The sequence below is a fragment of the Enterobacter cloacae complex sp. 2022EL-00981 genome (assembly GCF_028737495.1).
Taxonomy (GTDB): domain Bacteria; phylum Pseudomonadota; class Gammaproteobacteria; order Enterobacterales; family Enterobacteriaceae; genus Enterobacter; species Enterobacter cloacae.
Map to the genome: position 1 here is coordinate 1 of NZ_JAQZRK010000012.1, position 51,380 is coordinate 51,380.

Consider the following 51,380-nt stretch of genomic DNA (forward strand, 5'->3'; position numbering starts at 1 on the left):
AAGCTGATAATCGGAGCAATGATGCGTAAGCTGGCGCAGGTGGCGTATGGCGTCCTGAAATCAGGACGCCCGTTCGATGCCACACTGCACGAGAAAAATGCTTGCGTGGCATAACAGTATCTACAAATCCCGTAGGCCCGTGCAAGCGAAGCGCCGCCGGGCAATAACGACCTGGTTAATTCAATCCTTCCGCTTTCAGCGCCGCGGCCACCGCAGGGCGCTCTGCCATACGCGCCATATACGCTGCGATATGGTCTAACCCGTCCAGATTCAGCTTAACCGCACGCGCCCAGCGCAGCACGGTAAAGAGATACGCATCGGCAATGGTGAAGCGTGCCCCGCAGATATACTGGTCGTCCTTTAATGACTCATTGACGTACTGCAGCTTCTTCTCCAGCAGGGCGCGAACGGTCGGTTTGTACTCTTCCGGCGTATCCGGGCGGAACAGTGGCGTAAATCCTTTATGCAGTTCGGTTGCAATGTAGTTCAGCCACTCGAGCGTTTTATAGCGTGAAACCGTACTTACCGGGGCCAGCAGCTGGCGATCGGGCACGCTGTCTGCCAGGTACTGCATAATGGCGACGCCTTCTGTCAGCAGGGTACCGTCATCCAGAAGCAGGGCCGGAACTTGTCCCTTCGGGTTAATCGCAAAAAAATCGTCGCCGTTTTCCAGGCGCTTTTTCATCAGGTCAACGCCGTCCAGCGTGAAATCTTTGCCGCTCTCGCGCAGGGTAATATGGGAAGCAAGAGAGCACGCGCCCGGTTTGTAGAACAGTTTCATCGGTAACTCCTTTTTGCTGAGGTTTCAGCTATGTTAGTGCGCAAGCAAACAAAAAAAAAGCCGCTAATAAATTAGCGGCTCATCGTTTCTCAATAACGTTACGCGGTAGCGGTTTCGGTCGCTTTCGTCGCTTTGTCGTCGTCCTGAGTCATACGGTTCAGCTTCGGTGCCGTCAGCAGCATCAGCGCCGCGATAACCGCCGTTGCGATACCAATCTGCAGGAAGACGGTGCCGTATACATTCAGGGAGACCAGCGGGTCAGTCACGTTCTCAGGCACCGCCATAAGGTTTGCGATTTTACCTGCGATGATGGCTGCACCGGCAGTGGTCAGGAACCAGCTACCCATGATGAAGCCCATCAGACGCTGTGGCACCAGCTGTGCAACCATCGCCAGACCCAGACCGGAGATCATCAGTTCACCGATAGACTGCAGGGCATAGCTCAGGATCAGCCAGTTAACGGAGACGATACCGGCGTCAGTCGCAAATTTGGTACCCAGTGGCAGCACGAGGAACGCACCAGAGCACAGCACCATACCGATGGCGAACTTGTGCGGCATTGGCAGACGGTCACCCATCTTGTTATAGATAGCCGCCAGAATTGGGCTACCAATCATGATCCAGAACGGGTTCAGCGCCTGATACTGCTCCGGCTCGAACGCGATACCCAGGATGGAGTGCTCAACGTTGCGAATAGCGAAGAAGTTCAGCGAGGTTGGCATCTGGCTGTAGAGCACGAAGAAGATAATCGCTTCCAGCATCAGAATGAAGGCCACAATCATCTTGCGACGGGCCGCACCTTGCATCGCGAAGGCTTCTTTCGCGAAGATGATGACGATACCCAGTGCCACCACGCCCAGAACGGCACGTGCAACACCCTGGTTATGCAGCAACCAGGTGGCGATGGCCGCGAGGATAACAACACCCACGATGGTGGCCAGCAGTTTGCCCATGTGCACCGGTTCGAAATCAGGTTTTGAACCGTAGTCCTTAACCCAGCTACGGCAGAACAGGAAGTTCACAACGGTAATCAGCATACCAACAAAGCTCAGCGCAAACGCCACGCTCCAGCCGAATTTTGCGGCGAGCCATGGAGTTGCCAGCATGGAGAAGAATGAACCAATGTTGATGGACATGTAGTACATGGTGAATGCACCGTCCAGACGTGGGTCATCTTTGCTGTAGCAGGTAGAGAGCAGGGATGACGGGTTCGCTTTGAACAATCCATTACCAACGGCGATGGTTGCCATACCCATATAGACTACGGCTGCGTCATGACCTGACCAGGCAACCAGACCATAGCCGATTGCCAGAACAATGGCGCCCAGCATAATGACACGCTTCGTACCCAGAACTTTATCACCAAGCCAGCCGCCAATCGCGACCAGACCGTAAACGAGGGCACTGAATGAAGAGAACAGCGTGATGGAATCGGCTTCGGACATACCCAGCTGTTTTACCAGGTAAACCGCCATGATCCCTTGCAGGCCGTAATAACCAAAACGCTCCCATAACTCGATAGAGAAGATGAGATAGAACGCTTTTGGCTGTTTAAAAGCGTTCAAACTCACGCTTTCATCTGTTGGTTTATTGTTTGCAGTTGACACATATACCTCTTTTTTTACATCCCATATTAACGGGGGTGTTCATAGCGTGATGGTCGGAGTCCATCCGCTTTATAGTTATATTGGGAGGAGAAACGGCGGGTAATGTTCACTATCCTGACCCGTCTGGCAATACGTTTGTAATAATCTGTTACATATAACTGAGCCGCTATAATCCTCGGTTTCTGCAAATGTTATTCAGCGTTAAATTTCACACAATGGGTTTTGTTGGTTTTTTTGACTGCGAAAAACCGGCGGAGAGGGTTGTGTGGCGATATGTTCTGCTATTTGCCGTTAAATGCAGTCATATAGCCCATATTCTGAAAAATGAGTGGTCTTATCTGCGGCCATTGAAGGATTACATCTTGTCTGGCAAAGGGTTTAGGTGGGATCTGACAACAAAAAATCAACATGAAGTTATCAGAGTGATCGCGATCACAAATGTATAGAAATTTTCGGTAGTGAAAAAACTATTAACCTGTTTGAGCGTTAAATGACCGAACAATTGACAGGGCGTAAGAGAACATAAGCGGACAACTTGCGGCCTAAAGGAAGGTTTTTAGTTAAGCCTTCCTTTAGTAAGGTCTTGATGATGCGAAAGTAAAAGAAATAGCGCCGTTCAGGGATACACTTTTTCTTTATATTCGCAGAGATCTTCAATGATACATGAGCCGCAGCGAGGCTTTCTGGCAATGCAGGTATAACGGCCATGCAGGATAAGCCAGTGATGACAGTCGACTTTGAATTCAGCGGGAACCACTTTTAACAGCTTCTCCTCCACCTGTTCGACATTTTTACCCGGAGCGAAGTTGGTTCGGTTAGCGACACGGAAAATATGGGTATCAACCGCGATGGTCGGCCAGCCAAACGCGGTGTTCAGTACCACATTCGCCGTTTTACGTCCCACCCCCGGCAACGCTTCCAGCGCCTCGCGATCTTCCGGCACTTCACCGCCGTGACGTTCCAGCAAAATGCGGCAGGTCTTAATGACGTTCTCCGCTTTGCTGTTAAACAGCCCGATGGTTTTGATATAAGACTTCACCCCTTCCACGCCCAGCTCCAGCATGGCTTTCGGGGTATTGGCCACCGGATAGAGCAGGGCGGTGGCCTTATTCACGCTCACGTCAGTGGCCTGAGCCGAAAGCAGCACTGCGATCAGCAGCTCAAACGGCGAAGTGAAATTCAGCTCAGTCGTCGGGTGCGGGTTTGCGTCCCGAAGACGGGTGAGGATCGCAATGCGCTTTTCTTTGTTCATGAGGCTTTTCCGGGTATCCCTTCCTGCACGCTGCGCTCAGCCGCGCGGCGCTTACGTTTTTCATCAATCAGGTATTTTATCGCCAGCATCATGCCAAGGCCAATAAACGCACCCGGTGGCAACATAGCCAGCAGAAACGGCGTGTCCGTATGAAACACCTCGATGCGTAAAACTTTAGCCCAGCTTCCCAGCAGCGCGTCTGCGCCATCGAAGAGGGTACCGTTGCCAAGAATTTCACGCAGTGAGCCCAGAACGAACATCGCGCAGGTGGCTCCCATTCCGATGGAGAAACCATCCAGGGCCGACATCGCCGGGGTGTTCTTCACGGCAAAGGCTTCTGCACGCCCCACCACGATACAGTTGGTAACGATCAGCGGGATAAAAATCCCCAGTGACTGATACAGACCGAACGCGTAGGCATTAATCAGCATCTGAACGACGCTCACCACTGACGCAATGATCATGACGTAAATCGGAATACGGATTTCCGACGGCGTCCAGCGGCGCAGGGTGGAAATGGAGAGGTTGGTCAGGGTCAGCACCAGCGTGGTGGCAAGCCCCAGCCCCAATGCGTTGGTAGCGGTGGATGTCACCGCCAGCAGCGGGCACAATCCCAGCAGCTGTACCAGCGCGGAGTTGTTCTTCCACAACCCCTGGACAATGACCTCTTTAACCTGGCTCATGCTCACTCCTCACAGGCCGGAAGATTGTTAATCTGCACAGGCAGCGTTTCTGCATACAACCCGGCACGTTTTACGGCATTCACGACGGCACGCGGCGTAATGGTGGCCCCGGTGAACTGGTCAAACTCGCCGCCATCTTTCTTGACGGCAAATGCCGGGTCCGCTTCGCCGTGGATCACCTTACCGGCAAAATGCAAAATCCAGTCGCTCAGGCGTGTCTCAATTTTATCTCCAAGGCCCGGCGTTTCGTGGTGTTGAGTCACGCGGGTACCCAACACGGTACCGGAAAAATCGGTACCTACAAGTAGCTGAATGGCACCGGAATACCCGTCTGGTGCCGTGGCCTCCATCACCACCCCCACCGCGTTATCGCCTCTACGGGCGACATAGAGACGATGCGGGCCTTTACCTAACTGCGGCGCCTGTACCACGAAACAGCTTTTCTGCAGGTCATTATCGTAGAAATCAGACGGCATCACCTGATCGAACAGCGCGCGTTGCTGCTTCGCGGCCTGTTCATCAATGGTCGTTTTGGTCAGTTCGTTCACCAGTGCCGTCATCCCGGTGAGGACAGCAGCGAAAATGGCCAGCGTGACGCCATGTTTTTGCATTGTTTTCAGCATCGCGAAACCCTTAACGATGGCCGTACACGCGCGGGCGCGTGTAGTAGTCAATGAGCGGAACGGTGATGTTGGCAAGCAGGACGGCGAACGCTACGCCATCCGGGTATCCGCCAAAACTGCGGATCAGCCACACCAGCAGACCGGCCAGCGCACCGAAGATCAGACGACCGCGATTGGTGGTCGAGGCGGTCACCGGATCGGTCAGAATAAAGAACGCGCCCAGCATGGTGGCGCCAGAGAGCAGATGCATCTGCGGGCTCGCCAGGGATTCAGGAGAGAAGAGCCAGCCCAGCGTGGAGCAGACCGCGAGCGTGACCAGGAAGCTCACCGGAATATGCCAGCGGATCGCTTTCTGCTGCAGCAGAAACAGGCCGCCCAACAGATATGCCAGGTTAACCCACTGCCAGCCTGCACCGGCCAGCACGCCGCTGTAGATGGCTGATTGCATGATTTGCTCAACGCTGTGCCCGGCACGCAGGGACGTTTTAAACGTATCGAGCGGTGTAGCCTGGCTGACCCCATCCACGCCCATACGCAACGCATTCATATCGGCACCGGACGCCGTATGGCCGGTAAAGATCACCTGAAGGGCATCCATAAAACCCGGCACCGTGGCGGCGATATCGTGCGGCGGCAGCCAGCTGGTCATTTGTACCGGGAAGGAGATAAGCAGTACCACGTAGCCGACCATCGCCGGGTTAAAGGGATTGTGGCCCAGTCCACCGTACAGCTGTTTGGCAATAATCACCGCAAACACCGTACCGAGCACGATCATCCACCACGGCGCAAACGGCGGAATACTGATGGCCAGCAGCAGGCCCGTCAGCAGAGCGGAGTTATCGCTGAGAATACGGGAGATGTTCATCTTACGCAGCTTCAGCACCAGCGCTTCGGCCGCTACGGCGCTGGCACAGCCCAGTGCTAACTGGAACAGGGTTCCCCAGCCGAAAAACCAGAACTGAACGGCAATACCCGGCAGTGCAGCCAGGCAGACCAGCATCATAATGCGCGACGTCTGGCGCTGGTTATGGGTGTAAGGGGAACTTGCGATTCTGAAAACCATTTAATCCTCGTTAACTGCTTGCTGTGCGGCTTTCTTCGCCTGAACGCGTGCAATCGCGGCGGCGACGGCGGCTTTGCGTGGATCGTCGTTCGCGGCAGGCTGTTGTACTTCCTGCTGAGCCGCTTTACGCGCTTTGGCCCGAGCGATGGCCGCTTCGACAGCGGCTTTGCGCGGATCGACTGGTGCCTCTTCTGCAGCTGGTTGTGGTTGCTGCGCCGCTTTCCGTGCTTTGGCGCGGGCGATGGCCGCTTCGACAGCCGCTTTACGCGGATCGACCGGCGCCTCTTCTGTGGCCGGTTGCGGTTGCTGCGCCGCTTTACGCGCTTTAGCGCGGGCTATCGCGGCTTCAACGGCGGCTTTGCGCGGGTCTGTGGCCTCTTGCTCAACGACCACCTGCTGCTCTTCCGCTTTCCGTGCTTTGGCGCGGGCGATGGCCGCTTCAACGGCCGCTTTACGCGGATCGACACGGGTTTCTTCCGGTTGCCCTGTTTGCGCTTTTTCCGCCTGACGCGCGCGCGCCGCGGCCTTACGCGCTTCACGTGCGGCAATGGCTTCGCTGTTATCTGGCTTCTCACCGGCGGAGATCACCACAGGTTGCGCTGCGGTCGCTTTTTTCTCGCGCACGCGAGCCAGCGCCGCGTTAATGGCATCCTGATCTTTCTCGCCTGGCTGAACGGCAGCCTGCTTATGACGCTCCTGACGGGCCAGTTTTTCACGCTCCAGACGAGCTTGGCGGGCTTCAAAGCGGGCTTTCGCCTCGGCAGCGCGTTTTTCTTCCATCGAGATGGCATAAATCTCGGCCTTCTCCTGACGGAAGTACTGCACCAGCGGAATGTTGCTTGGGCAGACCCAGGCGCACGCGCCGCATTCGATGCAGTCAGCCAGATTATGCGCTTGCGCTTTATCGTGCAGCTGACCTTTGCTGTACCAGTACAACTGCTGTGGAAGCAGATCGGCCGGGCAGGCATCGGCACAGGCGCTGCAACGGATGCAGCCTTTCTCTTCCTGCTCTTCACCCATTTCGGTGGGGGAGGGGGCGAGCAGGCAGTTAGTGATTTTTACGACCGGAACGTCCAGCCACGGCAGGGTAAAGCCCATCAATGGACCGCCCATGATCACCATCTGATCGCTGCCGGGACAGAATCCGGCCTGCTCCAGAAGATGACGAACCGGCGTGCCCAGACGCGCCCAGACGTTCCCCGGACGAGACACTGACTCGCCCGTCAGCGTCACCACGCGTTCGGTCAGGGGTTCACCGTCAATCACCGCGCGTTTCACGGCGTAGGCGGTACCCACGTTTTGCATCAGCACGCCAATATCCGACGAGCGGCCGCCGTGGGGAACCTGCTTTCCGGTGAGTATTTGCGTCAGCTGTTTTGCACCGCCTGACGGGTACTTGGTCGGAATGACGCGCAGGCTGATATCGTGGCTACCGGCGAGCACCGCGCGCAACATGGAAATGGCCTGCGGTTTGTTATCCTCAATGCCAATCAGCACTTCACGGGGCTGCAGCACATGGGCGAGGATACGGATCCCCTCCACGACCTGCGCGGCGCAGTCCTGCATCAGGCGGTCATCGGCGGTGATATAGGGTTCGCATTCGGCGGCGTTAATAATCAGGGTCTGAATTTTATCGCCGCCACCGCGCAGTTTGACGCCGGTTGGGAACCCTGCGCCACCCAGCCCGGCAACGCCGAACTGATGAATACGGTCGATAAGCGCTTCCCGGCTGCGGGCGCGGTAGTCGCTCCAGCCATCGCGTTCGATCCAGCGGTCTTCGCCGTCGGCTTCAATAATGACGCTCAGTTCGGAGAGGGCTGACGGATGTGCAACGGTGTGAGGGGTAATCGCCACCACTTTACCGGATGTCGGGGCGTGGATCGGCAGCATACGCCCACGACCAAAGGTCAATGGCTGGCCGCGAAGGACGGTATCGCCTTCTTTAACGCACAACTCACCCTCAGCGCCAATGTGCTGCTTCAGCGGCATGACGAAACGAGTCGCCAGCGGAATTTGACGCAGCGGCGTGCCGCTGGACTGGGTTTTCATCTCTGGCGGATGGATCCCGCCGTCAAAGTCCCAAATCTTCTCTTTTCTGAAAGCAGAAAATAACTTAAGCATGTTGTTCCACAGGAATATTGCGAACCGGAATGGTTTGAAGATCCCACTTCCAGCTTTCGGTAGTCGTTTCAACCGGGCGCAACTCAATACATTGCGTCGGGCAGGGGGCCACGCAGAGGTTACAGCCGGTGCACAGATCCGCCACAACGGTGTGCATGGCGCGGGTGGCGCCAACAATGGCGTCGACAGGGCATGCCTGAATACACTTGGTGCAGCCAATGCAGTTCGCTTCGTCAATCACCGCGAGGGCACGCACGGGCTCCTGCACCTGCGCATCGCCATCAATGGGTTGCGGGTCGACGTTTAGCAGCGCTGCAATTTTCAGCATTACCGCTTCGCCACCTGGCGCACAGCGGTTGATTTTCTCACCCTGAATACCCACGGCTTCTGCATAGGGACGACAGCCAGGATAGCCGCACTGCCCACACTGGCTTTGCGGTAAAAGCTCATCGATTTTTTCAACAACAGGATCGTCCTCTACCGCGAATCGGCGGGAGGCGTAACCCAGAATCAGGCCAAACACCAACCCCAGCACGCTGATGGAGGCGATGGCAATCCAGATGGTATTCATTACAACTTCACCAGACCACTAAAGCCCATAAAGGCCAGAGACATTAAACCTGCGGTCACCAGCGCAATCGCGTTTCCGCGAAAGGGCGCAGGGATATCCGCTGCGGCGAGGCGCTCACGAATAGAGGCAAACAGCACCATCACCAGCGAGAAACCGACGGCGGCAGAAAAACCGTACAGCGCCGACTGCATGAAATTATGCCCGAGATTAATGTTCAACAGCGCTACGCCAAGAACGGCACAGTTGGTGGTGATCAACGGCAGAAAGATACCCAGCAGACGATAGAGCGCCGGACTGGTTTTACGCACCACCATTTCGGTAAATTGCACCACTACGGCAATGACCAGAATAAAGGCCAGCGTACGGAGATAGACTAAACCCAGCGGGATGAGGATCCAGGTATCAATCAACCAGGCGCAGATGGACGCCATCGTCATCACGAAGGTGGTTGCCAGCCCCATGCCCATTGCCGTTTCCAGCTTTTTGGACACGCCCATAAACGGACACAGGCCAAGGAACTTCACCAGAACGAAGTTGTTAACCAGCACTGTGCCGACAAAGAGCAGTAAGTAATCGGTCATTATTCAGCCTGAAATAAAAAAGCCGCCTATTATCGGATAAACCACAACAGGCGACAACAGGTTATCTGTAAGGTTATTACGGATTCACGAAGGTGTTCTTCACCCGCGTCGAACGCTTGAAATAGGGCACCAGAAGCGCCGCCGCCAGTAACGGGAAAAGCAGCTGACGAACGGCCAGCGCATCCGAAACCGGTGAAAAAGCAAAGGCTTTCACCGCCAGCAGTACGGAAACGAGCAGCCAGATGATGTAGTGCTTAGGCACATTTTTGCGGCGTTTAAAGAACGCAATGGTTAGCCACAGCGTGTAGTACCACATGCCTATGGCGAAGACGAACGACACGAACCACAGCGTAATATTCAGCACACTTTGCGACATCAGGGTCTGGATTGCATGAGGGGTAACCAGCGCGGTGGTATAAAGCAGCAGCGCAAGTGATGCGCTTAATAAGGCAACCAGCAGCCATGCCAGTGGGGCGATTAACCAGCCTCCAATTCTTTCTCCAGGCGTTGCGGTCATGAACTCTCCCATAAATCTGCGCGAAATGTTGTACAGCCAGTTTGCAGGGCGGAGAGTATATAACATTTCGCGCAGATGGCTACTTTCTTATAAAACGTAACGCCATACGGACTTAGGCACTTCGCCGACGTTAAACAAACGGCCACCGGAGACCAGCTCCGCACGGCGATGATCCGCTGCACGATACATATTGATGATGTCCTGATTATCCGACAGCGTGTAGTTCAGGTGGTCAAACAGTTTTTCCAGGCTCTCAAGGGAATTGATCTTGCGAAATTTTAATAAATAGTCCTGAACTGTCATATTAATAAGTTTCCATATAAAAGTGAGTCATACCCGTTAAGGTAATTCGTTTGAATAATAAACGGATTAATAAAGACGTAAACTGCCCACTCAGGTAACGCGACTAAATTAGGAGTTTTCTTTGCGAAAGATTCAGGCATCTGATGATGCCTGGAAGAGAAGGTTAACCGTGTTCACCGGGAGTGGCAATAAGTAACTGACATGTTATGTCACTCTTTATTACCGTAACCGGTTACTTAGGTTGGGCGACAGTGACAGGCTCCGGCGGTTGGTAGTTATCGATGTGGCTGGCAACGCCAAGCAAAATGACCGATACCCCAAGAACAATCCATCCCGCTAATTCAATGATTCGATTAATAATTGACGTCATAATTCGTGTTTGTAATTTATCCATAAATACCGGTTGCAAATGTTACAGCGCCAGGGGGGAGACAGCAAGTGCTTTGGGAACGGTTCCCTTAAGCACAATCAGCGGGTTAACCCCATATAACAAAAACAACCGGAGCAGGATGCTATTTTAAGTCATATGGCACATGCTTAATCTGTCATGAGGCCAGGTTAGCCAGTGTGAAATAAGAACATCACAGGAGAGGGCAACACTATGAGTGATAGCATCCGTGTCGGGCTTATTGGTTACGGGTATGCGAGCAAAACATTCCATGCGCCGTTAATTGCCGGTACGCCGGGAATGGCGCTGGCGGCGGTGTCGAGCAGCGATGCCACCAAGGTGCATGCCGACTGGCCCACCGTTCCGGTTGTCTCTGAGCCTAAGCACCTTTTCAATGATCCGAATATCGATTTAATTGTGATCCCCACGCCGAACGACACCCATTTCCCGCTGGCGAAGGCGGCGCTGGAAGCCGGTAAGCATGTCGTCGTCGATAAACCCTTTACCGTGACGTTGTCTCAGGCACGCGAGCTGGATGCGCTGGCGAAAAGCCTTGGCAGACTGCTGTCGGTGTTTCATAACCGCCGCTGGGACAGCGATTTTCTGACGGTAAAAGCGCTGCTCAGCGAGGGAACGCTCGGGGAGATAACCTTCTTTGAATCGCATTTTGATCGTTTCCGGCCGCAGGTGCGAAACCGCTGGCGTGAGCAAGCCGGGCCAGGCAGCGGCATCTGGTACGATTTAGCCCCACACCTGCTCGACCAGGCCGTGAATCTGTTTGGCCTGCCGGTAAGCATGACGGTTGACCTGGCTCAGCTCAGACCCGGCGCACAAACAACCGATTATTTTCATGCCGTTCTGAGCTACCCGCAGCGCCGGATAGTGCTGCACGGAACGATGGTCGCGGCTGCGGAATCGGCCCGTTATATCCTTCACGGCACGCGCGGCAGTTACGTGAAGTTTGGCCTCGATCCGCAGGAAGAGCGTCTGAAAAACGGCGAGCGTCTGCCACAGGAAGACTGGGGATATGATATGCGCGACGGGGTGGTGACCAAAGTGGAGGGGGAGACGCTGGTGGAAGAAACCTTGCTGACGATCCCGGGGAACTACCCGGCATATTATGCGGCCGTGCGTGATGCGCTGAACGGCACGGGGGAAAACCCGGTACCAGCCAGTCAGGCGATTCAGATTATGGAGTTGATCGAACTGGGCATTGAATCTGCCAAACATCGCGCCACGCTCTGTCTGGCATAAGTTTTGTTGGCCGGGTAGGGCGTAGCCGCCACCCGGCAAAGGGGTTACGCGTTTGCCACCTTATCACGAAGCGCCTGCTTCTCTTCCGGCGTGAGGAAGGCCATCTCCAGCCCATTAATCTGCGCCTGGCGGATCTGTTCGCGGCTCAGGCCCGCCTGCGGTGCGGCGACAGTGTACTCGTGGATAATGTCCACGCCCTGTACCGCCGGGTCATCGGTATTCAGCGAGGCCAGCACGCCGTGCTCAAGGAAGATTTTTAGCGGGTGCTTATCCAGCGCGGGCACGGTGCTGGTCTGAATATTGGAGGTCAGGCAGGATTCAATCCCGATACGTTGCTCGGCCAGGAAGTCCATCAGGGCGCGATCTTCCACCGCTTTTACACCGTGACCGATACGCTCGGCACCCAGTTCACGGATGGCCTGCCAGATGCTCTCCGGCCCCGCCGCTTCACCGGCGTGAACGGTAACATGCCAGCCGGCATCGCGTGCGCGGTTGAAATGTGACAGGAACAGGCTGCCCGGGAAGCCCAGTTCATCCCCGGCCAGGTCGACGGCGGTGATCGCGTCACGATGCGCCAGCAGCGCTTCCAGTTCCTGCAGACAGGCCGCTTCGCCGAAGGTACGGCTCATGATGCCAATCAAACGGGCCTGCACATCGAAGGCTTTACACCCTTCACGGACACCTTCAATAACGGCTTCAACCACGCCTGCAACGGGCAGGCTGTGGGTCATCGCCATATAGCCTGGCGAAAAGCGCAGTTCGACATAATGCAGGCCGTTACGGGCGGCATCTTCGATGTTCTCAAAAGCGACACGGCGACAGGCATCCAGTGAGGCCAGCATCTTTACGCCCCAGTCGAGTTTGCTCAAAAAACTGACCAGATCCGGTTCATTAGAGGTGACCTGAACGTGCGGGATCAGGGTTTCAAGCGATTGAGCAGGAAGCGTTAAATTATACTGGCGGCCAAGATCGAGGATGGTTTGGGCACGAATGTTACCGTCAAGGTGACGATGAATATCTGTTAAAGGCAGGCGTGTATCAATCATGGTCGCACTCTTTTCTGGTTAAAGTGCGCCACATTATAAAAACAAAACGAGGTAAAAAGCTATTTGCGCAAGGGAATATTCCGTTGCGCAAACAAACTACAGGAGCGTGTTGATACCCGCAATCAGCCGCTGCACCCCTTGTTCCAGCTTGCTGCGCGGGCAGCCGGCATTCAGGCGGATAAAACCGATGCCTTCGTTTCCGTAGGTATATCCCGGCATGATGGCGACTTTTTGCTGCTCAATCAGTACGTTTTGCAGGGCGCGATCGTCAATATTTAACGGGCGCAGGTCAATCCATGCGAGATAGGTCGCCTCGGGTGGCGTCCAGTTAAGTGCCGGAAAAGCGCAGTTCATTTCACGTGCGATAAATTTCAGGTTCTCTTCCAGATAGTCGCGCAGCGCGGCAAGCCACGGCTCACCCTGCTGATAGGCGGCAATGTGCGCCGTCAGTGCCAGCACGGAGGGAGAGGAGAGGCCGTCACGGCCTTTTAGCGCGCTCAGATACGCATTACGGCTCTCCTCATCGCCTATTAACCCATATGCGCCGGTCAGTGCCGGGATATTAAAGCTCTTGGAGCCTGAGGTCAGCAGTGCCCATTTACCGCGCGCGACCCTGTTCCATGGCGTGTGGCGATGTTCTCCCCATACCATGTCCATATGAATTTCATCGCTTATCACCGCCACGTCATAGCGCGCGCACAGTTCAGCCATCTGCGCCAGCTCCTCCTGCGTCCAGACCTTGCCGGTCGGGTTTTGCGGGCTGCACAGCAGCAATATTTTGTTTTCCGGTTTCGCCAGGGCGGCCTCAAGCGCGGCCATATTTCCCTGCCAGCCCGTCGCCTGTTTCTCCATCGCCACTGGCACTACGTGGCGCGCATTGCCTTCAATGGCTTTATAAAACGCGTCATAAGCCGGGGTATGCACCACCACGCCGTCTCCCGGCATCGACCACAGGCGAATCAGCTCAGAGACCATATAGATCACGGAAGGGCCATAAACAACGGTTTCAGTATCAATCCGGCTGTTAAAACGTTGCTGGAACCAGTGCGCCACCGCGGCCAGGAATTCTTCGTTTTTCCAGCGGCTGTAGCCAAACACACGGTGATCAATACGTTGATGTAGCGCATCGATAATGCAGGGGGCGGTGGCGAAATCCATATCAGAGATCGTAAAGGGCAGCAGGTCGGCGGCACCAAAACGGTCGGCAACATAATCCCACTGTGTACACCAGGTGCCGTGGCGATCGACAACGGTCGAGAAATCAAACATGACGTACGTCCTTAAAGTAAAACCCCCTCTGCGTGAGGGGGTGAGGCATCAGGCTTCGACTGTGCGCATCAGGGTGGCCAGCTCATCTTTGACCGACTGCACCTGCGGGCCGATAACCACCTGCAAATTGTGTTGATTCAACTGTACCACGCCGATTGCCCGGTTGGCTTTCAGGGCATTGGTATCCACTTTCGACATATCCGCCACCGACAGACGCAGACGGGTAATGCAGTTATCCAGAGAGGTAATGTTATCCGCACCGCCCAGCGCCGCCAGAATTGCCGGCGTGTTATAACCCGATTTACCCACTGTACCGGCAACGGCCTGTTCCACGCTGGTGGCGGTTTCGGCATCGCGGCCTGGCGTTTTCAGGTTAAAGCGGGTAATGGCGAAGCGGAAGATACCGTAGTACACCACGAACCAGATCGCCGCCACGACCGGCACCAGATACCACTTGGTGGACAAACCATGCAGGATGCCGAACACCACGAAATCAATTACGTTGCCGTCGGTGTTACCGATGGTGACGCCCAGCACCGCCATCACGGTAAAGCCCAGACCGGTCAGCACAGCGTGGATGAGATACAGCACGGGCGCGACAAACAGGAACAGGAATTCGATAGGCTCAGTCGTACCGCCTACAACGCAGGCGATTACCCCGGAAATCAACAGCCCTTTAATTTTGTGACGATTTTCCGGTCGGGCGCAGTGGTACATCGCCAGCGCCGCGCCTGGCAGACCGCCGAGGAAGGCCGGCATTTTACCCTGTGACAGGAAGCGGGTCGCACTCTCAGAGAAGCCATGAGTGGTTGGGCAGCTCAGCTGCGCCTGGAAGATGGTCAGCGCACCGCTTACATCATGACCGCACACTTCCATGGTACCGCCTGCTTCGGTGAAGCGAATCAGCGCCACCAGAATATGTTGCAGGCCAAACGGCAGCAGCAGACGTTCGCCGGTACCGAAGATCATCGGGCCGAAATCGCCCGCGCCGTTAATGATACGGCCAATACCGTTGATACCGAGCGCAAAGACCGGCCAGATCAGAGGGATGACCAGACCAAACAGCCCCATGACCACGAGAGTAATAATTGGCACGAAGCGGGTGCCGCCGAAGAAAGCCAGGGCATCGGGGAGGCGGATATTGTGGAAGCGCTCATGCAGCATCCAGATAATGACCCCCGCGATCACCGCGCCGAGGATCCCGGTGTCGATGGACTGAATACCAATCACGCTCTGAATGTTGTTGGCTTTCAGCACCGCAGCATCGGTAGTGGGCAGGATGCCTTTGGCGGTCAGCCAGAAGTTCACCGCAAGGTTCATCACCGCGTAGCCCACAAAACCGGCGAACGCCGCCACGCCTTTATTCTCACGCGCCAGGCCCAGCGGGATGGCGATACAGAACATCACGGGCAGGAAACTGAAGGCAAAGGAGCCGACCTTACTCATCCAGATGAATCATGATTGAAGTGATATTAATATGTTAAATCAGATAGTTAAGGTTATGCGGTTTTTCTATGGGGCATCGGTGGGGCATTTTGAGTAAATGATGCGTTCAAAATGCCCACCTGGTCATGGTTATTCTCGGTCATCCATTTACCGTAAACCGTGAATAGCATTTGCGCTGACGAATGGCCCATCTGGTGCGCAACGAAATTTGGGTTCGCTCCGGCGACCAGTGCCCAGCACGCATATGTGTTCCTGGTTTCATAAGACCGTCTTTGTCGGACGCCTGCACGACGCAGGGCAGTGCGCCAGGCTGAATTAATGGATCCGGGGACGTAGCACATCGTCTTCTTACCGTTCATTGAAGTAATGGACGGCGAGAATATAAAGGTGCATTCATCGGTTCTCTTTTTTTTGTATTCCCGTAGGCTGACGCTTACCTTGTGGGATGCCATCATTCTGGTCAGTGGCATTTGCGCCTTGAGTGCATCAATTGCTGGCTGGGTCAGCTGTATTGTTCGAATCCCGGAGTTGGTTTTTGGCAGGGTGAAGTTTCCCTTCAGGGAATAGTTCCGTGACACTGTAACAGTCCAGTTGACAGTATCCACATCCTCCCAGGATAACGCGCTTAGTTCGCCATGCCTGACGCCTGTATTTACCGCAAAGATAACCATATTCTGAAACTGTAGCGTTGGGCAGGCCGCAACCACTCTCTGATACTCATCAGAAGTAAGAGGATCTGGAATGGGTCTTTCTTTTGCGAGAGGGGTAATACCTGCCATCAGATCGGTTTTCAGGTAGCCACTTTTGAAAGCAAAGCTCAGCATCCCGCCAAGGCATGCCATATAGCTATTGACTGTAGGAACGCTTCTTCCCTTTTTGGGTGGATGATTTAGGCCATGTCTGGTCTTCTGCCAGCCGTTCAGTAGCTCCTTCCTGGCACTAAGGATATCTTCAGTGTTCAGGCTGCCGATATACCTGTGCTCACCAATTGTTTCGATAGTGGTTGTGAGGTGGCAATCGTAACGCCTCAACGTCCCGAGGCTAAGCTCCATCTCTTTAAGCCCAAGCCATTTCGATTTCAGTTCAAGTAGTGAGATTTGCTTTCTGACAGTGCTGAATTTCTCTGCGTTCGATGAATCAGGGAATTGCGAGGCATAATTGAATGTGCCTGTCTTTATCGCAAAGCAGACTGAAGCCCGAAGTTCGCCTGCCATTTTCCTGTTTTTTGGCGTGTCAGGAACGCCGAGATTTTCCCTGACACGCTTCCCCTGATATATGAACCATATGCGTAACGATTCGCCATGAACCTCTACGCCTGTTGGGTATGCTGCCATAATCATTCCTCGTTTGATGTGCCAAAGGACATTTAAGCAGATATTCTCCGGCGTTTCGCTGGGCTTTGGTGCTCGATCCAGTGGTTTATCTCATCGCGGTTATACATGATTGGGCTGTTTTGCTTAGGTGCCATATCAGGGGCAACATGGCGATAATGCTTTCCCTCCATCCAGGTAGACCGGCGGGCATGCTGAATCATGTGCTTTGACATGCCGGTTGTCGCAGTTAAAAGTTCCTCTGTGACCCATTTATTCGGTACCAACTGAATAATGTCGCTCATGGTTTTCTCCAGGCAAAAAGAAGCCGCCCGTAGGCGGCAATAACATCAAGGGATGTGATGCAGTGCTTTCGCACCCAATAGCCAGCTCATAACTGGCTATCAGTTGCGTCATAACTGACTGCGGATTTTTTCCAGATATTCAGGGTCAGGGGCAATCTCGTCACATAATTCAGGCTCTTCGAGAGCATCACGAAAAGCAGCCGCTACAATCTTCCCACCCAAAAACTCCATACCAGCGCTAACTGGTGGCTCTTTACCGTCCTCATACTCAAATACGAACGTCATCTTTCCCATAATTTCTCCTCATGCCGCACGCTGGGCGCGCAGCGATTTGATATGCTCGCTCGTCTCCAGTTCGGCGCGTATCTGCGTCGCCTCACGGTGATCGAGGTGCTCAAAATCATTGTTAAAACGGTCTATTGAAGCGGTGTTTATCCGGCCCTGTCGCCAGTAGCGGACTATCTGTGATGTGCAACTGTGGATGATGACGGGCCAACCGTGCTGGTCAGCGTAAATCTGACCCCGTTGAATTAGCTTGAACATTTTGTTGTACCACCGGTATTGAAAGGTCGATACACCAGGAAATTAGTGAAACTTCATCTTCTGATTTCGGATCGCCGTAAACGTAGCTTTTAGCTCCTGGCCTTCCTTTTGCAGGGTCGAAAACTTCAATTCCCCGCTCTGCTGTTAGCGAGATGAGAATCTGATGTAGCCCACCAGTTATGTTTAGCGATGGAACCGTAAGGAAATAAATAAAACCATAAAGCAATTCAGCCTTTCGCTGGCTGCCATAGAAATACGGGATTTTGTAATAATCCAGCGCATCGTCCAGCCAGTCTGTTTTGTCGTGGAATGCCTGATGCCAACGCGCCACAACTTCATCGACAGGCTGACCGGCAACCATAGCTACGCATGTAGCCATGCAGGTATTGAAGGTTGGTTGTTGTTGATGCTGCAACATTACAGCCCCCTCTGCTTACGCATTAGTTCAAACTCTTCAAGAACCCTTTTCTTTGCTTTCTGGTAGGCCTCGGAAGCCGCTTCTTCTGTATCGTAATCACCAAGATAAATGTCTTTATAATTGACAGTTATCCTTGCGGACCACCTACCTGATGGGCGTTGAGTTACACCAACAAATCGAGATTTGCTTCCTTTCAATTTCCTTCTGTTCAACTGCTGTTCAGATGGCGTGGCCCAACGACAATTTTCCGGTGAATACCCTTTGTCATTATCGATGCGGTCCAGCGTAAGCCCATCAGGACGAGCGCCCATATCAGCGTAAAACGAGTTGAAGTCATGCCATTGATGGCAGACATTTATTCCTCTACCGCCATAATCCTTGTATCTCTTATCTTTAGGGTTTTCGCATCTATGTAGCATCAACTCCCAAATCCTATATTCTGAAGAACTCGACATTCCGTGAGTCCTTTTTGCTTCAATCTTTAAGCAGCCACATGATTTTGTGTGTCCACTTTTAACGAAACAAAGGCGAATAATTTTAGTGCTTCCGCAATCACAGGAAAATTTACCCTTGTAAACCCCTTTTTCATCTTTGGGGAAAGGCTCAATTAGCGTGAGCATGCCCACCTTTTCGCCAACATCAAATTTCACGCGCATATCATTTCCCCACCTGTTTCAACCGTAGTTCGATATCATTGGCGCAACTAACGCACGTCTGGCAGCCGGGAACGGCAGCGCGTCGCGTCTCGGGAATTGGTTCGTCGCATTCTTCACAACGCTCAGCTGAAACAGCGCTGTGGTCGATGCGGTGGGTGTAAAGGGCAGCGTTACGCTGAAGCTCTTCAATCTCTGCTGCGGTGTCGATGATATCGCCCATTGTCAATGCTCCCGGAACTGTCGGTTAATTCGGTTGAAGGTGAACGCCAGCAATAAAAAAGGCCGACTTAGCGACCTGGTGATTAGTGCCTTCATGCTGCACCGCCATTTTTTTCGGCTAGCATCAGTCTTCCGTCGCATAGAGCGCGGACGATTTCCTGATACTCCCAGCCGAAGTACATGCTCTCGACGTAGACCCGTAGAGGAGGATAATCATGCTGTTTGCGGCGAATGAAAGCCTCCGCTGCTTCACGGGTAAAATGAGCGTTGATGTTCTGCCACTCTTTACGTGTACCGCAGACAGTGTGTCCGTCAAGGTCCGCCAGTACTTCCCACTGAGCGTCTTCATCGAGATCCGTAAAGGCTGTGTCGCATTGGTCAATGCAGAAGGCGTTTAACTCTTCCTGCTGCTGTTCATCCAGATCGTCCCAATACTCTTGAGGGCTGTCCCATTCGCATTCTTCGAAATGGACTATCTTCGATTCGCCGTACTCTTCTGCCAGGCCATAAATGGTTGCCTGCTTCTGAACCATGAAAATCGGATCGGCGGTGGCGTGACGATTAACACCATCGCCGCGATGGTGATACCTCAAGCGCTCAATGAAATCTGCGAATGTCTCCGGAGTTAATTTCGCTCCGTCTGCTATCGAATTGCTCATGAATCAACTCCGAAGCGGCGATTAAGCCGGCCTGTGTATACGACGAACTCCAGGAGGCTAACTCCCAGAGCTTCAATTTTCTTGTGATGCTTGTTGATGATGGGAGGCACCGTTTCGTTCCAGTTTGGCTTTGGCTTCTTGCGCATGGCCTGCTGTATTTCCTCGGTGCAGCGGCGGCAGGCGGCGCGGACGGCGTTTTCATTTGCTGGCGTCATGCGGCCTCCCGGCGGGCGAGAAGTTTCGCCCCGAAAGCCATCAACTCGTCCCGGTCCACAGTTGCGAAGTGGCAGTGTGTACGCGGATACGGTCGCCAGATAATGAGCATGCTGCCTTTATTATTTCCGCTGACTGGCTTACCGGTGACCGGGTTGATAAATGCCAGCCGCCCGGCGGTGATGAAGCGAACCTCGCTGGCGGTCTGAATAGCTTCCTTGAACCAGCCAACCGATGTGTCTGCCGGTACCAGCATGACCGTACCGATCTGATTGGAGCTCTCGGCGGCAGCCTTCCTAACGAACGGCGTGATATCGCTGTATGGCGGGTTAAGCCAGACGTAGCCAGGAATGCTCAGGTAATCAGACCATGGCGTTTCCAGCGTGTTCTGCTCGGCTGTGATGAACTTCCTGCACAGCGCGTTATGCGGCGCGGCGGCGGCATCCAACTGGAAGCAAAACTCAGCATCAAGGGAAGCGAAGAGGGCTGGTGGAGTGCGCCAGAGGTCTCGCTGGTCGAGCGGGGTTTTACTTCCACCATAATCACCCTTCAACTTCTCGGCTGGCAGCGCGGCGGCGATGCGCTCACCAATCCATCGCATTACCGGTACCGCCATACTGTTGCCGATCGCTTTGTAGCGTGGCCCGTCCGGGCATTCAGCAGCATCCTTTCCGCGCCAGCTGATCTTGGTGTGATCGTCAGGAAAGCCCTGAAGCCGCTCGCACTCAATCGGCGTAAGCCGTCGAACTGCCACGCCATGCATTGCCGCTGGTGAAAGATTGGTTCCGCTGCTGGCGCTGGTTAATGTCGGTGATTGCTCTTCCGCATAACCAATGCCACCCGCTTTCGCACCCTGTCCTGCCTTGAATGCATAAGCAATAGCTGGAGGTTGGCCGCTGTTAGCATGGCTTTTATCGTGGTTGCCTGCGCGAATCGTTGGAGACAGATCCGGCGTTGCATCAGCGCCATTATCTTTGTAGCTAAATGCAATGCAGGCGTTTTCTTGCCCGTTGTTTCGTCCAAGAGTGTGTGCTAGCTCTCGGTTGGTGTCAGGATCCTGCGTACCGTGCACTGCGAAAGTCTCGGTATCGAAATCCATTCTGACTCCATGCGCGGTACATGCCGTAGCAACATCGATGTTTCCACTGGTATTTCCGCCGCCGAAAGCCACAACTGGGACACCTCTCCCGGTTCCGTCCTCACTGCCATCAAACCCTTCACCCTTTAATGTGTGGCTAACGTCACCATTAGCGCACTCAGCTATCAGGTGTCCTGCTTGTGCCTGATTGTCGTCAGCGCCACACGTTCCAACGCCTCGTGCAGTAAGGGCGGCAACAGCCTTTTGCGTTTCTCGGCGCGGCGCAGAATCCCGGCGCACGCTGTCGAGCTCAAAAAGTACCGCTGCGGGATCGAATCCTTTTCGAGCACTTGCGACAACGAACACACGGCGGCGTCGTTGGGCCACTCCGAAAAATTGAGCATCAAGGACGCGCCAGGCAATAACCCTTTCTGGTCCAGACACACAACCTGCGTGCGTCCATTTTCCCCCTGCTGGCTGCAATTCACTGCTTTCTCCGGCAAGTCCTGCCAGAAAGCACCCGAAGGCATTGTCTTTGCTGCTGAGCACGCCGGGGACGTTTTCCCAGACGATGATTGCTTCTGGCTCACCGCGTTCGCGGCGCTTTGCGTCGATTGCATTGGCTATTTCCACGTAAGAGAGGGTTAACTGCCCGCGGTCATCAGACAGGCCTTCACGTAAACCGGCGATGCTGAATGCCTGGCAAGGCGTACCGCCGACCAGAACATCAGGCGCTTCTACTTCACCAGTGCACACCGCATCGGCGATTTTTGTCATGTCGCCGAGGTTTGTTACTTCCGGCCAGTGATTGGCGAGGACAGCTGAGGGGAATGGTTCGATTTCAGAGAACCAGGCAGGTTTCCATCCGAGAGGTTCCCACGCTTTGCTGGCAGCCTCGATGCCGCTGCACACGCTTCCGTATTTCATGATGCACGCTCCGGATCGTTAACATCCCAGCCATTACGCTCAATATTGGTTTGCAGCCGCTTATCTCCTACCTCTTCAATGCTGCGGCCGGTAATCTCTGCGACCTCAGCGTTTGAGTGTCTCCACAGCAGCGCCAGTTCTTCGGTAGTCCATTCAGGCATGACTTTTCCTCCTGACGATCGGGCAAGTGAGTTGCGCTTGCTGCGCACGGAGTGGATAGAGCGGCCGGTTGCCGCGGCGATTTCTTCGGGAGTGAATCGTCCAAACAGAAACAGCTCTGCTTTGGTCCACTTCCTGCAGTTGGTATTGCCCGGGAGTTTCACATCAAGACGAGCGGCTTGTGTGCAAACGGCGCGCTCAGTTCTTTCCAGTTTTTCGGCAATCAATGAGATGGGCATCTGTCCTGCAACTTCATGCAGGAACAGGTTTTCCCACGGCTGCCAGTGATTGGCACCCATTGTTATCTCCATTGCTCGCCAAACGTGAATCCGATCTCTGCAAGCGCCTCGTCCATCTTCTCTATGAACTCCGGCACCATTTCGTTGAAATCGGACATGTACTGCGGATCCCGCTCAACGACGACGTGGTGAATACCTTCGCGCTTCATGCGCGGGTCGTAGTTGGCAAAGAACCAGGCGTCTTTACCGGTCACCCACATGCTGTACTGTACCTGGGCCATGTACGCAGACTTGATTGCTTCGAAACCGCCAAGGCGGAATTTCATGAAGTCGCGGGATGTGAACGGGCATTTCAATTCGAGGCCGAAATCGTTACTACAAAGGCCGTCAGGGGAGCACGCAGTGCGCATGCTCTCGTCACGGAACAGGATCGGAGACTCCGTGACTTTCACGTCAGTGGTGAACTCGAAAAGGGTGCGTGCGTCTTCCTCGTACTGCTTGCCCCAGGCCAGCGCCTTGGCGTTAACCTCTGGCGCTACGCCGGTGCATACCTCGGCGAGTAGGGTGTGGAAGTAGGACATTTTCATGTCTGTCCACTTGGTGCCAGATCGAGGCTTGGAAATGACGTTGTGAGCGTCAGAGGCAGTAATAACTCCGAGCCTTAATTTGGCCCATGCTTCATCACCTTGCTCTACGGTGGACACATCTATGCCGGTCCGGGCCTGGATAATTTCTGGTGTCATGCTGCCGCCTTAGCTTTTTTCTGAAGGAAGTTGAACCCTTTCTGAGCCTCTTCTTCAGTAAGCTCTGACGCCTCAAGAATTGGCCGTTTGAAGATGTCGCTGCACAGTGGGAGGAAGTCTTTCTCCCAGTCTTTATCCAGGGTCGTTAAGAGATCGGTGATCGCCTGAAGCGTTTCTTCGCTTGCTGCTGGTGGAAGCGCTTCTGTGGTGCTGCGCGGCGTGACGTCACGGATATCAACGTCCAGTGATTTGCCTTCCATTTCTTCGGCGGTAGGCTGCTGTCCAATCTCAGGCCATGCCTTACGCAACGCCTGGGCTTCCGCGCATTTCGCCAGCTGTCCGTATGGGCGCTTTTTCCACATCGCGTTCGGCGCCGTGGTGTCGCGGCCGCCGGTGGCATAGTTCTCAATCCAGTATTCTTTGGCACTGAACTCGACGATCTCGCCGCTGGGCATGCGTTTGTAGACGGTGTATTTGCACCATTGAGGGAAAGTTACTTCGACACCAGAAAGCGTCTGAGTCGTGTCTGGCCCGAACTCTGGTTCGCGGGCCCCGGCATAATCGCCGGAGCGGTCCGCCTGAATGCGGTAAAGCCCGATGCCCGGCATGACCACGTCGCGCCATTCGCTTTTACCCGTTCTTGAGTCTTTGACGCTCATCGGCACGAGGTGAACGGGCTTCAGCAACGGATCCAACTGGCGGGCACGGCAGTAATCGAGCGCCATCATTACCGATTCGTCTTTGGCGCCAGGGTAGATACTGTTCTTCAGCGCGCTCCAGGTAGCGACGTCGATGCCTTTTTCCTGCAGCGCGCCCGCCGTGATTGTTAATTCGTTTGCCATCGTTAATCCCCTCAAAAATTAAAACGGGCAGCCGGTACGGTGTTCCCAGTCGTATTCCGCCTGGGCGTAAGCAACTGCCGAAATGAAATCGTTGTAGGCCTCGCCAACTTTATCGCTGCGAAGTCCTTCGTATGGTCTGGAGTCAATCGGGATCGTGAAGTGGAAGAGGCCGGACGGCTCTTTTGGCATCATGTCGATGATTTGCTGCGCCCGGTCGTCGACCCACTTCTCTTTCTCGTCGGTGAGCTGCTGCTCAACCCAGCGCCGATCTTCGATGCGGTCGTAAGTGAGGTATGCGTTCATGGCTGAACTCCTGAAATTTGGATGTGCAGATCCCGCCCTCTGGTGACAGGCAGCAGTTGAATTGGTTAAGGGTTATTTGCCGATGGATCTGAAAATGCGTATATGGCTAGTTGATTGCTTCGTTAAGCATTTTCTCTATAGCCAGCTTGCCATCATTTATCTGAGCAACTTGCTTATCGAAGTTCTCCTGGTAGTGGGCGAGATTCTTTTCCGATGCAGAGAAGAGGCGTTCTTTGATTTTTTGTAACTCATCCATGCTGAAAACAATACCCATATTGCGGCACTTTTTGACATCATCAATGCTCAGGCCGTTACCATTGAGTTTTTCCATGGCAATGCGCTTAACACACTGCCTGGCTTCTTCAATGGTCTTGTAGAACTCAACCGTATCACTTCCCCCACTGCCATCTGAATAGCGATTTACTCGTAATGCGATATCTCCATTGGTGCTACCCAAAAGAGATAAGCACTTGATACCTTCAAAGTTTTTACGTCCATAGTAGTTGTCAATTGAAGACATAAAATCTTCAAATTTTTCAATGGAGGGCACACCGTAATCACGACGAATGGCAAATTTAACCTGCCCGGTCATTACATCTGCGAAATGGTCCAGGTCAGCATCATTGATATGATCTGAGAACGCTTTGACCTGCTTAACCATTTCTCTCCAGAAGCTTAATGTGTTCTGTAGGTTGCTAATTTCCGAGCTGATCTTCTCAATTTTCAACTTTGCATCAGCAAGGGCTTTTTCTTGTTTTGCTTTTTCACGAGACGACCATGTTTCAACTGGCTGGTCATGCAGGCTCTTTACCACAAAACGCTCGCCACCAGGGATTTCATCACCCTGTTGAGTGACAAAAACTTCCTGGACGATCGTTTCCTGATTATTCAGCGCACCAACGACAACGACCTTACGGCCGTCAGAAAGAAATTTAGTTTCCATGACAAAGTCCTTAATGGGTAAGAGGGTTGCCGTGACCGTCCAGAAGGACGTCAATCACGCAGTCACTGAGGCGGATAATCTCTGCATCGGTGTGCAGATACACCCATTTTCGCTCCTGAATGACTGCTGATACGCGATAGGTGCGACCTTCATGCATTGCCATCATGCCTGGCGTGACGCACTGGCGAATGAGCGGGGTGGTACCGTAGTGATTGATCATACCTTCACCTCAACCTGTTTCATGAGGCCAGCGATATTCATCTGTTGGCGGTTCAGCACCAGTTTTTCCCGCGGTGCCGATAGCGACGTCAGTTGCCACTCGTTATCGTTGAGCTTTTTGGCGGTGTACTGCTTGCCGTTGTGGGTGACTGTCATCATTGCAGGACAACCTTATGCCCATGCTGGACAAGCTCACCCGCTTCCATGCCCACATTCAGCCAGAAGCTTAATGCCAGAAGAACGTCATCTTCGTTTTGGCAGTGGCAGGCATTAACAAATTCCTGAACCGTCTTAACTGCGAGTTTTGCCATTTCTGGCTCAGTCAGGCGTGATATTGGCTGTTCTTTGCTCATAAATCCTCTTGGCCTTATCGCGGCGAACGGAACGGTTAATACAAGACTTCTGCGCTAATGGGCGGTGGATGGCCGCCGGTTGTCATAACTAAGCCGCCTCGGTGAGGCGACTGAGGTATGAAGATTGCTTTATTACGCACCATTGCCGCTCTCCCTGAGCCCGCCGGGCGTCCGACGCATGGTTTACTGTCGCGCCGTTCGACTGACCGAATCTCCACTTCGTCGCTGGCTAACTTCGCTCAGCTGTCGATGTTTCGTTTCGATGGGTGGATAATCACATATTGTGTTTTATTGGTCAACACGAATTGTGATTAATGATGACAACAAAGCGTGTTGTTGCTGATTTGAAAGGGAATTTATTTTTTTAAATACCAGTGCTACGCTTAAAAAAACAGCAGGAGGGATGTGCATGGTTCTGGATGAAGAGCGTATAAGCATGAAAATTCAGGCGATGGGGCGGGCGGTGATGGAATTGTCACTGGCTGATTTACCCATGACCCAGCAAAACATCATCGACAAGCTGAAGCAGTACCGGAAGGAAACAGGAAACGTGATAGGGAAGGGCGTGAACAGGGATGCGGCTGAGATAGTGCGGAAAGGCTTATAGATGGTTAACGGTGTCACCAATGGTAAATCGTTTACCAAGGATGACAGCGTTTACCAGAGGGATCGGGTTGTTTACCAGCTGGCGGGGAATAGACGCCGTTAATGCCAGCATCCCATAATATTCAATTGGTTACGCTGACGTGGTGGTGGTGGTCGAATGGGGATCGGCAGACACAAAAAAACCGGCACGCGGCCGGTTTTGTTTACAACTCTCGCTTGGCTGTAATTTTTATTGGATCATTCTTCTGAGCTGATGGCACCTGCAAAGGGCTGAGTCCAGCTTTGGAACAAAGCGAAGTAACATGCTCTTTCCAATACGGCCAAGCCGCATTGTTAATTATGTCATCAGCGCTAAACTTTTCTATCTCTTCGATTGTTACAACTGAGTCTGAGTCAAAAACAACATCGTGCTGAGCTTCAATTTCGAACAGAACTTTAGATGTTTCTGGATCTTGCCCTGCTTCAGTTGCTCTTATCGAACATTGCAGCCTGAAAAGACATGCGCATCGACTTATCTTAGTTAGCTCTTCATCTTCATACTTTTCAGCAACTTGTACGCTAACAATACGGTTATTCGAGTGAAGGGTTAGATCCATGCCCTCTAACATAAAAATGTTTGTGTCAGCATCAAAAGTGAGAGAAGACTTTCTCAACAGTACATCTTTTACTTCTCTTAAAATCATAATTTACTACCTAAGGCAATCGTTTCAATCATATGCCAAGTATTATGCTGAGTTGGTTCAGACACATAATTCTGGATGACGACTTTTACCGAATCTTCAGCAGGACTTTTCGCGTATTTAAGGTGACCAGTTTTTGAAACAAGATAAGTCTTGATCATCTCTAACTCGGTAGTGCGATTGGTATACTCTACGGTGGTTACGGCTGGACAACCTTTACGGAGAAACTCAAAAGCAGCGGGAACCGAGTAAGCCGTTCTTAAAAGCTTATCCAGCGCAAATGATTGCGTAACGTCACCATTTTCATATTTAGTAAACGCGTTTTTGCCCCCACCAAAAATGATTGCTGCTTCAGATTGGGTAAGATGTAAATCCTCTCTGATTGCCTTTATCTGACCGCCTGTAAGCAATCCATCAGCTTCTCGATAAAAATCAGTCATCTGGCGTTTGTTAAATTTTGCCTGCTGAACTGTCAGAGTTTCTGAGCCACATGATTCGCAAACAGATGCATGGAACGGGACCTCTTTTTTAAAACCCTCAAACTCCCTGAGGATTTTGGTTTTCGTTTCATGCAACCCTTCATCCCCGCATATTGGGCAGAGTGAATAACGTTTCATGATTTGTCCTTAGTTTTCAGTTGATTCATGCAATGAAATGACTGCTACCGTGTTTCCAGAGTCTAAAAGGCATACTTTTACGTATAACATAACTGTGCACTCGCAACGTTCGTGGGGTATGTACAATTGCGCAGGCACTACATAAGCATCACATGCAAATAGTCCTTTCGGAGCGTTACCATTGCACCACTGTGAGTTGATGTATCGCCCACCTTTTAAGGCTAGTTCTACGTATGTACGAACATCCCCCAGATCCACACGATGAAGTGCTAAAAAATCATTTGTCTTATGTGTAACAGAGTTTACTTGGCACCTTGCTAACTCCGCCAGGAGGTTAGGATACAGCGGGCCTCCCTCAATGATGCGCTCTTCGCCATCTCTCAAGGGCTCCTTTGGCGCACCAGTCTTATACCTACTACATATCTTTATTACCATTATGGTAAGTCCAGGGTGAAAATGTCAACAGGAAGAAGTCTCAAATATGTATGATATTGTTTGCACGGTATTCTGAAATTACTATTTGAATCAATAGTCTGTGCATTTTATATTTAGCACATTTAAACTAAACGCAACTTTGTCTCTACAGCAACCCCAATAATCCGGCAGTTACCATTAATCGGCACGAGTGGCCATTGCGGGTTAAGGCCCTTCAGGTACTTCTGCCCACCATCGATCACCAGCTTCTTAAAAGTCGCCTCGTTAGAATCGGATAGCTTTGCTATTACCAAGCTTCCGTTGATCGCCTCCCGACCAGTATCGAAGAGGACAAAGGTTCCTTCAGGAATGCTCAAGCCAGCTGGCGCCGTCATTGAGTCACCATCAACCTGCAGCCAGAACGCCTCCCCCTGAATGTGAGCATCTGATTCAAGCCAAAGGTCGATATCTTTAAGGGTGTACGGCTCAACAGCTTCGCACCATGCTCCTGCCTGCACCTTGCTTATAACTGGGTATTTATCACCTGGCTTGTAAGGGCCTTTGTAGTCATCGCCAAAAAGCAGCTCGGCAGGCGCAACCCCCAGCGCCTTAGCTATTACAGTTGCATCATCAACGCTAACGCTCCTGGTGCCTGATTCGTAATTCCCTATGCGTGACTGCGAGGCCCACCCGCAAAGCTCTGCGAGAGCCTTTTGTGACAGCCCTTTATCTTCGCGAAGTCGCTTAATGCGGCCCGCTATATCTTCGATTCTATTCATTCTCATTTTGTATCACGCGCCGTGTTAAAAAGCTTTACACGAATTGTGTTGATTAATAATCACGAATTGTGTTTAATGATGCTGAGTGACCATTCTTGAAAGGATCAGCATGAACAATATCGCCAACGAACGTAAGAAGCTTGGCATCACTCAATCAGAGTTAGCAGGTTCGTGCGGCTGGAACCAGTCCCGCCTTGCTAACTATGAAGCTGGCATACGAGCACCAGACCTGGATTCGTGCCGCCGCCTGGTTGATGCGATGAATAAGCTGGGGAGCAATACATCTCTCGATGCGTTGTTCCCACCAAAAAATAATGCCGCCTGATTGGCGGCCCTAACCACGAAAGGGAAAGCAATGCATTCACTTGCGTATCAACACAATACCGGAATCCACCCGGGAGCGATGATAAACCGCGCTCAAGCTAAAGCGGCGCCAGACCACGAAAAGATCCGCGATGCGGTCCGGGCATGGTCGTCGGCGCTGGACAATCAGGACGTCGTTTCGGCGCTGATCATCAACGAATACCGGGAGCAGGGCGGTACCGCCATCAGCTTTCCGGAAGACATCAGCCGGGCGCGCCAGAAACTGTTTCGCTTCCTGGATAATCGCTTCGACTCCGAGCAGTACCGCGAGAACGTGCGCCAGCTGACGCCCGCAATCATGGCCGTGCTGCCTGTTGAGTATCGCACTCGCCTTATCGGTGCCGATTGCAAAATGTCTCGTCTGGCTGAAGCCGAGAAAGAACTCGCTGAGGCTAAACAGGCCGTGCTGCTGGACGCTCCAGAGCATCAGAAGCTGAAAGAGGTAAGCGAGGGTATAGCGTCGCTGTTCCGCCTCATGCCAGAGCATGTAGGCCCACTGATGACGATGGTTACATCGATGCTGGGGGTTATATGAGAGGCACAAGAAAAGAAAAAGCCCTTGAAGCGGTAACTTCAAAGGCCCTTATCACACTGTGTTACGCCAAGTAACGGGAGTAAGTATGTCAAACACCGCAGAAATTCTCAACTTTCCCGCTGTAGTTTCGGGAATACAGGAGCAACGCGTGGCCGATACAGACGATGGGTACACCCGTCTGGCAAACGAGTTGTATGAGGAGCTTATCGGCGCGAACCTGACCAAAAATCAGGCCAAGGTAGCTCATGCTGTTTGCCGCAAAACCTATGGGTTCAACAAGAAGATGGACCGCATAGCAGACTCACAACTTTCTGAGCTGACCAGACTACCTCGCCAGAAGGTTAACGCTGCCAAAAACGAACTCATTGCGATGAATGTTTTGGTGTCCGACGGCATGCTGATCGGGCCCAACAAAAACCTGAGTGAGTGGGTAATTCCGGGCACTAAGCCTGCGCCAAAATGTCACCATAGTAGTGACTGTCACCATGGTAGTGACAGTGTCCCTACGGTGGTGACAAAAAGTGTCACCAAAACAGTGACAACCCTGTCACCAAAATGGGGACACACAAAAGACACTATTACAAAAGACAATAAAGACAATATTAATAAACCCCCTAAATCCCCCAAACCGGCTTCGTTCGATCCGGCTGGTGTTGACCTTCCTGAATGGCTGTCAGTTTCAGTCTGGAAGTCATGGGTCGATTATCGTCGCGACCTGAAGAAACCGATTAAGTCTCAGCAGACGGTAACCCAGGCCATCAACTTGCTTGAGCGTTGCAAGTGCAGCGGATACCAGCCTGAAGAAATCATCAACCAGAGCATTGCGAACGGCTGGCAGGGTTTGTTTGAGCCAAAGATCGCCAAGCAGACGCCTCGCGCGCAGTCTCGCGTATCTGAGAACTTTGCTGGCAAAGACTATGGCCAGACTGAAATTCCTGCATGGGCGAGGGACTGATCATGACGCTGGATGAAAAAATCAATCAACTTGAGAAACGCATTACTGAGCTGAGCCAGCCGCCAGTTCAGCATGAAGATATCGAGCTAACTATCAGCACCGAGAACTGCGAAACGCATGGCCCCTTTGAATGCAGGACCAGGCATTTCTTAAACTCTGTCGTGAAAATTCCCCCGCGCCCAAGCTGCTGCCCTGAATGCCTCAAAGAGGAGTTAGGCCGCTTGCAGGCGGAAAGAATTAGCATCAACGAAGCAGCCCGCAAAAGAAACATCGAGCGCCTGCTGGACGGACTGAACATCCCGGCGCGCTTCGAAAACTGCACGCTGCAGAACTATGAGCCAGTGAACGACGACGCAAAACGCGCACTTAAGGTGTGCCAGGCGTATGCGGGCCGTTGGCCAGAGCGTTTACAGAAGGGTGGCGGTCTTGTGATGTGCGGCAAACCAGGCACCGGAAAGAATCACCTGGCACTGGCTATCGCACGGCATGCGATCACAGAACACCAGAGCTCTGCAGTGTTTACCACGGCGCTGAAAATTGCCCGTGAGTACAAGTCAACCTGGTCGAAGGGGTCAAGCCGTACTGAGGATGAGGTTATCCGTTACTTCACGAAACCTGATCTGCTGATTATCGACGAGGTCGGCGTGCAGTTCGGAAGCGACGCCGAGAAGCTGATCATGTTCGAAATCATCAACACCCGATATGAGCGTATGAAGCCGACCATTCTGATAAGCAACCAGACCCGGGAAGAACTGGCTGCATTCATCGGCGAGCGCGTTCTTGATCGCATGAGCGACGGCGGCGGATGCACTCTCTCATTCACCTGGGATTCATACCGTTCCAAGGGGGCAGCATGAAAGGTAAACAGGCAATTCTGCGTTATCTCGAAACGCACCGGACCTTCACCGCGAAGGATGTGGCCACAGAGTGCGGCATGACCATCAACTGCATCACGAAGAACGCCATCGATCTGGAGCGGGCCCGCAAGATTGTCCGGGTGAGCAAGGTCTGGAGAACGGTGACTTATCGCCTGGCGACACCAGAAGAGCAGGCCGGTACGGCACGAAGCTGTACCAATGGGATATTTCAGGAGTGCCGCAACAGTCCGGCGATGAGAAGGGTATTGATGGTTTGGGGGAGAGTAGGGGTATGAAACTGAAATTTATCGAGTGGTTTACCAAGAACAACAACGGCCGCTCGCCAGCGATGGAAGACGACAGAAGCTTTGTGTACGAGATGACGCAGCACATGTTCGAAGCGTACCAGGCTGGCGTGGCTGAAGGTGAAGCCAGATGCGCGGCGATGGCTGCGGAGAATGCGGCGCTGAAACACGCAATGGCTGTAACCCTTGAGCATGTATCTGTCACAGACACAGGGCAGGCCGGTGTTGCTGCGATGATTATCAACGATGCTCTGCACCATAGCGGAACCCCAGCCACCGACGCCTTCCTGGCTGAAGTGCGGACGCAGGAGTCTAAGCGAGTATACGAAAGCATTTTGGACAACCCAGCTGTAACTGATATGGAGTCGCTCGTTGATTGGCTCGAACAAAACGCCAATGACTCAGTAGCTTTCGCCGCCCAGCTTCGCAAAGGAGTGCAGTCATGAGCATTCTGGACATTCTAAACACTGGCCTTGCTCTGATGGGGTGGTTATTCATCATGTTCAAAACGGGCCAGTGGTTTACCTCCATTGCGCTAAAGCAGTGTGATAAGCGTAGAAAGCTATCTCGTAGACAGAAGGCAGTAAACGAATTTTACGATGCGTTTGACCTGTCCAGCATCGAACCAGGAACAACGGTGCGCCTGGCGACTAAAGGCGATCTGACAATAATGATGTATCGCACGGAAGGAGCCGCCCAATGAGCAACATCGACAAACGCGCATTACGGGAAGCGGCTGAACGTGCAGGACAAAATGACTGGGAGTACGTCTACACCAGCGACCTCAGCGCCCCAGGGCGGGGATATATAACAGTAGGCGGAGCAGAGGCTATCTACTGTCTGAATAGAGCCACAGGGGGAGTGAAACAGTCTGAAAACGTTATGAGATATATCGCTGCAGCTAGACCGGAAAAAATGCTGGCTCTGCTGGATGAGATGGATGCCAAAGACAGGCGGATTGCTGAGCTGGAGCGTAAAGAACAGCACAGTGACCGCCAGTCAGTAATTGATGCGTTGGCTAGTTCAGGTGAGGAATGGAGTGATATCGAAGAATACATGCAGAAGTGGGACGCGGAACGCGCCGCCGCAGCCGGTAAAGGAGAGGCATCATGAGCACTATTACCAAAGAGAGACTGACGGAATTATCCAGACGTGAAAATGTCGGGGCTATTCTCGGCGAAGAAATTGCAGAGCTGGCGCGTATCGCGCTGGCATCGCTCGAAGCGGAGGCGTCGGGGCGAAATCCAGTGCTGGCCTATGCAGACAGTTATCGCGATATGGCTAATCATGGTGTTGAATCTATTCCGGTATGGAGCGTAATTACCGACCTGGAAAGAAATATCGCCCCGCTATTCACCGCCCCGCCAGCGCCGATATCTGTGCCCGCTGCGATGGAAATGGATGATGACTTTGACAGCGCGTTTGAACACGGAAAAGCTGTCGGCTGGAACGTCTATCGCGCCGCCATGCTTCAGTCGTTCGGTAATTCCGAACAACTCAACTCTCCGGTGATTCCGGATGGTTGGGTGCTGGTGCCAGAAGAACCCACCCATGAAATGCTTGAGGCTGGTGATGAACAATTCGGAACTTACGATGTGTATCGCCGGATGATAGCAGCATCACCGCAGCAGAAGTGATCTATAATCCCCTCAAATAACCGAGGGGGTTTTATGTCTAACGAAGAAATGACTCCAGCAGAAAAATATAAAGCTTCAATGAAAAGACATAAAAAGTTCTGGAGGAAATCACAAATTGCAAATGCGAAACGGTTTGATGCTGGAGAGGTTGAATCTGTTGATGGTTTTAGATCTCCTTATGAGACCAGAAAGAAGAGAGGGAGGACTGCTGACTAATGTCTGACTGGAACATTGCAGCAAAGCCGCAGGAAGAACGCGACAAGGTTAACGTTGACCTGTCGGCCTCCGGAGTGGCGTACAAAGAGCGTCTAAATATGCCTGTTATCGCAGAGCAGGTAGCGCGTGAGCAGCCAGAGCATCTGCGCGAGTATTTCATGGAGCGCGTGCGGCACTATCGCGAGCAGAGCGTTGGATTGCCTAAATCGTCCGATCCGCGTTATGTTGAGATGGCTGAATCCAACAATAAATAAGGATAACTATGGTTTATGATATTTTAGTTTTTCGAGGCCACTTTGGAAGTTTTGTCGATTATCGATCTTATTCTGGGCGCGTTCCTCCAGAGGTAAGCGCTATAGAAATTGATGGCGAGAAGTACTCTCTATCCCTCTATCAATACCAAGGTGATAAGTATTTAGTAGCCCATCAAGAAAAGATGGAGTCCGAGTCGCTAGAACTGGCAATTAACGAGTTTGGACCATCTCCACTGAATTGATTTTCTATAATCAACCAGCCATAATTAACTTGCCGTCGGAGTTGAACGCCCGGCGGTAAGACTTCTGCGCATTTGATGGGGACATTAAATGCGACCACAATCTGAATACATCACCTTTTCACAGATGCAGAAATGCACCTGCGATTCTCTGCATTCTGCGGTTTCCGTTAAGGAGGCCGTATGACTCTGCCAGTAGACGGCATCAAACTCCATCGCGGCAACTTCGCGGCCATTAGCCAGCAGATTCAGCCATTGCTGGATGCCGGGCAATGCTTCCGCCTGCAAGTCAAACCGTGGCGCGAGAAGCGCAGCCTGTCGCAGAACGCGCTCAGCCATATGTGGTACACGGAAATCAGCGACTACCTAATCGCCCGCGGCAAGACCTTCGCTACGCCTGAGTGGGTCAAAGACGCGATGAAGCACACCTATCTCGGCTACGAAAGCAAGGACAGGGTAGATGTCGTGTCCGGAGAGGTGACCACGGTTCAATCTCTCCGCCATACCGCCGATCTGGAAACCGGCGAGATGTACATTTTCCTGTGCAAAGTCGAAGCCTGGGCAATGAATATCGGCTGTCACCTGACCATCCCGCAAAGCTGTGAGTACCAGCAGCTGCGCGATAAGCAGGAGGCGTGATGTCTACTCCACTATCCCGCGTCATCACCAACGAAATCTTCCGCGTTCCGGTGCGCCTACAGCGCAAGCCAGCGGTTAAACCGTCCGATATCCCGACACTGAAAGACTACACCGCCCGCTTGGTGGATCAGAAATGGCTGCGTCTCGCGGCGAGGAGGAAACGTGCGTAAACCATCCCGCCGTAAGTGCAAAGTATGCGGTGAATACTTCGTGCCGAAATTCCACGACGTCCGGATCCGCTGGTGCAGCCCGGAACACGGAGCAATCCTCGCAATGGAAGAACGCGAGAAGGAGAAGGTGAAAGCCGCCGCTAAGCGCATCAAGGAGCAGAAAGAGGCAGAGAAGGCCGGGCGCAAACGCCGCAAGGAACGCCTGGCAGAGCTACGGCCTGCCGGTTACTACAAAGCGCAGGCTCAGCAGGCATTCAATGCCTACATCCGTGCGCGTGATGCTGATTTGCCATGCATTAGCTGCGGCGAGACCAACCCACCCGATCTCCATGGCGGCCAGTGGGACTGCGGCCACTTCAAGACTGTAGGCGCTAACCCTGAACTGCGCTTTGAAGAGCGCAACGCCCATAAGCAGTGCAAATCTTGTAATGCCGGAGCGGGTAAATACACCGCCAAAGAGGCGACTGTCGCGCAGCAATACGAAGCGGGCCTGGTAGCTCGTTACGGGCAGGATTACGTCGACTGGCTCAACGGACCCCATGAAATGACCAACTACCGCCGGGAAGACTTCATCCGGATCCGCGATGAGTACCGCGCCAAGCTCAAAGCACTGAAACAGCGGGAGGCCGCATGAGCACAGAAACCGAAATTGAACTGGGCAAGGTTGTCGCTTTCCCGTCAAAGAATAACGACCTGCAGGATGGGCTGGTCATTCAGCGCGAAGGCCAAAAGGTCATGTGTCTGCACTCTGCTGTATCGATAAACGGAAAAGAGCGAACGCTACGCTGCCGGAAATGCGAAACGCTAATCGATCCATTCGACTACCTGATGACACTTTGCGACCAGGAGTCTCGCTACTCGGAAAGCGTGAAATATCTCCGCCGGGAAGAAAAGCAGCGCCGTCAGAATATCGAGAAGCTCATTCAGATTGAGAAGAACGCCAAGTCACGCATTCGCCGCGCCGGGGATAAGTCACCACTTCCTCTCTGGCAGAACGAGAGGGTGGATGAATGACACGTGACCAGATTATCCGGTACCAGGCAGAAAGCGTTAAGCGCGCCAGCATGCCGCCAGTAGCAAAGCACAGCCAGACCAAAACCAACCAGCCACAGAAGGAAGCCGCATAATGAAACTGGAATTAACCAACGACCAGCATCAATGGGTAGACCAGTGGCTCCAGTTGTGGGGCGCATGGTGCCAGACCGGCAAGATTGATAAAGCGATGATCAACATGATTGCCAGATTCATGGCTACCGTCGAGGCCCAGCAAGCATCACGGCCGGTATGTAGTGATGATGACGGAATGCTCATTGATGCTGTCATTCGCCACTACCTGAAGAATGTGGATGAAAATGCCTGGCGGGTTATCTTCGCCTACTACGTCTGCAACTCCAGCGAGATCCGAATTGCATCATGGCAGCATGCAGTAAGTAAGCCTCGCCTTATGAAGACGCGTGGCGGCAATCAGTACAAACACCCAAGCATCTCGACAATCCGTAGAGAGGTGAAGCAAATCATCAATGCTTCATTGTTCTGTTTATACCAACCGCTTCAAAATGCGTTTAACGATCGCGAAAATGTGAGGAAAATTGCAAAAAATCCTCATAACGCGCTTGCTTTTCAATGAACAAATGAGCAGAATAAATCGTATATGTTGCCGTTGTTGTGTGTGACATGAATGAATGCCAAGCCTCGCCATCGTGCGGGGCTTTTTTATTTGCGGTACGCCGCACACAGAACCCACTACCTGGGACCCTTCGGCCAGAGAGCCGACATTGCCTTACCCTCATCTTCCCGGCCTGTCGCCGGGTTTTTTATTCAGGCCGCAGACAATCAATTCCAGATGCCACGTAGCTATCGTGTCTGACGGCCTTTCCCACTACACGAACAGCACCCGCAAACAACGCGAGGTGAGAGCATGTATCGCATGGAAAAAATAACCACTGGTGCTGCCTATGGCGCTTCAGCCGGGAGCATCCTAAACGGCATGCTTAATGCCTACAGCCCCGAGCAGTGGAACGCTATCGGCGTGCTGGTGGGTATAATCATTGCCGTACTGACGTATCTGACAAATCTCTATTTCAAGATCCGCGAAGACAACCGACGCAGCAGGAGCCGAGATGAACCCAACGTTGAGGAATAAGCTGGTGGGTGCCATCGTTGGAGGATCCGGAGCAATCACCATTGCTGCAGTAATGCTGGCCAATGCGGATGGGCTGGAAGGGCGGCGTTATTACGCCTATCAGGATGTGGTCGGCGTCTGGACTGTTTGCGATGGGCACACCGGTGCCGACATTCGCCGCGGTCACCGCTACACCGACAAAGAGTGCGACAACCTGCTGAAGGCAGATCTGCGAAAGGTGGCAAATGCTATCGACCCGCTGATCAAGGTTCGTATCCCTGAGCCTACCCGCGCAGCGCTTTACTCCTTTACCTACAACGTTGGCTCTGGTGCTTTTGCCAGCTCGACGCTGCTGAAGAAGCTGAACGCCGGAGACGTGCCGGGGGCATGCAAAGAACTGCAGCGCTGGACATATGCCGGTGGCAAGCAGTGGAAGGGTCTGATCACCCGGCGCGAGATTGAACGTGAAGTATGCGAGTGGGGCCAGAAATGAGCCGATTAACCGCAATCATCTGTGCTGTCGTTATCTGCCTGCTCGTTTCCATGGCCTGGGCGATTAACCACTACCGCGACAACGCCATCACCTACAAAGACCAGCGCGATAAAGCCACCAAGAACCTCCGTCTGGCTAACGACACCATCAAAGATATGCAGGCCCGGCAGCGTGATGTCGCTGCACTGGATGCCAAATACACGAAGGAATTGTCCGATGCGAAAAAAACCATTAACGATTTGCGTCGGGCTGTCGATTCTGGCGCTAAACGGCTGCGCGTCGCCGCAACCTGCCCTGGAGTGTCCAAAGCCACCTCCGCCACCGGCGTGGATGATGCAGGAGCCCCCGAACTTACTCCAGACGCTCGACGGAATTATTTCGATCACCGAGACGGAATAGCAACCGCTGACAAGATGATTCGCGGCATGCAGGACTACATCAAAGAGCAGTGTCTCAAATAGCAGGGCGCTGAAAACCAACAAACAGGAGTAATACATGGCTAAGTTTTACCCGCGCATCTCAACTTTCCTTTCTGGTTGCTGGGCGTTTATCGCGTCCCTTTCGCTAACCAGCGACATCATCAGTCGCACGACATTCTCACTGCGCCGAGTGGTGGAGCGAGTCATTTCCGCAGTCGCTGTGAAAACCGCACCTGAAAAGGCTGATTGGCGAATCGTAGAGCGAATGTGCAGCGAAAGCGTTCGAGAGAAGATTAACGTCTTTGGGTGCCACCCTCGCAATACCGGCGCGCTATGCAGCCCACTGCTGTAGGCATTACAGAAGCTCTTCACCGAGGGGCTTCGATAATGACAATTTCTATTTTAGAAGGACATAGAAATGCCTACTAAGAAGCAACCAGGTAGGCCAGCAGGAACCCCAAAGACTGGTGGCCGCCAAAAAGGAACACCAAACAAGGTGACCGCAGACGTCAAAATTATTGCCCAGACCTACGGCGAGGAAGCGGTTAACGCGTTAGTGAAAATACTACGTGACGACGAAGCACCTGCCGCAGCAAAGGTATCAGCAGCAAAAGAAATAATGGATCGCGCCTACGGTAAAGCCACTCAGCCTATGGAACATTCAGGTAGCGGTGGCGGGCCAATTGAGCACAACCATAACGTAGCTGTAGACGAAAAGGCGCTTAACAGCATATTGAGCAAACTATGAGCCAAATACTCGAATGGGAAGATTTGAGCGAAGCAGAACGCCAAGCCATCAAAGTCCTGTCCGAGCGCTCATTTCTGGCCTTTAACCGCATATTTTTTCAGTTGTTGCAGGGTGAGAAGTGGTCAGTTAACTGGCATCACCGATACATTGCGCAGGTGATTGAAGATATCGTTGCCGGCAAACGCCGTAATGTGGTCTTCAACGTTCCTCCAGGCAGTGGGAAAACAGAGATGTTAAGCATCCATGCGCCAGTGTGGACAATGCTGAACTGCCAGAAGGTCAGGAACCTCAATATTTCCTTCAGCGACACCCTGACAAAGCGCAACAGCCGCAGAAGCCGTGAAATCATCACCTCCGCTGAGTTTCAGACACTATGGCCTCATTCGCTTGGTGTTAATCAGGCTGACGAATGGCAGCTGCTGAACGATGACGGAAAGGTTAAAGCCGAAGTAGTAAGCCGCGCAGCAAGCGGTCAGATTACCGGATCGCGTGGCGGTTATCAGATGCCAGGCTTTTCAGGTTGGATAAACCTTGATGACTTCGACAAGCCTCTTGATGTTTTCTCAGAGGTTAAGCGCAAAAAGGCACAGCAGACATTAACCAACACCATCCGCTCTCGTCGTGCCAATAAGTCAAAAGAGAACCCGACACCAATCGTCGCCATTCAGCAGCGGCTGCACACAGACGACAGCAGTGCATTCATGCTGTCCGGTGCAATGGGTATCGACTTTGAGCACGTCATCATTCCTGCGCTCATTGATGAAGCCTATATCGATTCTTTACCAGAATGGCTTCAGGAGCATTGCTGGAATGACGTCAAAGACAGCGAGAAGATGCGAGGCTACTGGTCATACTGGCCTGCCAACGAATATGTAGGCGACCTTTGTCGCCAGTGGGACACGGACGAATACACCTTCATGTCTCAGGGCATGCAGAAGCCTATCAAGCTAGGCGGCAACGTGTTTGATGGTTCATGGTGGCAGACATACGGACCTGACGGAGATAAACCGGAGCCTGAACGCTTCGAATACCGCTTCACTACCGCAGATACAGCGCAGAAGACGGCTAACCATAACGACTGGTCAGTACTGTGCGAGTGGGGCGTTTACAAAGACGACCTCTATCTAATCCACATGGAGCGCGGCAAGTGGAAAGCGCCAGAGCTAGAAACAAACTTCAAAGCGTTTATCTCTCAGGCGTGGCGTAAGAATCGGGAAGCCGGAACGCTGAGAAAAATTTACGTTGAAGATAAATCCAGTGGCACGGCTCTTATTCAGAACCTTGAGAAAAAGCTTCCAATCAAGATAACCGCTCTTCAGCGAAACAAAGACAAAGTTACCCGGGCGATGGACGTTTTGCCAGTGGTCAAGGCGCAGCGTGTTTATCTTCCTGCTGAAGCTTCCTTCTCCTCAGAGTTTATCGCTGAGCACAGTGCTTTCACCTACGACGACACTCACGACCACGACGACATCGTGGATAACCTTATTGACGCCGTGACTGAGGAATTACTCCTTGGCAGTGATGCCCTACGCAGACTCAAGGCGCTTGCAAGCTGAGAACTCACATGGCTAAACGCAACAACAGGCAGCAAAAGAAAATCGACAAGAAGATGAACATGGACAGCTACCAAAACGTGTTCATGAACATCGGTACAGGTGGCGACAGGTCAGCATACAGCCGCATCCGCACAGCGCACCTGCTTACCAGAGCAACGCTCGACAGCATATATCTCGGCGACGGATTAGGGCGTCGCATCATTGACGTAGTAGCCGACGAAATGTTTCGTGCTGGCTTCACCGTAGACGGCGCAAACAATGAGCCTGAGATTAAGTCTCGCTGGGATGAGCTCAACCTCACTCAGCAGTTTACGGATGCGGTGGCATGGGCTCGCTTATATGGCGGCTCGTTGATGCTATTCGGCGTTAATGATGGCGGAGACCTTCAGTCACCAATAGGCGAGGGTGAACTTGAGTTTGTCCGTGTTTATGACCGCTATCAGGTGCAGCCTTTCCTGCGCGATACCAACCCTGAAAGCGCGACATACGGAGAAATCACTCAGTACCAGATTAACCCTATCTCAGGAACGCCTTACTACGTTCACGCCAGCAGATGCCATGTGTTCGACGGAGAGCGACTGCCTAACCAGATTCGTCATCAGAATCAGGGGTGGGGCGCTTCATGCTTGCAGGGTGTTTATCAGGCGCTGACTGATTACGGCATGAGCCACGCACACGCTACAAGCCTGCTTGAGCGTAAACAGCAGGGCGTCTGGTCTGCCGCTGACCTGGCTGACCTGTGCAAAGATGGTGAAGGACGCGATGCTGTTCAGGCTCGTCTCAATATGGTCGACATGACTCGCAGCAACGGCAATACCATCGGCGTGGACGCGAACACGGAGAAGTACGAGCTGCTTAACGGCTCTCTGGAGGGCGTAGTCGATGTACAGGACCGGAAGCAGTTACGAATATCAGCGCTGACCGGCATCGATGAGCAAATCCTGTTCACCAAAACGCCATCAGGTCAGGGAGCGGATAAAACCACCGTTCCTGAGTCATGGAAGCAACTGATTGGACGCAAGCAGAAGGATGAGGCGAGACCTGCGATTGAAAAGGTGGTCAACTTCCTCACCACTGATAAAACTTGGACGATTAAGTTTAACCCTCTCTCAGTGCCAACCGAAAAAGAGCAGGCGGAGACGGCTAACCAGTGGTCACAGGCTGATGAGCGCTATTCGCAGCTTGGGTGGGTAAGCAACGATGAAGGTATCGCCACACTGAAAAAACGTGGAGGCTACGTCTATCCGGAGATGAGCAATGGCTAAAGTCTGGCTTCATCCCTACGGCATAGAACGCGACTACACCAACGCGCTTGTAAAGGCCACCAGGCAGTTTAACAAAGAAATCAACTCAGCATATGGCGATATCCGGTTCGATGGCTGGCAGGACGATATGTCGGCTGTGCTGGCCTATCTCCGCAACGCAGGCAACCGCATCTTTCAGCCAGTAATTGAACGACTGCCGTCTTTCTTCGCGCTAACCAGCCAGTTTAACGACAAGCAATGGCGGTTGGTTGTGAAGGGGGGCACTGGCTACGAAATCCCGCCATCGCAGGCCGTTATTGCCGGCCAGGCAGCGTCCCCCGCCTCATCAGGCGTGCTTGGCGTTGATGCTTATCGTGCCGAGCCATGGCTGAGAGAGATGCAGGAGTTATGGGTATCAGAGAACACCAGGCTGATTAAATCCATCCCCGCTGACGAACTGTCGGACATGGAAGGCATCATCCAGCGCGGTGTAATGAATGGCTCAAGTGCTGACACCATCAAGAAGCAGATTCAGGAGCGCTATGGCGTCACTGAGAGACGCGCAAAGCTGATCGCAGTGGACCAGATAGGCAAAGCCAATTCAGCGCTCACAAAGCAGCGTCAGGCCGATGCAGGAATAACCGGATACAAATGGCGAGGCGTATTAGATGAACGCGAGAGACCTGAGCACAGAGAGCGAGAAGGTAATTCCTACCAGTGGAGCAATCCACCGCCTGACGGACACCCCGGGCAACCTGTTCGGTGTCGATGTTACGCAGAGCCCGACTGGCATGGTTCAGTTTTCGATATCGGCGAATAAATAAGGCAAAACATGAAAACAGTATCTCGCTTCGATGTGGGAGAGCTAAGTGCGTCCGTGAACGAGGATGGCTATCTGGAAGACGTGCCGGTAGTAGGTCGCGTTGGCATCCAGTTATATCGAAACCCAGATGGCTCAGTGCGTCGTGAATTACGCCCACCTGAAGAAGTATTCAACGCTGACTCACTGGCTAGCTTCAAAGGCAAGCCGATCACGCTAGGACATCCCGGCGCGGTGAATTCGCGAAACTCCAGAAAGCATCAGGTAGGAACGATGCTGGATGTTGGCAGAAAGGACGGTAGTAACGTTGCGGTCCCCATCATCATCCATGCAGACGAAGCAATATCTCAGGCTAAATCAGGCCGGGCAAGGCAGCTTTCCCTTGGCTATCGACTTGACCTTGAAGAGCGTCGCGGCTGGTTCAACAGAAAAACTCACGGAATCGTTTTCAGAGGCGAAGAGTCCGAGAAGTTCCCTGATGGGTACATAAGCGCTGACTGGGAAGAATTCGACGCCGTTCAGCGAAACATCCGCATCAATCATCTCGCCCTTGTATCTAAGGCCCGGGCCGGTGATGTAGCAACACTGAATCTCGACGGTGATGAAGAAATCACCTTAGATGATGACGACAACCAACCAAAAGGTAAAACAATGCAGAAATTGCGACTCGACAACGGGCTTGAGTACGATGCTTCTCCTGAAGTCGTCGTGGCGTTCAACGCCCTTAAACAGGATGCAGAGGACGCTAATACCAAGCTGTCCGAAGCGCAAACAACCATCTCCACCATCACAGCAGAGCGCGACACTCTGAAAGCTGACGCAGCAGAGTTTGAAAACAAGCTGAAGCAGGCTCGCGAAGATGCAGAGAAAACCATTAAAGCTCGCACCGAACTCGAAGCAAAAGCAGAGAAGCACGGCATCAAGTGTGATGGCCTGGATGATATTGCCGTCAAGAAAGCGGTTGTAGCCAAGCTGAAGCCATCCATCAAGCTCGACGGCAAAGACGACACCTACATCAACGTCGCGTTCGACATGGCGATTGAGTCAGCCCCTATGGAGCAGCAGCGAAAAATCGTCAATCAGGATAAAGCCCAAACCCGCGGTGATTCTGCTGAACCAAAAGGCTCTGCTGCAGCACGCCAAAAATACCTCGATCGCCTGCACGGCAAAAAGGAGACAGCATAATGCCTGTTCAGACTTCCTACGATAACGATATGCAGATCGCCATGCCTGGCATGCGTTCAGATTCAACCCATCAAATCACAGACGGATGCAACGCAGCACAAGGCGCCATCAAGCCTGGCTATGTGGTAGCTCGCGTATCAGTGGCTAACGATAAGCGCGTAGTCAAGCAGGTATCCGCAGCTGGCGATGCAGCAAACCTGATGGGTATCTGCCGCTTCAGCCACTACGGCTGCGTAACAGGCCAGTACGAAGATGGTGATGCTGTCAACGTAATGACGTGGGGCCGCATCTGGGCTGTTACCACCTTATCAGCAGCACCAACCATGGGTGCAGGCGTTAACGTTCTGACCTCTGGCGCAGACGCTGGCAAGGTAGCAGCGACCGGTGGCTCTCTGGCTCTTGGCTGGGTATTTACTGGTAAGTTCACCACTTTCAAAAACAGCGCTGGCGCAACAGTTAACCTGGCTGAAGTTCAAATCCGCAACCAGACCACGCAGCCAACCGCATAAGGAACAATAATGGAACAGATGAATTACGACGAAGCGGACCTGTTCGCTATTGAACACGGCGCGGCGGCTAACGGCATTCGAATGGATGAGGGAGAGTCAATCTTTCTGGCCCGTGAACTGGACTACGTTAAGTCTAAGGTTTACGAAGTCGAATACCCTGCACTGACTGCGACCACTCTCTTCCCGGTCACATCAGAAATCCCTTCATACGCCAAAACGTTCACTTACGGCGTATGGGATGCAGTAGGTATGGCGCGTATCATCGCTGACTACTCTGACGATCTGCCAAATGTCGGCGTTAACTATCGCGAAGAGACTGGCAAGGTGTTCAGCCTGGGTAACTTCTACGAATACAGCCTGATGGAAATTCGAGCTTCACAGGCAACCGGTAAGAATCTGCCAACTCGCCTCGCTAACGCTGCCCGTCGAGCGCATGACGTGAAGGTTAATGACCTGGCGTTCTACGGCGATGATGATTATCAGATCGTCGGCGTTCTGGAACATCCAAACATTCCAGTAACCACCTCTGCTGGCTGGACTACTGGCGAGATCGCATCTGGTGAACTGGAAGATGCAGTATCAGCAATCGAGACGGTAACTAAAGGCCTGCACTCTGCTAACGTTATCGCACTGCCGCCAAGCGCCTTTAAAATCCTGTCCAAGCCGATGCCAAACACCAACACGTCTTACATGACCTACTTCAACACCCAGTATCCTGGTATGCAGTGGATTCGTGTAAACGAGCTGGAAGACATCGATGGCGCAGGCGCTAAGGCCGCTCTGGTAATGGAGCGTAACGCTGATAACGCATCTATGGAAATCCCGCAGCCGTTCGAACAGCTGCCACCTCAGGCTAACAACCTGGCGTTCAAGATTCCATGCCACAGCCGCGCTACCGGCGTACAGGTTTACCTGCCGCTGACTCTGCATCTCATCAAAGGCATTTAAGAGGCTTCGGCCTCTTTTTTTTAAGGATTACCAATGAAGATTACCAACGCATCAGCACGACTGTATTACATCGCCGGCCAGAAGCTGGCACCAGGCCAGACTGCCGAAGTTGAAGATTCCTGGAAGGACAATAAAACGGTGCAGGCGTCCATCACTAAAGGTGAGTTGCGACTCGCTGATAAAGATGAAGCCGTAACCGCCAGCCAGGTAGAGAAAAAAGAGAAGGACAAGAAGTAATGAACATTGCCGCATTTGAAGGTCTTACGCCTCTGGAAATCTTCCGCAAGCTAGCGCCTGAATTTGCGGCTGTTCCTGATGAGGTTGTTCAGGGCTACATCGACCTGGCATCACTGTTTGTCTGTGAAGGCGACTACGGAGATGCATATAACGTGGCTCTGGCTCTAATGGCGGCCCATATCATGGCATCGCCTGGCGGTTACTCTGATAACGGTTCCACATCATCTGGTCGCATCCTCTCACGCAAGGAAGGTGATCTGGCAATCACTTATGGCAACGTATCAGGTGATTCCAGTTACCTCAGCGGGACTACATACGGAAACCTGCTACAACTGCTCCGCAAGAAAATGGGGGCAGGATTCTCGATTATGACTCGCGGAGTCGTGGGGGGATGCTTGTGTCCGTAAAAATCACAGACAACAAGCGGCAATGGGAAAGGTTCAGGCGAGAGATCAAGGCAACCGGAAGCAAAGAGGTAGTTGTCGGCATCCAGAAGGGTGAGGTTAATGATGGGGTGCTTGCCGCTGAATACGCAGCATGGAACGAATTCGGCACTAGGACAATTCCATCGCGGCCATTCATGCGCACATACTTCGACACATCGGTATCTCGGCTGGAAAGGTTCGCAACAAATGGAGTAACGCAAATTCTCCTCGGCAGAGCTACCTTTTCTCAGTTTCTGAATGCGGCTGGCGTATTTATGGTGGATGGCGTCAAGAAGAGCATCTCTGGAGGTGCCTGGACTCCAAACTCTCCGGTTACGATAGAGTTGAAGGGTTCATCAAGGCCGCTTATAGACACTGGCGTAATGCTTAATTCAGTCACCTTCGCCATTCATGATTACGGAAGGTCACAATGAGCAATCCGTTTCGCAGGCCTTATCAGGTGTTTACTCCATCGCCTTCGTCGTTGGTTAACGGCGTGATTGTTGATGGGGTAATGACGGAGTCAACCGCTTACTTCAGCGTGCAGAGTATCAAAGATACTCAGGAGATTGAGAGCCTGGAGGAAGGGAGGAGGTTAACTGATTATCGCCGTCTGTACAGCGACACTAAGCTCCAGATTACTGATGATTTCCCCATGACTCAACCTGCACTTGTCGTTATTGATGGTTTTAACTACGAAGTTAAGCACCGTGAACCATGGCAAAACGGAATCATACCCCACTATAAATATTATGTGGTAAGGAAACGCGATGGCTGAAACCACAGTGTCGAACTTCGTTCCTGATGCTGTAGAGTCTGCCGCTTACCGTGTTTTGTCCCAGCTATTACCCGTACCTCTCGCTTACGCCAATCAGAATAACTCCCGGCTTCCTCTGCCTTATGCCACGCTTCGTGTATCAACGCGCACGACTGTAGGCAGGGATGAGCATGGCGAAGTAGATGATGAAGGAGTAATGCCGTCACACGGTGTTAGAGAAGGAACGGTGATGGTTAATGTGTACGGCGGAAGCGCACGAGAGCATTGCGACGATCTGATTAATAACATCCGTAAAACAACATCACGCTACCTGATGCGCAGAGAGAAATTCGTTATCGCAAACAGCGCCCAGGTTAACGACCTTACGGGTCTGCGAGATGAAGCAAACTTCGAAGCGATGGCGAATGTAGACCTTACATTCCGCTACACCGGCAAGTACACGGATAACGTAGGGCTCATAGAAACCGTTGATGCGACAGGCGACATCGGCGGAATAGAAACACACCTCACTATCGCCGTCACATCCGACTAATCAACACGGAGTTTCATCAATGGCAAATCTAAGCCAGATTGCCAACGTGAATATTTCGCTGGACACAGCGAGTATCGCGAAGGCGTCATTCGGCATTCCACTTGCAGTTTCGCCGACAACGGCATTCAGTGAGCGAATCCGTAAATATTCAAGCTACAGCGCGGCGCAGCAGGACGGACTTGACCCGCAGACGCTCAAAGCGCTTTCAGCAGTATTCAGTCAGACCCCGCGCCCAAATCAGGCATGGGTAGGTCGCCGAAACGCAGTTTCTGTAGACCTGACAGTAACCAACGCGACGATCACAACGGGCAACATTTTCGCATTCAGCGTGAATGGCACCACCGTAACGTACACCGCAGCGAGTGGAGATGATGCGTCAGACGTATATACCGGTCTGAAAACAGCGCTGGCGGCACAATCTGTAGTTGATGCGTTGTTTACCAGCACAGCTGATGCTGAAGGGCTGCACCTTGCAGTGAAAGTTCCTGAGACAGCAACCATCGTCAAGCCAGTGACCAACCTGTCAATCGCAACCGCAGGCTCAGCAGATGGTTTAGAAGCTGACCTTAACGCCATTCAGCAGGAAGACCCGGGCTGGTACGGCTTTGCTCTGGTAGAACGTGGTGACGCGCTAATTCAGGATGCAGCGGCATGGGCTGAGACGCAGACCAAACTGTTCTTCGCATGCAGCGATAATGCTGATATCTGGACGTCTGCTGATGACGATATCGCATCGCAATTGCAGGATCTGCAATATCTGCGTACAGCGCTGATTGCTCACAAGGAAGCCGCGACTGAGTATCCTGAAATGGCATGGATGGGTCGATGCTTTACCATTGCGCCCGGTGGCGAAACGTGGGCACTTAAAACACTGTCTGCTATCACGCCGAGCAAGTTTAGCGACACAGAGCAGAGCTACATCTTCCAGAAGAACGCCAACGCCTACGAACAGTACGCAGAAAACACCTATCTGATTAACAAAGGCAAGGTTGCATCTGGCGAATGGATTGATGTTGTGCGATTCCGTGACTGGCTTGTAGACACAATTCAGAAGAACATGGCTTCTCTGATGATCCGCCAGAAGAAGGTGCCTTACACCAATGGCGGCATTGCCCTCATTGTCAACAACCTGAATGGTTCACTTATTCAGGGGCAGCAGGCAGGTGGAATCGCTCCTGACGAGCGCGACAGCGAAGGCAACACAATCCCTGGCTTCCGTATCACTTACCCAAATGCAGCCGACGTATCTGCTGATATCAAAGCTACCCGCACTCTCTATATTGAGTTTGTGGCGCTTCTGGCTGGCGCAATCCAGGTGGTCGAAATCACCGGCTCACTTACCTATAGCTACGAGGGCTAATTATGGCTGCTGAATTAACTGGCTCTTATGACGGATCAGAAGTGTTTGTCACTATCGGCCCGTTGCTATTAACCGGCTTCAGTGATGGAGACTCCATTACGGCTCGTAAGAACGCCAACTTCTATGAATCACGCGCTGGTCTCGATGGCTCAGTAGGTCGTGCGCGAGTTACCGATAAGCGTGGGCAGATCGAGCTTCATCTTTTGCAGACATCCGCGGCAAACGACGAACTATCTGCACTGATGAACCTTGATTCATTAACGCAGGACGGCAAGGCAGTTTATCCGGTATCAGTAACTGACTTCTCTGGTCGCACTGTTATTGCAGCAGGCCAGGCGTGGCTTTATCAACTTGGTGACGTGGCCTTCTCTACTAACGAGGTTGGTGAACGCATTTACACCTTTGAATGCGCTGACCTGAAATTCTCCCTCGGTGGTAACAACGTTTAACAATGCCGCCTTCGGGCGGTTTTTTTGAGGTCCATATGTCTCAGGAATTCGCAACCTTCCATATCGGTGACAAAGAGTTTAAAGCCGCAAAAATGAACGCCTTCGCTGCGGCAAAGCACTTAGTAAAACTGAAAACGCTGCTTGATAAAGGCCTGTCTTCAGGCGGTGATGCAAACGCAATTCAGTTACTGGCCGGCATCGATGAGAAAACGCTGGAGGAGGTCATTATTCCTATCCTGCGAGATTCATCAACATTCAGCGTTACTGATGAGAAGAAAATAGACAGCCCTAACGCAATGAACCTTGTGTTCACCGTAGACACGCTGTTCGACTTCTTCGAGCTGTGCTGGGAAGTGCTGAAGCTCAACTTCACCCCTTTTTTTACGAAAGTTCTCACCCTGTTTGGGTTAAGCCCAGAAGAGCTGGCAAATCGGGTTCAGTCACTGGCGAAAAGTGCGACCCGGGAAAGCTAAGGGAAGATGTTGAAGCAGAGCTATGGGTGTGGCGTCCAATAATGAGAAATATGTGTACGGTTGCAGAGGTGAAGTCAGGCCTTATCACATGCGAAGACCTGCTCAAGCTTAATGCCCTCATAGAGATGACCGACTATCTGAACACGCCAATGGAGAAGTAAATGGTCATAAGAGAGTTACTTATCCGCCTCGGCCTTACCGGATCAGATAGTGTGGGGCGAGGACTGGACAGGGTAGACGGAAAGGTCGATAAAACCATTCAGTCATTCAATGCGCTTGGCGGCGTTCTTGCTACAGTATTCGGTGCTGTAACCATCTCAAACATTGCCAAAACCGCTGACGAGATGCAGTCTCTGGAGGCTCGCATTGGAATGCTGCCGCAGACCATCACTACCGGCGCAGAAGCGTTCGACACTGTGGCTCAAAGGGCAAGTGCAGCAAGGCAGGGGATTGAAGAGTATGCATCATTTTACATCAAGGCTGGTAACGCCACTCAGGACTTCTATAAAGACCAGGAGCAGGTTTTACAGCTTACCGATGCAGTCTCCATAGCGCTTGCTGCTTCAGGCTCAACAGCAGTGGCTCAGGGGCAGGCTTTCTTCCAGCTTGGTCAGGCAATTGGTTCTCCAACTGTCCAGATGGAAGAGATGAATACGCTTATTGACGTGGCTCCTGACCTGTTCAGAGCGCTTGGTAAAGCTATTCCAGGGGCGAACAATAACCTTAAGGCTTTCATCTCCTCCGGCAAGGTGACTGGGAAAATGCTTGCTGAAGGGTTGATTAAGGTACTCCCGCAATTCGTCGACCAGTTTAAACAAATGCCTATGACTATTGGTCAGGCGCTTGTTCTTGTAAATAACAGATGGTCGATGTTTATCAACAGGCTTAACCGCAGCAGCGGAGCTGTGACATGGGTGGCAAATAAGTTCCTGTGGATGGCTGATAAAATCGAGTATGCACTGGACTCAGTTATCGATGCTCTTGGTGGCGCAGAGAATGCGGTAAAACTACTTGGAGTAGCTCTTGGCGCAGCAGGACTTGTAGGTTCTGTTTATCTCTTGTCCGCAGCATTTACCGCACTCACAAGCCCTGTATTCTTGGTGATAGCTGCACTTGCTGCTCTGTTCCTAGTTGGTGAGGATATTAACTCCTGGCTCAATGGCAACAAGTCTCTTTTGGGAGACATGATCGGGCCGGTTTCTGAGTACACCGATTCAATTAATTCTTTGAAAGTGGCTCTTACAGACATGAAGGATATGGCCGTGTGGGCGCTCAACGTCCTTAACAGTCTAGCCAACTTCTTCAACTCCAGTCAGGACAAAGTTCAGGAATGGGGCGACCAGTTAGGAACAACAAAATTTGCACCATGGCTGAAGGAAAAGGCAGGGTGGCTTGTTGAGGATTTAGGGAAGTGGGCTTCGTGGGGAAATGCGCAAACAAACGGTGCGTTTGATATCCCCAGGATGTGGTCAGATACGCTTGCAGGGGTGAGAGGCTTCAACCAGGACGCAAAAGGTGGAAATACTCTACTCCCGAGCTATCAATCTCTTTCATTGCCACCGCCATCAGCAGCAACTGGTCCTAAGATAGATGTCAATATAGGCAACATCTCAGTCCCTGCCGGAACTTCTGATGAGCAGGTGAAATTCCTCCAGGATAGCGCCAAGTCAGCATTCAGTGACTATGGATGGAATGCGCTTGGTAACACATTAAACTTCAACACTGGAGGTTAGCATGGCAACTGATGTGCTTGGCTTCCTCTGGAACTCGGCAGGCGACAGCACCTTTAGGCTTAATGACCCGGGCGTCGGCAATCTTGAGTTCGACACTCTGGACCAGGAAACGCATGAGTGGACGCGCGATGTGACAATGAATCCCGTAGAAAACGGGTCGCCAATATCAGATCACATCATCCGTCAGCCGAAAAAGATTACCGTTGCCGGCATGATAAGCAACGCGCCGGTGACGGGGGTATTAACTCAGGCAGCAAACGCTCTGGATAGCGGCTTCGACGGGGAGGACAGGGTTAACACAGCTATCAAGCTGCTCGACTCGTTATATCTTTCAAACGAACTGGTAACTATCTACACCAAAAATTACACCTACGAGAATATGCTCATTCTGGGAATTAACATTCCCAGAAGGGTGGATGATGGTGATGCGGTCAATTTTACGATAGATG

At 52.5% G+C, this 51,380-nt stretch carries 76 protein-coding genes and 2 pseudogenes (1 of these 78 running past the window's edge); 41 read left to right on the top strand and 37 right to left on the bottom strand.

The features are described 5' to 3' along the window. Positions 1-175: 175 nt before the first annotated feature. The 12 genes from gstA to blr form a co-directional block, all read right to left on the bottom strand. Positions 176-781, bottom strand: coding sequence for a glutathione transferase GstA (gene gstA, locus PUZ33_RS12070; protein WP_020688299.1), 606 nt, complete (start codon positions 779-781; stop codon positions 176-178). Between the two features lie 98 nt (positions 782-879). Continuing rightward, on the bottom strand, positions 880-2,388 hold the full coding sequence (gene dtpA, locus PUZ33_RS12075) for a dipeptide/tripeptide permease DtpA (protein WP_013096905.1): 1,509 nt from the start codon (positions 2,386-2,388) through the stop codon (positions 880-882). Positions 2,389-3,004: 616 nt separating this feature from the next. Further along, the gene (gene nth / locus PUZ33_RS12080) at positions 3,005-3,640 is read right to left on the bottom strand and encodes an endonuclease III (protein WP_020688297.1); all 636 of its coding nucleotides are present in this window, start codon (positions 3,638-3,640) and stop codon (positions 3,005-3,007) included. Further along, positions 3,637-4,323, bottom strand: coding sequence for an electron transport complex subunit E (locus tag PUZ33_RS12085; RefSeq protein WP_023622212.1), 687 nt, complete (start codon positions 4,321-4,323; stop codon positions 3,637-3,639). The genes nth and PUZ33_RS12085 overlap by 4 nt, the downstream gene beginning before the upstream one ends. A gap of 2 nt (positions 4,324-4,325) precedes the next feature. Then, positions 4,326-4,946 carry an electron transport complex subunit RsxG gene (gene rsxG, locus PUZ33_RS12090; protein WP_058680639.1) on the bottom strand — a complete coding sequence of 207 codons (621 nt, stop codon included), beginning with the start codon at positions 4,944-4,946 and terminating at the stop codon, positions 4,326-4,328. A gap of 10 nt (positions 4,947-4,956) precedes the next feature. After that, on the bottom strand, positions 4,957-6,009 hold the full coding sequence (gene rsxD, locus PUZ33_RS12095) for an electron transport complex subunit RsxD (protein WP_038980391.1): 1,053 nt from the start codon (positions 6,007-6,009) through the stop codon (positions 4,957-4,959). Further along, positions 6,010-8,130: an electron transport complex subunit RsxC gene (rsxC, locus tag PUZ33_RS12100; protein WP_058680638.1), complete on the bottom strand. Its 2,121-nt coding sequence runs from the start codon at positions 8,128-8,130 to the stop codon at positions 6,010-6,012. Further along, on the bottom strand, positions 8,123-8,701 hold the full coding sequence (gene rsxB, locus PUZ33_RS12105; protein WP_013096899.1) for an electron transport complex subunit RsxB: 579 nt from the start codon (positions 8,699-8,701) through the stop codon (positions 8,123-8,125). The genes rsxC and rsxB overlap by 8 nt, the downstream gene beginning before the upstream one ends. Next, positions 8,701-9,282, bottom strand: a complete 582-nt coding sequence (rsxA, locus tag PUZ33_RS12110) for an electron transport complex subunit RsxA (protein WP_013096898.1) — start codon at positions 9,280-9,282, stop codon at positions 8,701-8,703. Before rsxA ends, rsxB begins: the two co-directional genes overlap by 1 nt. A 76-nt stretch (positions 9,283-9,358) precedes the next feature. Continuing rightward, positions 9,359-9,799 (bottom strand): DUF2569 domain-containing protein, encoded by a 441-nt coding sequence (locus PUZ33_RS12115; RefSeq protein WP_013096897.1) that lies wholly within the window; start codon positions 9,797-9,799, stop codon positions 9,359-9,361. Positions 9,800-9,886: 87 nt separating this feature from the next. Continuing rightward, the gene (gene ydgT / locus PUZ33_RS12120) at positions 9,887-10,102 is read right to left on the bottom strand and encodes a transcription modulator YdgT (protein WP_013096896.1); all 216 of its coding nucleotides are present in this window, start codon (positions 10,100-10,102) and stop codon (positions 9,887-9,889) included. Positions 10,103-10,334: 232 nt separating this feature from the next. After that, positions 10,335-10,460, bottom strand: coding sequence for a division septum protein Blr (gene blr, locus PUZ33_RS12125; RefSeq protein ID WP_168112406.1), 126 nt, complete (start codon positions 10,458-10,460; stop codon positions 10,335-10,337). Positions 10,461-10,703: 243 nt separating this feature from the next. On the opposite strand from blr, the gene PUZ33_RS12130 reads away from it, so the two are divergent. Next, entirely contained in the window at positions 10,704-11,744 is a 1,041-nt protein-coding gene (locus PUZ33_RS12130; RefSeq protein WP_058680637.1) for an oxidoreductase, read from the top strand. Between the two features lie 44 nt (positions 11,745-11,788). On the opposite strand, the gene add is transcribed toward PUZ33_RS12130, so the two are convergent. The 22 genes and pseudogenes from add to PUZ33_RS12235 form a co-directional block, all read right to left on the bottom strand. Then, complete coding sequence (add, locus tag PUZ33_RS12135) at positions 11,789-12,790, bottom strand: adenosine deaminase (protein ID WP_020688289.1); 1,002 nt, start codon at positions 12,788-12,790, stop codon at positions 11,789-11,791. A 96-nt stretch (positions 12,791-12,886) separates the two neighbouring features. After that, the gene (locus PUZ33_RS12140; RefSeq protein ID WP_058680636.1) at positions 12,887-14,059 is read right to left on the bottom strand and encodes a MalY/PatB family protein; all 1,173 of its coding nucleotides are present in this window, start codon (positions 14,057-14,059) and stop codon (positions 12,887-12,889) included. Positions 14,060-14,107: 48 nt separating this feature from the next. Continuing rightward, a pseudogene (malX, locus tag PUZ33_RS12145) lies at positions 14,108-15,514 on the bottom strand (maltose/glucose-specific PTS transporter subunit IIBC); the annotation flags it as partial. Positions 15,515-15,558: 44 nt separating this feature from the next. Next, positions 15,559-16,839, bottom strand: a complete 1,281-nt coding sequence (locus tag PUZ33_RS12150) for a site-specific integrase (protein ID WP_252107736.1) — start codon at positions 16,837-16,839, stop codon at positions 15,559-15,561. A gap of 32 nt (positions 16,840-16,871) precedes the next feature. Further along, entirely contained in the window at positions 16,872-17,120 is a 249-nt protein-coding gene (locus tag PUZ33_RS12155) for an excisionase family protein (protein WP_022650951.1), read from the bottom strand. Between the two features lie 108 nt (positions 17,121-17,228). After that, entirely contained in the window at positions 17,229-17,414 is a 186-nt protein-coding gene (locus tag PUZ33_RS12160; RefSeq protein ID WP_071284225.1) for a hypothetical protein, read from the bottom strand. A 9-nt stretch (positions 17,415-17,423) separates the two neighbouring features. Beyond that, positions 17,424-17,663, bottom strand: coding sequence for a DUF4222 domain-containing protein (locus PUZ33_RS12165; protein ID WP_252107734.1), 240 nt, complete (start codon positions 17,661-17,663; stop codon positions 17,424-17,426). Continuing rightward, the gene (locus PUZ33_RS12170; protein WP_139964092.1) at positions 17,626-18,081 is read right to left on the bottom strand and encodes a hypothetical protein; all 456 of its coding nucleotides are present in this window, start codon (positions 18,079-18,081) and stop codon (positions 17,626-17,628) included. Before PUZ33_RS12170 ends, PUZ33_RS12165 begins: the two co-directional genes overlap by 38 nt. Next, positions 18,081-18,737: an AP2/ERF family transcription factor gene (locus PUZ33_RS12175; RefSeq protein WP_252107732.1), complete on the bottom strand. Its 657-nt coding sequence runs from the start codon at positions 18,735-18,737 to the stop codon at positions 18,081-18,083. Before PUZ33_RS12175 ends, PUZ33_RS12170 begins: the two co-directional genes overlap by 1 nt. A 1-nt stretch (position 18,738) precedes the next feature. Continuing rightward, a complete protein-coding gene (locus PUZ33_RS12180) occupies positions 18,739-18,957 on the bottom strand; it encodes a TraR/DksA family transcriptional regulator (protein WP_252107730.1) in 219 nt (72 codons plus the stop codon). A 91-nt stretch (positions 18,958-19,048) separates the two neighbouring features. Beyond that, positions 19,049-19,615 carry a hypothetical protein gene (locus tag PUZ33_RS12185; RefSeq protein ID WP_252107728.1) on the bottom strand — a complete coding sequence of 189 codons (567 nt, stop codon included), beginning with the start codon at positions 19,613-19,615 and terminating at the stop codon, positions 19,049-19,051. Continuing rightward, complete coding sequence (locus PUZ33_RS12190) at positions 19,612-19,830, bottom strand: hypothetical protein (RefSeq protein ID WP_097290175.1); 219 nt, start codon at positions 19,828-19,830, stop codon at positions 19,612-19,614. The genes PUZ33_RS12185 and PUZ33_RS12190 overlap by 4 nt, the downstream gene beginning before the upstream one ends. Further along, complete coding sequence (locus PUZ33_RS25150) at positions 19,827-20,429, bottom strand: phage N-6-adenine-methyltransferase (protein ID WP_337995330.1); 603 nt, start codon at positions 20,427-20,429, stop codon at positions 19,827-19,829. The genes PUZ33_RS12190 and PUZ33_RS25150 overlap by 4 nt, the downstream gene beginning before the upstream one ends. Beyond that, positions 20,418-21,833, bottom strand: a pseudogene (gene dcm / locus PUZ33_RS12195) (DNA (cytosine-5-)-methyltransferase); the annotation flags it as partial. The gene PUZ33_RS25150 and the pseudogene dcm, both read right to left, overlap by 12 nt. Then, entirely contained in the window at positions 21,830-22,291 is a 462-nt protein-coding gene (locus PUZ33_RS12200; protein WP_252107742.1) for a hypothetical protein, read from the bottom strand. The pseudogene dcm and the gene PUZ33_RS12200, both read right to left, overlap by 4 nt. A gap of 2 nt (positions 22,292-22,293) precedes the next feature. Further along, positions 22,294-22,974 (bottom strand): lambda exonuclease family protein, encoded by a 681-nt coding sequence (locus PUZ33_RS12205; RefSeq protein WP_252107724.1) that lies wholly within the window; start codon positions 22,972-22,974, stop codon positions 22,294-22,296. Beyond that, the gene (gene bet, locus PUZ33_RS12210) at positions 22,971-23,816 is read right to left on the bottom strand and encodes a phage recombination protein Bet (protein ID WP_252107723.1); all 846 of its coding nucleotides are present in this window, start codon (positions 23,814-23,816) and stop codon (positions 22,971-22,973) included. Before bet ends, PUZ33_RS12205 begins: the two co-directional genes overlap by 4 nt. An 18-nt stretch (positions 23,817-23,834) precedes the next feature. Continuing rightward, positions 23,835-24,119, bottom strand: coding sequence for a host nuclease inhibitor GamL (gene gamL, locus PUZ33_RS12215; protein ID WP_062932850.1), 285 nt, complete (start codon positions 24,117-24,119; stop codon positions 23,835-23,837). Positions 24,120-24,225: 106 nt separating this feature from the next. Beyond that, complete coding sequence (locus PUZ33_RS12220) at positions 24,226-25,062, bottom strand: hypothetical protein (protein ID WP_252107721.1); 837 nt, start codon at positions 25,060-25,062, stop codon at positions 24,226-24,228. A gap of 10 nt (positions 25,063-25,072) precedes the next feature. After that, positions 25,073-25,282, bottom strand: coding sequence for a hypothetical protein (locus PUZ33_RS12225; RefSeq protein ID WP_023313993.1), 210 nt, complete (start codon positions 25,280-25,282; stop codon positions 25,073-25,075). Beyond that, a complete protein-coding gene (locus PUZ33_RS12230; RefSeq protein ID WP_252107740.1) occupies positions 25,279-25,440 on the bottom strand; it encodes a hypothetical protein in 162 nt (53 codons plus the stop codon). The genes PUZ33_RS12225 and PUZ33_RS12230 overlap by 4 nt, the downstream gene beginning before the upstream one ends. Then, positions 25,437-25,634: a hypothetical protein gene (locus PUZ33_RS12235; protein WP_025760144.1), complete on the bottom strand. Its 198-nt coding sequence runs from the start codon at positions 25,632-25,634 to the stop codon at positions 25,437-25,439. Before PUZ33_RS12235 ends, PUZ33_RS12230 begins: the two co-directional genes overlap by 4 nt. Before the next feature lie 409 nt (positions 25,635-26,043). On the opposite strand from PUZ33_RS12235, the gene PUZ33_RS12240 reads away from it, so the two are divergent. Next, positions 26,044-26,241: a hypothetical protein gene (locus PUZ33_RS12240; RefSeq protein WP_006809783.1), complete on the top strand. Its 198-nt coding sequence runs from the start codon at positions 26,044-26,046 to the stop codon at positions 26,239-26,241. 202 nt (positions 26,242-26,443) lie between these two features. Here the strand turns inward: PUZ33_RS12240 and PUZ33_RS12245 are convergent, their stop codons facing one another. The 3 genes from PUZ33_RS12245 to PUZ33_RS12255 form a co-directional block, all read right to left on the bottom strand. Further along, complete coding sequence (locus PUZ33_RS12245) at positions 26,444-26,923, bottom strand: hypothetical protein (RefSeq protein WP_006809782.1); 480 nt, start codon at positions 26,921-26,923, stop codon at positions 26,444-26,446. Beyond that, positions 26,920-27,537, bottom strand: a complete 618-nt coding sequence (locus PUZ33_RS12250; RefSeq protein WP_006809781.1) for a type II toxin-antitoxin system MqsA family antitoxin — start codon at positions 27,535-27,537, stop codon at positions 26,920-26,922. The genes PUZ33_RS12245 and PUZ33_RS12250 overlap by 4 nt, the downstream gene beginning before the upstream one ends. Positions 27,538-28,094: 557 nt before the next feature. Then, complete coding sequence (locus tag PUZ33_RS12255; RefSeq protein ID WP_006809780.1) at positions 28,095-28,736, bottom strand: LexA family protein; 642 nt, start codon at positions 28,734-28,736, stop codon at positions 28,095-28,097. A gap of 103 nt (positions 28,737-28,839) precedes the next feature. On the opposite strand from PUZ33_RS12255, the gene PUZ33_RS12260 reads away from it, so the two are divergent. From PUZ33_RS12260 to PUZ33_RS12450, 39 genes are all read left to right on the top strand, one after another. Beyond that, positions 28,840-29,055 (top strand): helix-turn-helix domain-containing protein, encoded by a 216-nt coding sequence (locus tag PUZ33_RS12260; RefSeq protein WP_006809779.1) that lies wholly within the window; start codon positions 28,840-28,842, stop codon positions 29,053-29,055. A gap of 30 nt (positions 29,056-29,085) precedes the next feature. Further along, entirely contained in the window at positions 29,086-29,628 is a 543-nt protein-coding gene (locus tag PUZ33_RS12265; protein WP_252107720.1) for a toxin YdaT family protein, read from the top strand. 85 nt (positions 29,629-29,713) lie between these two features. Continuing rightward, positions 29,714-30,583, top strand: coding sequence for a replication protein (locus PUZ33_RS12270; protein ID WP_048218150.1), 870 nt, complete (start codon positions 29,714-29,716; stop codon positions 30,581-30,583). Further along, complete coding sequence (locus PUZ33_RS12275) at positions 30,568-31,440, top strand: ATP-binding protein (protein ID WP_252107719.1); 873 nt, start codon at positions 30,568-30,570, stop codon at positions 31,438-31,440. The genes PUZ33_RS12270 and PUZ33_RS12275 overlap by 16 nt, the downstream gene beginning before the upstream one ends. Further along, complete coding sequence (locus PUZ33_RS12280) at positions 31,437-31,736, top strand: hypothetical protein (RefSeq protein WP_023303590.1); 300 nt, start codon at positions 31,437-31,439, stop codon at positions 31,734-31,736. Before PUZ33_RS12275 ends, PUZ33_RS12280 begins: the two co-directional genes overlap by 4 nt. Beyond that, the gene (locus tag PUZ33_RS12285; protein ID WP_252107718.1) at positions 31,733-32,191 is read left to right on the top strand and encodes a hypothetical protein; all 459 of its coding nucleotides are present in this window, start codon (positions 31,733-31,735) and stop codon (positions 32,189-32,191) included. The genes PUZ33_RS12280 and PUZ33_RS12285 overlap by 4 nt, the downstream gene beginning before the upstream one ends. Further along, positions 32,188-32,448 carry a DUF4752 family protein gene (locus tag PUZ33_RS12290; RefSeq protein ID WP_252107717.1) on the top strand — a complete coding sequence of 87 codons (261 nt, stop codon included), beginning with the start codon at positions 32,188-32,190 and terminating at the stop codon, positions 32,446-32,448. Before PUZ33_RS12285 ends, PUZ33_RS12290 begins: the two co-directional genes overlap by 4 nt. Continuing rightward, on the top strand, positions 32,445-32,858 hold the full coding sequence (locus PUZ33_RS12295) for an ead/Ea22-like family protein (protein WP_252107716.1): 414 nt from the start codon (positions 32,445-32,447) through the stop codon (positions 32,856-32,858). Before PUZ33_RS12290 ends, PUZ33_RS12295 begins: the two co-directional genes overlap by 4 nt. After that, the gene (locus tag PUZ33_RS12300; protein ID WP_252107715.1) at positions 32,855-33,382 is read left to right on the top strand and encodes a hypothetical protein; all 528 of its coding nucleotides are present in this window, start codon (positions 32,855-32,857) and stop codon (positions 33,380-33,382) included. The genes PUZ33_RS12295 and PUZ33_RS12300 overlap by 4 nt, the downstream gene beginning before the upstream one ends. A gap of 33 nt (positions 33,383-33,415) precedes the next feature. Next, positions 33,416-33,598, top strand: coding sequence for a hypothetical protein (locus PUZ33_RS12305; RefSeq protein ID WP_006808975.1), 183 nt, complete (start codon positions 33,416-33,418; stop codon positions 33,596-33,598). Next, a complete protein-coding gene (locus PUZ33_RS12310) occupies positions 33,598-33,852 on the top strand; it encodes a DNA polymerase III subunit theta (protein WP_252107713.1) in 255 nt (84 codons plus the stop codon). Before PUZ33_RS12305 ends, PUZ33_RS12310 begins: the two co-directional genes overlap by 1 nt. An 8-nt stretch (positions 33,853-33,860) precedes the next feature. Continuing rightward, positions 33,861-34,094 carry a hypothetical protein gene (locus tag PUZ33_RS12315; protein WP_003859826.1) on the top strand — a complete coding sequence of 78 codons (234 nt, stop codon included), beginning with the start codon at positions 33,861-33,863 and terminating at the stop codon, positions 34,092-34,094. Between the two features lie 180 nt (positions 34,095-34,274). Continuing rightward, the gene (locus tag PUZ33_RS12320) at positions 34,275-34,730 is read left to right on the top strand and encodes a YbcN family protein (protein WP_252107711.1); all 456 of its coding nucleotides are present in this window, start codon (positions 34,275-34,277) and stop codon (positions 34,728-34,730) included. After that, the gene (locus tag PUZ33_RS12325) at positions 34,730-34,900 is read left to right on the top strand and encodes a NinE family protein (protein WP_252107709.1); all 171 of its coding nucleotides are present in this window, start codon (positions 34,730-34,732) and stop codon (positions 34,898-34,900) included. The genes PUZ33_RS12320 and PUZ33_RS12325 overlap by 1 nt, the downstream gene beginning before the upstream one ends. Further along, entirely contained in the window at positions 34,893-35,534 is a 642-nt protein-coding gene (locus PUZ33_RS12330; protein WP_252107707.1) for a recombination protein NinG, read from the top strand. The genes PUZ33_RS12325 and PUZ33_RS12330 overlap by 8 nt, the downstream gene beginning before the upstream one ends. Continuing rightward, positions 35,531-35,914: a hypothetical protein gene (locus PUZ33_RS12335; RefSeq protein WP_252107705.1), complete on the top strand. Its 384-nt coding sequence runs from the start codon at positions 35,531-35,533 to the stop codon at positions 35,912-35,914. The genes PUZ33_RS12330 and PUZ33_RS12335 overlap by 4 nt, the downstream gene beginning before the upstream one ends. Then, the gene (locus tag PUZ33_RS12340) at positions 35,911-36,027 is read left to right on the top strand and encodes a hypothetical protein (protein WP_094058356.1); all 117 of its coding nucleotides are present in this window, start codon (positions 35,911-35,913) and stop codon (positions 36,025-36,027) included. The genes PUZ33_RS12335 and PUZ33_RS12340 overlap by 4 nt, the downstream gene beginning before the upstream one ends. After that, positions 36,027-36,527: an antiterminator Q family protein gene (locus tag PUZ33_RS12345; RefSeq protein WP_032634769.1), complete on the top strand. Its 501-nt coding sequence runs from the start codon at positions 36,027-36,029 to the stop codon at positions 36,525-36,527. Before PUZ33_RS12340 ends, PUZ33_RS12345 begins: the two co-directional genes overlap by 1 nt. 291 nt (positions 36,528-36,818) lie before the next feature. Further along, on the top strand, positions 36,819-37,043 hold the full coding sequence (locus PUZ33_RS12350; protein WP_023622516.1) for a class II holin family protein: 225 nt from the start codon (positions 36,819-36,821) through the stop codon (positions 37,041-37,043). Next, positions 37,021-37,515, top strand: coding sequence for a lysozyme (locus PUZ33_RS12355; protein WP_252107703.1), 495 nt, complete (start codon positions 37,021-37,023; stop codon positions 37,513-37,515). The genes PUZ33_RS12350 and PUZ33_RS12355 overlap by 23 nt, the downstream gene beginning before the upstream one ends. After that, positions 37,512-37,976 (top strand): lysis protein, encoded by a 465-nt coding sequence (locus PUZ33_RS12360; RefSeq protein WP_235174293.1) that lies wholly within the window; start codon positions 37,512-37,514, stop codon positions 37,974-37,976. The genes PUZ33_RS12355 and PUZ33_RS12360 overlap by 4 nt, the downstream gene beginning before the upstream one ends. A 34-nt stretch (positions 37,977-38,010) precedes the next feature. Continuing rightward, on the top strand, positions 38,011-38,286 hold the full coding sequence (locus PUZ33_RS12365) for a hypothetical protein (protein WP_106672174.1): 276 nt from the start codon (positions 38,011-38,013) through the stop codon (positions 38,284-38,286). Between the two features lie 66 nt (positions 38,287-38,352). After that, positions 38,353-38,682 (top strand): hypothetical protein, encoded by a 330-nt coding sequence (locus PUZ33_RS12370; protein ID WP_062676799.1) that lies wholly within the window; start codon positions 38,353-38,355, stop codon positions 38,680-38,682. Beyond that, the gene (terL, locus tag PUZ33_RS12375; protein WP_062676800.1) at positions 38,679-40,238 is read left to right on the top strand and encodes a phage terminase large subunit; all 1,560 of its coding nucleotides are present in this window, start codon (positions 38,679-38,681) and stop codon (positions 40,236-40,238) included. The genes PUZ33_RS12370 and terL overlap by 4 nt, the downstream gene beginning before the upstream one ends. Positions 40,239-40,246: 8 nt before the next feature. After that, positions 40,247-41,503: a phage portal protein gene (locus PUZ33_RS12380; protein WP_062676801.1), complete on the top strand. Its 1,257-nt coding sequence runs from the start codon at positions 40,247-40,249 to the stop codon at positions 41,501-41,503. Beyond that, on the top strand, positions 41,496-42,302 hold the full coding sequence (locus PUZ33_RS12385) for a phage minor head protein (protein WP_062676802.1): 807 nt from the start codon (positions 41,496-41,498) through the stop codon (positions 42,300-42,302). Before PUZ33_RS12380 ends, PUZ33_RS12385 begins: the two co-directional genes overlap by 8 nt. 12 nt (positions 42,303-42,314) lie before the next feature. Then, a complete protein-coding gene (locus tag PUZ33_RS12390; protein ID WP_252107700.1) occupies positions 42,315-43,487 on the top strand; it encodes a DUF2213 domain-containing protein in 1,173 nt (390 codons plus the stop codon). Then, on the top strand, positions 43,487-43,996 hold the full coding sequence (locus PUZ33_RS12395; RefSeq protein WP_047352415.1) for a structural cement protein Gp24: 510 nt from the start codon (positions 43,487-43,489) through the stop codon (positions 43,994-43,996). Before PUZ33_RS12390 ends, PUZ33_RS12395 begins: the two co-directional genes overlap by 1 nt. A gap of 9 nt (positions 43,997-44,005) precedes the next feature. Further along, entirely contained in the window at positions 44,006-44,944 is a 939-nt protein-coding gene (locus tag PUZ33_RS12400) for a DUF2184 domain-containing protein (protein ID WP_062676804.1), read from the top strand. A gap of 33 nt (positions 44,945-44,977) precedes the next feature. Continuing rightward, the gene (locus PUZ33_RS12405) at positions 44,978-45,181 is read left to right on the top strand and encodes a hypothetical protein (RefSeq protein WP_047352417.1); all 204 of its coding nucleotides are present in this window, start codon (positions 44,978-44,980) and stop codon (positions 45,179-45,181) included. Further along, on the top strand, positions 45,181-45,588 hold the full coding sequence (locus PUZ33_RS12410) for a DUF4054 domain-containing protein (protein ID WP_062676805.1): 408 nt from the start codon (positions 45,181-45,183) through the stop codon (positions 45,586-45,588). Before PUZ33_RS12405 ends, PUZ33_RS12410 begins: the two co-directional genes overlap by 1 nt. Next, positions 45,573-46,040 (top strand): hypothetical protein, encoded by a 468-nt coding sequence (locus PUZ33_RS12415; protein WP_065189108.1) that lies wholly within the window; start codon positions 45,573-45,575, stop codon positions 46,038-46,040. The genes PUZ33_RS12410 and PUZ33_RS12415 overlap by 16 nt, the downstream gene beginning before the upstream one ends. Continuing rightward, positions 46,037-46,384: a hypothetical protein gene (locus PUZ33_RS12420; RefSeq protein ID WP_062676806.1), complete on the top strand. Its 348-nt coding sequence runs from the start codon at positions 46,037-46,039 to the stop codon at positions 46,382-46,384. Before PUZ33_RS12415 ends, PUZ33_RS12420 begins: the two co-directional genes overlap by 4 nt. After that, positions 46,377-46,916 carry a phage neck terminator protein gene (locus PUZ33_RS12425; RefSeq protein ID WP_062676807.1) on the top strand — a complete coding sequence of 180 codons (540 nt, stop codon included), beginning with the start codon at positions 46,377-46,379 and terminating at the stop codon, positions 46,914-46,916. Before PUZ33_RS12420 ends, PUZ33_RS12425 begins: the two co-directional genes overlap by 8 nt. 19 nt (positions 46,917-46,935) lie before the next feature. Then, entirely contained in the window at positions 46,936-48,276 is a 1,341-nt protein-coding gene (locus PUZ33_RS12430; RefSeq protein ID WP_252107698.1) for a DUF3383 family protein, read from the top strand. Positions 48,277-48,278: 2 nt separating this feature from the next. After that, positions 48,279-48,725 (top strand): phage structural protein, encoded by a 447-nt coding sequence (locus tag PUZ33_RS12435; RefSeq protein ID WP_006809752.1) that lies wholly within the window; start codon positions 48,279-48,281, stop codon positions 48,723-48,725. Between the two features lie 35 nt (positions 48,726-48,760). Further along, positions 48,761-49,198, top strand: coding sequence for a phage tail assembly chaperone (locus PUZ33_RS12440; protein WP_062676822.1), 438 nt, complete (start codon positions 48,761-48,763; stop codon positions 49,196-49,198). Between the two features lie 161 nt (positions 49,199-49,359). Beyond that, positions 49,360-50,931 (top strand): tape measure protein, encoded by a 1,572-nt coding sequence (locus PUZ33_RS12445; protein WP_252107696.1) that lies wholly within the window; start codon positions 49,360-49,362, stop codon positions 50,929-50,931. A gap of 1 nt (position 50,932) precedes the next feature. Further along, positions 50,933-51,380, top strand: partial view of a phage baseplate protein gene (locus PUZ33_RS12450; protein WP_062676810.1) — the 5' portion only. The gene runs 269 nt beyond the window's last position; 448 of the gene's 717 nt are visible here — the first part of the coding sequence; its start codon is at positions 50,933-50,935; its stop codon lies off the right edge, out of view.

What these genes read in the sequence shown, in the direction of transcription:
- gstA (WP_020688299.1), bottom strand. Translation starts at nt 781, where the DNA reads ATGAAACTGTTCTACAAACCGGGCGCGTGCTCTCTTGCTTCCCATATT.
- nth (WP_020688297.1), bottom strand. Translation starts at nt 3,640, where the DNA reads ATGAACAAAGAAAAGCGCATTGCGATCCTCACCCGTCTTCGGGACGCA.
- PUZ33_RS12085 (WP_023622212.1), bottom strand. Translation starts at nt 4,323, where the DNA reads ATGAGCCAGGTTAAAGAGGTCATTGTCCAGGGGTTGTGGAAGAACAAC.
- rsxG (WP_058680639.1), bottom strand. Translation starts at nt 4,946, where the DNA reads ATGCTGAAAACAATGCAAAAACATGGCGTCACGCTGGCCATTTTCGCT.
- rsxD (WP_038980391.1), bottom strand. Translation starts at nt 6,009, where the DNA reads ATGGTTTTCAGAATCGCAAGTTCCCCTTACACCCATAACCAGCGCCAG.
- rsxC (WP_058680638.1), bottom strand. Translation starts at nt 8,130, where the DNA reads ATGCTTAAGTTATTTTCTGCTTTCAGAAAAGAGAAGATTTGGGACTTT.
- rsxB (WP_013096899.1), bottom strand. Translation starts at nt 8,701, where the DNA reads ATGAATACCATCTGGATTGCCATCGCCTCCATCAGCGTGCTGGGGTTG.
- rsxA (WP_013096898.1), bottom strand. Translation starts at nt 9,282, where the DNA reads ATGACCGATTACTTACTGCTCTTTGTCGGCACAGTGCTGGTTAACAAC.
- PUZ33_RS12115 (WP_013096897.1), bottom strand. Translation starts at nt 9,799, where the DNA reads ATGACCGCAACGCCTGGAGAAAGAATTGGAGGCTGGTTAATCGCCCCA.
- ydgT (WP_013096896.1), bottom strand. Translation starts at nt 10,102, where the DNA reads ATGACAGTTCAGGACTATTTATTAAAATTTCGCAAGATCAATTCCCTT.
- PUZ33_RS12130 (WP_058680637.1), top strand. Translation starts at nt 10,704, where the DNA reads ATGAGTGATAGCATCCGTGTCGGGCTTATTGGTTACGGGTATGCGAGC.
- add (WP_020688289.1), bottom strand. Translation starts at nt 12,790, where the DNA reads ATGATTGATACACGCCTGCCTTTAACAGATATTCATCGTCACCTTGAC.
- PUZ33_RS12140 (WP_058680636.1), bottom strand. Translation starts at nt 14,059, where the DNA reads ATGTTTGATTTCTCGACCGTTGTCGATCGCCACGGCACCTGGTGTACA.
- PUZ33_RS12150 (WP_252107736.1), bottom strand. Translation starts at nt 16,839, where the DNA reads ATGGCAGCATACCCAACAGGCGTAGAGGTTCATGGCGAATCGTTACGC.
- PUZ33_RS12155 (WP_022650951.1), bottom strand. Translation starts at nt 17,120, where the DNA reads ATGAGCGACATTATTCAGTTGGTACCGAATAAATGGGTCACAGAGGAA.
- PUZ33_RS12160 (WP_071284225.1), bottom strand. Translation starts at nt 17,414, where the DNA reads ATGGGAAAGATGACGTTCGTATTTGAGTATGAGGACGGTAAAGAGCCA.
- PUZ33_RS12165 (WP_252107734.1), bottom strand. Translation starts at nt 17,663, where the DNA reads ATGTTCAAGCTAATTCAACGGGGTCAGATTTACGCTGACCAGCACGGT.
- PUZ33_RS12170 (WP_139964092.1), bottom strand. Translation starts at nt 18,081, where the DNA reads ATGTTGCAGCATCAACAACAACCAACCTTCAATACCTGCATGGCTACA.
- PUZ33_RS12175 (WP_252107732.1), bottom strand. Translation starts at nt 18,737, where the DNA reads ATGCGCGTGAAATTTGATGTTGGCGAAAAGGTGGGCATGCTCACGCTA.
- PUZ33_RS12180 (WP_252107730.1), bottom strand. Translation starts at nt 18,957, where the DNA reads ATGGGCGATATCATCGACACCGCAGCAGAGATTGAAGAGCTTCAGCGT.
- PUZ33_RS12185 (WP_252107728.1), bottom strand. Translation starts at nt 19,615, where the DNA reads ATGAGCAATTCGATAGCAGACGGAGCGAAATTAACTCCGGAGACATTC.
- PUZ33_RS12190 (WP_097290175.1), bottom strand. Translation starts at nt 19,830, where the DNA reads ATGACGCCAGCAAATGAAAACGCCGTCCGCGCCGCCTGCCGCCGCTGC.
- PUZ33_RS25150 (WP_337995330.1), bottom strand. Translation starts at nt 20,429, where the DNA reads ATGCGATGGATTGGTGAGCGCATCGCCGCCGCGCTGCCAGCCGAGAAG.
- PUZ33_RS12200 (WP_252107742.1), bottom strand. Translation starts at nt 22,291, where the DNA reads ATGGGTGCCAATCACTGGCAGCCGTGGGAAAACCTGTTCCTGCATGAA.
- PUZ33_RS12205 (WP_252107724.1), bottom strand. Translation starts at nt 22,974, where the DNA reads ATGACACCAGAAATTATCCAGGCCCGGACCGGCATAGATGTGTCCACC.
- bet (WP_252107723.1), bottom strand. Translation starts at nt 23,816, where the DNA reads ATGGCAAACGAATTAACAATCACGGCGGGCGCGCTGCAGGAAAAAGGC.
- gamL (WP_062932850.1), bottom strand. Translation starts at nt 24,119, where the DNA reads ATGAACGCATACCTCACTTACGACCGCATCGAAGATCGGCGCTGGGTT.
- PUZ33_RS12220 (WP_252107721.1), bottom strand. Translation starts at nt 25,062, where the DNA reads ATGGAAACTAAATTTCTTTCTGACGGCCGTAAGGTCGTTGTCGTTGGT.
- PUZ33_RS12225 (WP_023313993.1), bottom strand. Translation starts at nt 25,282, where the DNA reads ATGATCAATCACTACGGTACCACCCCGCTCATTCGCCAGTGCGTCACG.
- PUZ33_RS12230 (WP_252107740.1), bottom strand. Translation starts at nt 25,440, where the DNA reads ATGATGACAGTCACCCACAACGGCAAGCAGTACACCGCCAAAAAGCTC.
- PUZ33_RS12235 (WP_025760144.1), bottom strand. Translation starts at nt 25,634, where the DNA reads ATGAGCAAAGAACAGCCAATATCACGCCTGACTGAGCCAGAAATGGCA.
- PUZ33_RS12240 (WP_006809783.1), top strand. Translation starts at nt 26,044, where the DNA reads ATGGTTCTGGATGAAGAGCGTATAAGCATGAAAATTCAGGCGATGGGG.
- PUZ33_RS12245 (WP_006809782.1), bottom strand. Translation starts at nt 26,923, where the DNA reads ATGATTTTAAGAGAAGTAAAAGATGTACTGTTGAGAAAGTCTTCTCTC.
- PUZ33_RS12250 (WP_006809781.1), bottom strand. Translation starts at nt 27,537, where the DNA reads ATGAAACGTTATTCACTCTGCCCAATATGCGGGGATGAAGGGTTGCAT.
- PUZ33_RS12255 (WP_006809780.1), bottom strand. Translation starts at nt 28,736, where the DNA reads ATGAGAATGAATAGAATCGAAGATATAGCGGGCCGCATTAAGCGACTT.
- PUZ33_RS12260 (WP_006809779.1), top strand. Translation starts at nt 28,840, where the DNA reads ATGAACAATATCGCCAACGAACGTAAGAAGCTTGGCATCACTCAATCA.
- PUZ33_RS12265 (WP_252107720.1), top strand. Translation starts at nt 29,086, where the DNA reads ATGCATTCACTTGCGTATCAACACAATACCGGAATCCACCCGGGAGCG.
- PUZ33_RS12270 (WP_048218150.1), top strand. Translation starts at nt 29,714, where the DNA reads ATGTCAAACACCGCAGAAATTCTCAACTTTCCCGCTGTAGTTTCGGGA.
- PUZ33_RS12275 (WP_252107719.1), top strand. Translation starts at nt 30,568, where the DNA reads ATGGGCGAGGGACTGATCATGACGCTGGATGAAAAAATCAATCAACTT.
- PUZ33_RS12280 (WP_023303590.1), top strand. Translation starts at nt 31,437, where the DNA reads ATGAAAGGTAAACAGGCAATTCTGCGTTATCTCGAAACGCACCGGACC.
- PUZ33_RS12285 (WP_252107718.1), top strand. Translation starts at nt 31,733, where the DNA reads ATGAAACTGAAATTTATCGAGTGGTTTACCAAGAACAACAACGGCCGC.
- PUZ33_RS12290 (WP_252107717.1), top strand. Translation starts at nt 32,188, where the DNA reads ATGAGCATTCTGGACATTCTAAACACTGGCCTTGCTCTGATGGGGTGG.
- PUZ33_RS12295 (WP_252107716.1), top strand. Translation starts at nt 32,445, where the DNA reads ATGAGCAACATCGACAAACGCGCATTACGGGAAGCGGCTGAACGTGCA.
- PUZ33_RS12300 (WP_252107715.1), top strand. Translation starts at nt 32,855, where the DNA reads ATGAGCACTATTACCAAAGAGAGACTGACGGAATTATCCAGACGTGAA.
- PUZ33_RS12305 (WP_006808975.1), top strand. Translation starts at nt 33,416, where the DNA reads ATGTCTAACGAAGAAATGACTCCAGCAGAAAAATATAAAGCTTCAATG.
- PUZ33_RS12310 (WP_252107713.1), top strand. Translation starts at nt 33,598, where the DNA reads ATGTCTGACTGGAACATTGCAGCAAAGCCGCAGGAAGAACGCGACAAG.
- PUZ33_RS12315 (WP_003859826.1), top strand. Translation starts at nt 33,861, where the DNA reads ATGGTTTATGATATTTTAGTTTTTCGAGGCCACTTTGGAAGTTTTGTC.
- PUZ33_RS12320 (WP_252107711.1), top strand. Translation starts at nt 34,275, where the DNA reads ATGACTCTGCCAGTAGACGGCATCAAACTCCATCGCGGCAACTTCGCG.
- PUZ33_RS12325 (WP_252107709.1), top strand. Translation starts at nt 34,730, where the DNA reads ATGTCTACTCCACTATCCCGCGTCATCACCAACGAAATCTTCCGCGTT.
- PUZ33_RS12335 (WP_252107705.1), top strand. Translation starts at nt 35,531, where the DNA reads ATGAGCACAGAAACCGAAATTGAACTGGGCAAGGTTGTCGCTTTCCCG.
- PUZ33_RS12340 (WP_094058356.1), top strand. Translation starts at nt 35,911, where the DNA reads ATGACACGTGACCAGATTATCCGGTACCAGGCAGAAAGCGTTAAGCGC.
- PUZ33_RS12345 (WP_032634769.1), top strand. Translation starts at nt 36,027, where the DNA reads ATGAAACTGGAATTAACCAACGACCAGCATCAATGGGTAGACCAGTGG.
- PUZ33_RS12350 (WP_023622516.1), top strand. Translation starts at nt 36,819, where the DNA reads ATGTATCGCATGGAAAAAATAACCACTGGTGCTGCCTATGGCGCTTCA.
- PUZ33_RS12355 (WP_252107703.1), top strand. Translation starts at nt 37,021, where the DNA reads ATGAACCCAACGTTGAGGAATAAGCTGGTGGGTGCCATCGTTGGAGGA.
- PUZ33_RS12360 (WP_235174293.1), top strand. Translation starts at nt 37,512, where the DNA reads ATGAGCCGATTAACCGCAATCATCTGTGCTGTCGTTATCTGCCTGCTC.
- PUZ33_RS12365 (WP_106672174.1), top strand. Translation starts at nt 38,011, where the DNA reads ATGGCTAAGTTTTACCCGCGCATCTCAACTTTCCTTTCTGGTTGCTGG.
- PUZ33_RS12370 (WP_062676799.1), top strand. Translation starts at nt 38,353, where the DNA reads ATGCCTACTAAGAAGCAACCAGGTAGGCCAGCAGGAACCCCAAAGACT.
- terL (WP_062676800.1), top strand. Translation starts at nt 38,679, where the DNA reads ATGAGCCAAATACTCGAATGGGAAGATTTGAGCGAAGCAGAACGCCAA.
- PUZ33_RS12380 (WP_062676801.1), top strand. Translation starts at nt 40,247, where the DNA reads ATGGCTAAACGCAACAACAGGCAGCAAAAGAAAATCGACAAGAAGATG.
- PUZ33_RS12385 (WP_062676802.1), top strand. Translation starts at nt 41,496, where the DNA reads ATGGCTAAAGTCTGGCTTCATCCCTACGGCATAGAACGCGACTACACC.
- PUZ33_RS12390 (WP_252107700.1), top strand. Translation starts at nt 42,315, where the DNA reads ATGAAAACAGTATCTCGCTTCGATGTGGGAGAGCTAAGTGCGTCCGTG.
- PUZ33_RS12395 (WP_047352415.1), top strand. Translation starts at nt 43,487, where the DNA reads ATGCCTGTTCAGACTTCCTACGATAACGATATGCAGATCGCCATGCCT.
- PUZ33_RS12400 (WP_062676804.1), top strand. Translation starts at nt 44,006, where the DNA reads ATGGAACAGATGAATTACGACGAAGCGGACCTGTTCGCTATTGAACAC.
- PUZ33_RS12405 (WP_047352417.1), top strand. Translation starts at nt 44,978, where the DNA reads ATGAAGATTACCAACGCATCAGCACGACTGTATTACATCGCCGGCCAG.
- PUZ33_RS12410 (WP_062676805.1), top strand. Translation starts at nt 45,181, where the DNA reads ATGAACATTGCCGCATTTGAAGGTCTTACGCCTCTGGAAATCTTCCGC.
- PUZ33_RS12415 (WP_065189108.1), top strand. Translation starts at nt 45,573, where the DNA reads ATGCTTGTGTCCGTAAAAATCACAGACAACAAGCGGCAATGGGAAAGG.
- PUZ33_RS12420 (WP_062676806.1), top strand. Translation starts at nt 46,037, where the DNA reads ATGAGCAATCCGTTTCGCAGGCCTTATCAGGTGTTTACTCCATCGCCT.
- PUZ33_RS12425 (WP_062676807.1), top strand. Translation starts at nt 46,377, where the DNA reads ATGGCTGAAACCACAGTGTCGAACTTCGTTCCTGATGCTGTAGAGTCT.
- PUZ33_RS12430 (WP_252107698.1), top strand. Translation starts at nt 46,936, where the DNA reads ATGGCAAATCTAAGCCAGATTGCCAACGTGAATATTTCGCTGGACACA.
- PUZ33_RS12435 (WP_006809752.1), top strand. Translation starts at nt 48,279, where the DNA reads ATGGCTGCTGAATTAACTGGCTCTTATGACGGATCAGAAGTGTTTGTC.
- PUZ33_RS12440 (WP_062676822.1), top strand. Translation starts at nt 48,761, where the DNA reads ATGTCTCAGGAATTCGCAACCTTCCATATCGGTGACAAAGAGTTTAAA.
- PUZ33_RS12445 (WP_252107696.1), top strand. Translation starts at nt 49,360, where the DNA reads ATGGTCATAAGAGAGTTACTTATCCGCCTCGGCCTTACCGGATCAGAT.